56 protein-coding genes and 3 pseudogenes (1 of these 59 running past the window's edge) are annotated in these 57671 nt (G+C 47.0%); 54 read left to right on the top strand and 5 right to left on the bottom strand.

Translation table 11 applies throughout. The features are described 5' to 3' along the window. The 4 genes and pseudogenes from NSA57_RS14400 to NSA57_RS14385 form a co-directional block, all read right to left on the bottom strand. Positions 1-762: the 5' portion of a plasmid recombination protein gene (locus NSA57_RS14400; RefSeq protein ID WP_257465206.1), read on the bottom strand. Its footprint begins 588 nt before the window's first position; the window shows 762 of its 1350 coding nt (coding positions 1-762); its start codon is at positions 760-762; the stop codon falls past the left edge of the window. A gap of 370 nt (positions 763-1132) precedes the next feature. After that, positions 1133-2110: an AAA family ATPase gene (locus NSA57_RS14395; RefSeq protein ID WP_257465201.1), complete on the bottom strand. Its 978-nt coding sequence runs from the start codon at positions 2108-2110 to the stop codon at positions 1133-1135. A gap of 99 nt (positions 2111-2209) precedes the next feature. Next, entirely contained in the window at positions 2210-2599 is a 390-nt protein-coding gene (locus tag NSA57_RS14390; protein WP_257465200.1) for a plasmid mobilization protein, read from the bottom strand. Beyond that, a pseudogene (locus NSA57_RS14385) lies at positions 2596-2775 on the bottom strand (tyrosine-type recombinase/integrase); the annotation flags it as partial. The gene NSA57_RS14390 and the pseudogene NSA57_RS14385, both read right to left, overlap by 4 nt. 256 nt (positions 2776-3031) lie before the next feature. Between NSA57_RS14385 and NSA57_RS14380 the strand changes: the two are divergent. The 34 genes and pseudogenes from NSA57_RS14380 (at position 3032) to NSA57_RS14215 (ending at position 37372) form a co-directional block, all read left to right on the top strand. Further along, entirely contained in the window at positions 3032-3553 is a 522-nt protein-coding gene (locus NSA57_RS14380; RefSeq protein ID WP_257465199.1) for a DUF5720 family protein, read from the top strand. 29 nt (positions 3554-3582) lie between these two features. Then, on the top strand, positions 3583-4455 hold the full coding sequence (locus NSA57_RS14375; RefSeq protein WP_117658856.1) for a DUF6017 domain-containing protein: 873 nt from the start codon (positions 3583-3585) through the stop codon (positions 4453-4455). A 77-nt stretch (positions 4456-4532) separates the two neighbouring features. Beyond that, positions 4533-5513: a toprim domain-containing protein gene (locus NSA57_RS14370; protein WP_257465198.1), complete on the top strand. Its 981-nt coding sequence runs from the start codon at positions 4533-4535 to the stop codon at positions 5511-5513. A gap of 13 nt (positions 5514-5526) precedes the next feature. Beyond that, complete coding sequence (locus NSA57_RS14365) at positions 5527-5751, top strand: hypothetical protein (protein ID WP_257465197.1); 225 nt, start codon at positions 5527-5529, stop codon at positions 5749-5751. 32 nt (positions 5752-5783) lie between these two features. Continuing rightward, positions 5784-6065 (top strand): helix-turn-helix domain-containing protein, encoded by a 282-nt coding sequence (locus tag NSA57_RS14360; RefSeq protein ID WP_257465196.1) that lies wholly within the window; start codon positions 5784-5786, stop codon positions 6063-6065. Positions 6066-6069: 4 nt separating this feature from the next. Beyond that, on the top strand, positions 6070-6840 hold the full coding sequence (locus NSA57_RS14355) for a DUF6674 family protein (protein ID WP_257465195.1): 771 nt from the start codon (positions 6070-6072) through the stop codon (positions 6838-6840). Positions 6841-6871: 31 nt separating this feature from the next. Continuing rightward, positions 6872-7774 (top strand): hypothetical protein, encoded by a 903-nt coding sequence (locus NSA57_RS14350; RefSeq protein WP_257465194.1) that lies wholly within the window; start codon positions 6872-6874, stop codon positions 7772-7774. A gap of 126 nt (positions 7775-7900) precedes the next feature. Further along, positions 7901-9829, top strand: a complete 1929-nt coding sequence (locus NSA57_RS14345) for an LPD1 domain-containing protein (RefSeq protein ID WP_257465205.1) — start codon at positions 7901-7903, stop codon at positions 9827-9829. An 18-nt stretch (positions 9830-9847) separates the two neighbouring features. Further along, positions 9848-10678, top strand: coding sequence for a hypothetical protein (locus NSA57_RS14340; RefSeq protein WP_257465193.1), 831 nt, complete (start codon positions 9848-9850; stop codon positions 10676-10678). Continuing rightward, positions 10675-11091, top strand: a complete 417-nt coding sequence (locus NSA57_RS14335) for a DUF3846 domain-containing protein (RefSeq protein WP_029731783.1) — start codon at positions 10675-10677, stop codon at positions 11089-11091. Before NSA57_RS14340 ends, NSA57_RS14335 begins: the two co-directional genes overlap by 4 nt. Positions 11092-11108: 17 nt before the next feature. Continuing rightward, positions 11109-11924, top strand: coding sequence for a hypothetical protein (locus tag NSA57_RS14330; RefSeq protein ID WP_257465192.1), 816 nt, complete (start codon positions 11109-11111; stop codon positions 11922-11924). 51 nt (positions 11925-11975) lie between these two features. Next, positions 11976-12446 carry a PcfB family protein gene (locus NSA57_RS14325; RefSeq protein ID WP_029731785.1) on the top strand — a complete coding sequence of 157 codons (471 nt, stop codon included), beginning with the start codon at positions 11976-11978 and terminating at the stop codon, positions 12444-12446. After that, positions 12443-13387, top strand: a pseudogene (locus tag NSA57_RS14320) (type IV secretory system conjugative DNA transfer family protein); the annotation flags it as partial. The gene NSA57_RS14325 and the pseudogene NSA57_RS14320, both read left to right, overlap by 4 nt. Before the next feature lie 715 nt (positions 13388-14102). Further along, entirely contained in the window at positions 14103-15902 is a 1800-nt protein-coding gene (locus NSA57_RS14315; protein WP_009256085.1) for a reverse transcriptase domain-containing protein, read from the top strand. 156 nt (positions 15903-16058) lie between these two features. Continuing rightward, positions 16059-16973, top strand: a pseudogene (locus tag NSA57_RS14310) (VirD4-like conjugal transfer protein, CD1115 family); the annotation flags it as partial. Positions 16974-17217: 244 nt separating this feature from the next. Next, positions 17218-17367, top strand: a complete 150-nt coding sequence (locus NSA57_RS14305; RefSeq protein ID WP_435521501.1) for a Maff2 family mobile element protein — start codon at positions 17218-17220, stop codon at positions 17365-17367. A gap of 113 nt (positions 17368-17480) precedes the next feature. Further along, entirely contained in the window at positions 17481-18320 is an 840-nt protein-coding gene (locus NSA57_RS14300; RefSeq protein ID WP_227596730.1) for a MerR family transcriptional regulator, read from the top strand. A gap of 391 nt (positions 18321-18711) precedes the next feature. Continuing rightward, entirely contained in the window at positions 18712-18927 is a 216-nt protein-coding gene (locus NSA57_RS14295; protein ID WP_005361081.1) for a Maff2 family mobile element protein, read from the top strand. A 10-nt stretch (positions 18928-18937) separates the two neighbouring features. After that, positions 18938-19801 (top strand): VirB6/TrbL-like conjugal transfer protein, CD1112 family, encoded by an 864-nt coding sequence (locus NSA57_RS14290; RefSeq protein WP_005361084.1) that lies wholly within the window; start codon positions 18938-18940, stop codon positions 19799-19801. Between the two features lie 38 nt (positions 19802-19839). Beyond that, positions 19840-20292 (top strand): SpoVG family protein, encoded by a 453-nt coding sequence (locus NSA57_RS14285; RefSeq protein WP_064785871.1) that lies wholly within the window; start codon positions 19840-19842, stop codon positions 20290-20292. Beyond that, positions 20292-20849: an MT-A70 family methyltransferase gene (locus tag NSA57_RS14280; protein WP_257465190.1), complete on the top strand. Its 558-nt coding sequence runs from the start codon at positions 20292-20294 to the stop codon at positions 20847-20849. Before NSA57_RS14285 ends, NSA57_RS14280 begins: the two co-directional genes overlap by 1 nt. Before the next feature lie 2 nt (positions 20850-20851). Continuing rightward, the gene (locus NSA57_RS14275) at positions 20852-21592 is read left to right on the top strand and encodes a hypothetical protein (protein WP_306814115.1); all 741 of its coding nucleotides are present in this window, start codon (positions 20852-20854) and stop codon (positions 21590-21592) included. Between the two features lie 36 nt (positions 21593-21628). Then, positions 21629-22063, top strand: a complete 435-nt coding sequence (locus NSA57_RS14270) for a PrgI family protein (protein WP_005361092.1) — start codon at positions 21629-21631, stop codon at positions 22061-22063. Further along, entirely contained in the window at positions 22002-24437 is a 2436-nt protein-coding gene (locus NSA57_RS14265; protein ID WP_408611657.1) for a VirB4-like conjugal transfer ATPase, CD1110 family, read from the top strand. Before NSA57_RS14270 ends, NSA57_RS14265 begins: the two co-directional genes overlap by 62 nt. A gap of 33 nt (positions 24438-24470) precedes the next feature. Beyond that, a complete protein-coding gene (locus tag NSA57_RS14260) occupies positions 24471-27146 on the top strand; it encodes a CD1108 family mobile element protein (protein WP_257465188.1) in 2676 nt (891 codons plus the stop codon). 18 nt (positions 27147-27164) lie between these two features. Next, positions 27165-27410 (top strand): DUF4315 family protein, encoded by a 246-nt coding sequence (locus tag NSA57_RS14255; RefSeq protein WP_025577937.1) that lies wholly within the window; start codon positions 27165-27167, stop codon positions 27408-27410. After that, positions 27400-28512, top strand: coding sequence for a DUF4366 domain-containing protein (locus NSA57_RS14250; RefSeq protein ID WP_257465187.1), 1113 nt, complete (start codon positions 27400-27402; stop codon positions 28510-28512). Before NSA57_RS14255 ends, NSA57_RS14250 begins: the two co-directional genes overlap by 11 nt. 39 nt (positions 28513-28551) lie before the next feature. After that, positions 28552-33453 carry a class B sortase gene (gene srtB, locus NSA57_RS14245; RefSeq protein WP_257465186.1) on the top strand — a complete coding sequence of 1634 codons (4902 nt, stop codon included), beginning with the start codon at positions 28552-28554 and terminating at the stop codon, positions 33451-33453. Between the two features lie 62 nt (positions 33454-33515). Further along, positions 33516-33998 carry a hypothetical protein gene (locus NSA57_RS14240; protein WP_071144309.1) on the top strand — a complete coding sequence of 161 codons (483 nt, stop codon included), beginning with the start codon at positions 33516-33518 and terminating at the stop codon, positions 33996-33998. 188 nt (positions 33999-34186) lie between these two features. Beyond that, positions 34187-34804, top strand: a complete 618-nt coding sequence (locus tag NSA57_RS14235) for a DUF6088 family protein (protein ID WP_025577929.1) — start codon at positions 34187-34189, stop codon at positions 34802-34804. Continuing rightward, a complete protein-coding gene (locus NSA57_RS14230; RefSeq protein WP_257465185.1) occupies positions 34801-35799 on the top strand; it encodes a nucleotidyl transferase AbiEii/AbiGii toxin family protein in 999 nt (332 codons plus the stop codon). Before NSA57_RS14235 ends, NSA57_RS14230 begins: the two co-directional genes overlap by 4 nt. 58 nt (positions 35800-35857) lie before the next feature. Beyond that, positions 35858-36199 (top strand): hypothetical protein, encoded by a 342-nt coding sequence (locus NSA57_RS14225; protein ID WP_257465184.1) that lies wholly within the window; start codon positions 35858-35860, stop codon positions 36197-36199. Then, the gene (locus NSA57_RS14220; RefSeq protein WP_257465204.1) at positions 36195-36962 is read left to right on the top strand and encodes an FAD-dependent thymidylate synthase; all 768 of its coding nucleotides are present in this window, start codon (positions 36195-36197) and stop codon (positions 36960-36962) included. The genes NSA57_RS14225 and NSA57_RS14220 overlap by 5 nt, the downstream gene beginning before the upstream one ends. Continuing rightward, a complete protein-coding gene (locus tag NSA57_RS14215) occupies positions 36959-37372 on the top strand; it encodes a dUTP diphosphatase (RefSeq protein WP_257465183.1) in 414 nt (137 codons plus the stop codon). Before NSA57_RS14220 ends, NSA57_RS14215 begins: the two co-directional genes overlap by 4 nt. 119 nt (positions 37373-37491) lie before the next feature. Here NSA57_RS14215 and NSA57_RS14210 read toward each other — a convergent pair whose 3' ends face one another. Further along, complete coding sequence (locus tag NSA57_RS14210) at positions 37492-37806, bottom strand: helix-turn-helix domain-containing protein (RefSeq protein ID WP_005361112.1); 315 nt, start codon at positions 37804-37806, stop codon at positions 37492-37494. A gap of 149 nt (positions 37807-37955) precedes the next feature. Here NSA57_RS14210 and NSA57_RS14205 point away from each other — a divergent pair, with 149 nt between their 5' ends. The 20 genes from NSA57_RS14205 to NSA57_RS14110 all read left to right on the top strand — a co-directional run bounded on the left by NSA57_RS14205 (position 37956) and on the right by NSA57_RS14110 (position 57391). Continuing rightward, complete coding sequence (locus tag NSA57_RS14205; RefSeq protein WP_257465182.1) at positions 37956-38465, top strand: SLOG family protein; 510 nt, start codon at positions 37956-37958, stop codon at positions 38463-38465. Between the two features lie 65 nt (positions 38466-38530). Beyond that, entirely contained in the window at positions 38531-38656 is a 126-nt protein-coding gene (locus NSA57_RS14200; protein ID WP_081017347.1) for a DUF3789 domain-containing protein, read from the top strand. 3 nt (positions 38657-38659) lie between these two features. Next, positions 38660-40768 (top strand): DNA topoisomerase 3, encoded by a 2109-nt coding sequence (locus NSA57_RS14195; RefSeq protein ID WP_257465181.1) that lies wholly within the window; start codon positions 38660-38662, stop codon positions 40766-40768. Beyond that, positions 40765-41148 carry a hypothetical protein gene (locus NSA57_RS14190; protein WP_257465180.1) on the top strand — a complete coding sequence of 128 codons (384 nt, stop codon included), beginning with the start codon at positions 40765-40767 and terminating at the stop codon, positions 41146-41148. The genes NSA57_RS14195 and NSA57_RS14190 overlap by 4 nt, the downstream gene beginning before the upstream one ends. 5 nt (positions 41149-41153) lie before the next feature. Further along, positions 41154-41522, top strand: coding sequence for a cysteine-rich VLP protein (locus tag NSA57_RS14185; protein WP_257465179.1), 369 nt, complete (start codon positions 41154-41156; stop codon positions 41520-41522). A 192-nt stretch (positions 41523-41714) separates the two neighbouring features. Beyond that, a complete protein-coding gene (locus NSA57_RS14180; RefSeq protein WP_435521502.1) occupies positions 41715-42308 on the top strand; it encodes a hypothetical protein in 594 nt (197 codons plus the stop codon). 13 nt (positions 42309-42321) lie between these two features. Next, the gene (locus tag NSA57_RS14175; protein ID WP_257465177.1) at positions 42322-43242 is read left to right on the top strand and encodes a DUF4316 domain-containing protein; all 921 of its coding nucleotides are present in this window, start codon (positions 42322-42324) and stop codon (positions 43240-43242) included. Next, a complete protein-coding gene (locus NSA57_RS14170) occupies positions 43242-43940 on the top strand; it encodes a hypothetical protein (protein WP_257465176.1) in 699 nt (232 codons plus the stop codon). Before NSA57_RS14175 ends, NSA57_RS14170 begins: the two co-directional genes overlap by 1 nt. Next, positions 43937-44281, top strand: a complete 345-nt coding sequence (locus NSA57_RS14165; RefSeq protein WP_117552652.1) for a plasmid mobilization protein — start codon at positions 43937-43939, stop codon at positions 44279-44281. The genes NSA57_RS14170 and NSA57_RS14165 overlap by 4 nt, the downstream gene beginning before the upstream one ends. An 85-nt stretch (positions 44282-44366) precedes the next feature. Beyond that, entirely contained in the window at positions 44367-44657 is a 291-nt protein-coding gene (locus tag NSA57_RS14160; protein ID WP_108980166.1) for a CD1845 family protein, read from the top strand. An 88-nt stretch (positions 44658-44745) separates the two neighbouring features. Further along, complete coding sequence (locus tag NSA57_RS14155; RefSeq protein ID WP_257465203.1) at positions 44746-46155, top strand: relaxase/mobilization nuclease domain-containing protein; 1410 nt, start codon at positions 44746-44748, stop codon at positions 46153-46155. Positions 46156-46518: 363 nt separating this feature from the next. Beyond that, entirely contained in the window at positions 46519-47211 is a 693-nt protein-coding gene (locus tag NSA57_RS14150) for a response regulator transcription factor (RefSeq protein ID WP_257465175.1), read from the top strand. After that, positions 47208-48239, top strand: a complete 1032-nt coding sequence (locus tag NSA57_RS14145; RefSeq protein WP_009296633.1) for a sensor histidine kinase — start codon at positions 47208-47210, stop codon at positions 48237-48239. The genes NSA57_RS14150 and NSA57_RS14145 overlap by 4 nt, the downstream gene beginning before the upstream one ends. A gap of 165 nt (positions 48240-48404) precedes the next feature. Next, complete coding sequence (locus NSA57_RS14140; protein ID WP_055201191.1) at positions 48405-50438, top strand: ABC transporter permease; 2034 nt, start codon at positions 48405-48407, stop codon at positions 50436-50438. A gap of 129 nt (positions 50439-50567) precedes the next feature. Continuing rightward, positions 50568-50828: a hypothetical protein gene (locus tag NSA57_RS14135; protein ID WP_005927561.1), complete on the top strand. Its 261-nt coding sequence runs from the start codon at positions 50568-50570 to the stop codon at positions 50826-50828. A gap of 5 nt (positions 50829-50833) precedes the next feature. Next, positions 50834-51499 carry an ABC transporter ATP-binding protein gene (locus tag NSA57_RS14130; protein ID WP_005927557.1) on the top strand — a complete coding sequence of 222 codons (666 nt, stop codon included), beginning with the start codon at positions 50834-50836 and terminating at the stop codon, positions 51497-51499. 14 nt (positions 51500-51513) lie between these two features. Beyond that, positions 51514-53937: an ABC transporter permease gene (locus tag NSA57_RS14125; RefSeq protein ID WP_257465174.1), complete on the top strand. Its 2424-nt coding sequence runs from the start codon at positions 51514-51516 to the stop codon at positions 53935-53937. A 117-nt stretch (positions 53938-54054) separates the two neighbouring features. Continuing rightward, entirely contained in the window at positions 54055-54315 is a 261-nt protein-coding gene (locus NSA57_RS14120; protein ID WP_257465173.1) for a hypothetical protein, read from the top strand. Between the two features lie 5 nt (positions 54316-54320). Beyond that, entirely contained in the window at positions 54321-54986 is a 666-nt protein-coding gene (locus tag NSA57_RS14115; RefSeq protein ID WP_009296631.1) for an ABC transporter ATP-binding protein, read from the top strand. 14 nt (positions 54987-55000) lie between these two features. Then, positions 55001-57391 carry an ABC transporter permease gene (locus NSA57_RS14110; RefSeq protein WP_257465172.1) on the top strand — a complete coding sequence of 797 codons (2391 nt, stop codon included), beginning with the start codon at positions 55001-55003 and terminating at the stop codon, positions 57389-57391. Positions 57392-57671: the final 280 nt, after the last annotated feature.

The raw sequence follows: 57671 nt of genomic DNA, 5'->3' as shown, positions 1-57671 counted from the left end.
CTCTTTCCGTATCTGCTCCGTTTCCTGCCCTGCCGTTATCTGCTGATGAAGAATATCGGATAATTCCTCTTTACTGCCGGAAATTGTCTGCTCCAGTTCAGCAACTTCTTTTGCACGTTCCTTTTTCTCAAAGTCCAAAACGGATAAATGTTTCTCATGTGTTCCCTTTTTCTCCCACTCAATACCATGTTGCAACATAATCTCCGCAAGCCGTTCCTTTTCTGCCGCTACCCACTGGTTACGCTCTGTTTCACTCCTTGTACCGCCTTTAAAACCAAGTTCTGCCAGTGCCTTTTTTAATGATACCCTTGTATCAAGTCCCCGCTTGCTTCCAGTCGTATAGGGTATAAAATCTATATGCAGATGTGGCGTTGCTTCGTCCATGTGGAGATAAGCAGAGAAAACTCTCAATGTAGGATTGCGCTGTTGGAAGTCCTGCATATATTTATCAAGTATTTTTGCCGCAAGCTGTCCGTCCTCTGTCTTTGCCCCCATATCTTCCTTATTACCTATCTGCAAAATAATCTCATGGAACGGCTTTTCCTGTTTGCCGGAACAGATTTTCTCATAGTAATCATCAATTCGGCGGTCACTTCTGGTTTGCTTTTCATTGTATCGGGCAAGTGCTTCATCAAATAATTCATGGTATACATCTTTGATATTCTCATTGCAGTATTCCACATTCAGACAACTCCGTTCCGGGTCAGTGTTCTTTGCATGGAATTTTCTGCTGTTGTGGTTGACAGAGCCTTTCCCTGTCATAACGCTGATTGTCCGCTTCAATAAATTTCCCTTTCTCCCTATCGGGTAATGAGCGCCGGATACGGCGCACAGCCTTTGTTACTTTCTGCGAAAGTAACGCAAAAGCACTTTTGTCAGCTACGCCAACAAAAATGCAACCCGCAAGCGGGTTTTGCGCCCTGCCGGGGGCTAGCTGTCCGTTGGACAGCATACCGTCCTTACGGACGGGGCGGCTTTTCGCCGCCTTGTTACCGCCGCTTTCTGGCTCTCTCCCAACAGCGCAACATTGCAATGTCTATAATTTTTGCAACCTTGCAATCTTCAAAAACGCAATTCCAAGACTGCAAAATTCTAATACCCTGCATTGTTGCGCTGTTGCCTTGTCTGTCTGTTACAGACTGATTTTATCCAGTTCCCAATACCATGTATTGTTTATCCGCTTTGCCCGGACACCTAACTCTTTCTTCGCATTTTCCAGTGTCCGCTTTGATATGCCCTGTTCGTCCGCTAGATTGAAAATCTCATTGCTCTGCATGGCATTGTTTGTTTCTGCCAGTTCCCTAAGCAGACGCTTCGCCTGTTCCATTTTATTTGCTTTTGGAGCAATGCCGCCTAACACTTCATCAGCGGTAATCTCATAATCTCCTAGCCACTCAAAACCGTCCTCCGACAGTGCAAACGCTTTTGGGTGTCCGAACGCAGCAAGGTTGTTTTTAATCTGCACCACAGCCCTTATATTTTCTTCTCCCTCAACCCTGCCGACTAAGAGAACGCTTCTTGCGACTGCGAAGAAATCTATCGAACCCATTCCTCGATACGCCGCCTTATTTCCTGCCGCCTTGTTCATGTGACCGACAAGGACAATCGCACACTGGTATTTCTCTGCCAATGCCGCCAACTTCTTTGTCATGTCCCTTGCTTCATTCGCACGGTTCATATCCATACCGCCGCCCAAATAGGCTTGTATTGGGTCTAAAATCAGCAGCTTTGCACCTGTCTTTATAACAGCTTCTTCCAGCCGTATATCTATCATAGAAAGGGATTTTATCCTTTCGTCAATGACAGAGATTTTCTCACAGTCTGCCCCTGCCTGTTCTAAACGGGGCTTTACCGTATCGGCAAGACCGTCCTCCGCACTCTGATAGATTACATTCAAAGGCTCTGTAAAATTCATTCCACTGTCTAAATTTTCTCCCTTAGACAGTTTCGCCGCTATATTCAGAATAAATGTTGTCTTTCCGTCGCCCGGGTCGCCTTGAATAATTGTCAGCTTGCCATAGGGGATAAATGGAAACCACAGCCAAGAAACTTCCTGCGACTGTATCTCCGACAATTTAATCAACTGTAATTCGATTTTTGTTTCTTCCATAATGCCCTCCATTTCTGAAAAATCGTTGCCACTGGAAGAAACCTCTGCTATACTGATATTGTGATTGTTGATAACAGAGGTTTTCCAGTTATCACAGCCCTAACAGTTGCCGCTGTCGGGGCTTTTTTCTTCTCCGTTGGTGCTTCCCTGCCACAGATATTTTGCTCCGTCCAACACCCACAGGATAGCTTTCAGCATATCAAGACAGTCATTCCGCATATCTTCCAATCCCTCCGGCGTTAAATCAATCTCTGTCTTTTCAAACTGTTCTGTCACTTCCCGGATATTTGTCTGCATTATCTTTAGTTCCTCTACCAACTGATAAATCAGTTCTTTTTTACCAACCACGCACACCCGGTTATAAATGCAGGAACGGACAAAATAATCTTTCTTAGAAAGTCCGCTTGCTAAAATCTTTGCTTCGATTTCTTCCCTCTCTCTGGGGGAAATGCGAAAGCTGATTGTTGGGTATTTATGCACTCCACTCATTCTTCTTCCTCCCTGCTGTTCTCAATCTCCAATTTATCTGCAAGTTCCCCCTGCTTATTGGGATATAAATGTGAATAGGTATTTAATGTTGTTTCGATTTTCTCATGCCCTAACCGTTCCGCAATCGCTAATGGCGTAAAACCCATTTCCACGAGTAACGAAGCGTGGGAATGCCGTTACGGTATAATAACGACAAACAGAAAAAGCCTTTATTTTCAAGGGGTTTGAGCGTTTGTCGTCTTTTATTCAATTCCTTTTCCAAGCTGAAAATTGACGAAAACTATAAAGAAAAAAGGAGGCTGTTTTATTAACGACAAAATTTAATAGTGCCAGCGGTCCGGCTTTATGTCTGACCGCTGATTGCCGTGGGCGTTTCACTTTTAAGGTGGGCGCCCTTTTTTCATACCTATTTTCAAGAGAAAGGAGATCCCCATGGAATTAAACGAAATGGAAAAAAAGCTGCTCTTTCAGGTGGAGGGCGATTATCAGACAAAGATCCTGAATGAACTTTATATGACCGTGCGGTATTCAAATAATTCCGAACAGCGGGAGGCGGCAGAAGGTCTTATGGCAAAACTTCGTGTTCTGTCAAATGCAGAGTGCATGGACTTGGTAAAAGATATTCAGAAGAATTACCGTCTGCCCTATCCAGCCCGGACGATTGGAGAAAAGATCGCCGAGGCCAGACAGCAATCAGGTGCAGAAAAATTGAAGGGGCATGACATCATGGCACTTGAACGCTTTGACCCGGAGGTAAGGCACATGATCGTTTTTGATGTATTGTCTTACGATTCCTCTGTTGGCGACAAAGGCGATAAGATGCGCTTGTTCCTTACAGATGCCGGCTATCAGAAATTTTTAGAGAGCCAGGAACGGGGCGAAGTGAAACTGAAAAACCATGCGAAGGTCTCTGGCGGTCATCTCCATTATGACCACAGGGATCATGCCTTGTAACGGAATAGTCGAAGAAAGGAGGCGATACAATGGCAGTATTCCGTGTAGAGAAAACAAAGGACTTTACGATAATGAGCAATCACCATCTGCGCAATACGGAGTTGTCCTTAAAGGCAAAGGGGCTTTTATCACTTATGTTGTCGCTGCCGGAAGATTGGGATTATACCACGAAGGGACTCGCCCATATCTGCAAGGACGGTGTGGATTCTATCACTACTGCCCTGAAGGAACTGGAGCGGCATGGTTATCTCACCAGACAGCGTCTCCGCTATGATAACGGGCAGTTGGGAGACATTGAATATACGATCCATGAGCAGCCTGTAAGCACCGAAAACACAGGGCTTTCACCTAAACGGGAAAATCCAAGACAGGTAAAACCTGAACAGGCAAAACCTAAACAGGCGGAACCTGAACAGGCAAATCCGGTACAATTAAATACTAATCCATTAAAAACAAAAAAATCAAAAAAAGATAAATCAATAACTTATCCATCAATCTATCCGGCAGAGCCGGAAGCGGCAAGCCGCACGGATGGGATGGATCGGATAGAGCTGATAGAAGCCTATCGTGAAATCATCAAAGAAAATATCGAATATGACTTACTGGTCTTACGGTATGGCAGGGAACGTCTGGACGAAGCCCTTGAACTTATGCTTGAAGTGATTTTGTCGAAACGCCCTTACATTCGCATTGCCGGAGATGATTTTCCGAGGGAGATCGTCAAGAGTCGGTTCCTGAAGATCAATTCCGGCCACTTAGAGTATGTCTTTGACTGTATCGACAAGAACACTACGAAGGTCGGAAACATCAAAGCCTACCTGTTGGCGGCGCTGTATAATGCCCCGGCTACAATGGACAGCTATTACCGTGCCGAGGTCAATCACGACCTGTACGGCTGTTAGACACCTTTGGGTGTCTTTTTTCATTTCATCACAGAAAGGAGGCAAAGCACAATGAAAAGAAACACTGTGCTGGTACTATGCCCGGCGTAACCAAAGAACAGATTCAGGCAGCGCGGGAAGCTGACTTGTTTACTTACCTGCAATTCCATGAACCCGGCGTGCTGAAACGGGATGGACCTAATTTCCGGCATAAGGAGCATGACAGTCTGGTATATGTGACCGGGAAAAGGTACTGGTACTGGAACAGCCGCGGACGGAGTATCAATGCGCTGGACTACCTGATCCAGATTCGGGGATATGGTCTTGTGGATGCGGTTCATGCTCTGGTAGGTGGCGAAATCCGACATACACCGGCTTACCGAAGTACGGCAGAAATACAGGTATCAAAAGAACCGGAAAAGAAAGCATTCTCTCTCCCCTGGGCCAGACGTTGCGCGACCGCTGCGGTCTCCTATTTGCAGAAACGGGGGATCAGCTCAGAAGTCATTCGCCAGTGTTTACAAGCCGGGATTTTTTACGAAGCCCGGTATCATGGAGAACCGGTTTGTGTGTTTGTAGGGAAAGATGATTCCGGGAAAGCGAAGTTCGCCTGTATGCGCAGTATCAGTGGCAATCTCAAAAAGGATGTCTATGGCAGCGACAAAGGATATAACTTTTGTTATCCCCCGCAAAGTCCGGGCAGCCGGCATGTGGCAGTTTTTGAAGCTCCTATTGATGCGCTTTCCCATGCAACACTTCAAGAGCTGGAGGGATGGAAATGGAATGGTTATCGCTTGTCTTTGGGAGGTACTTCCCATGTGGCGCTGACTTCTTTCCTGGAACGCCACCCGGAGATCCGGCGTGTTACCCTTTATATGGACCACGACCTTGCCGGATTTGTCAATGCCCGGAAAATAAAGACCATGCTCTACGAGGATAAACGTTTCCGTCATATCCGGGTAAGTGTCAACCCTCCCCGGATGGGAAAAGATTACAATGAAAAATTGTTGCAGGTTCGGGAACAACTGCAAACCAGCCAGCACCAACGCCGCCCAAAAGAGGCGGCTGTTTCAATTTAGGGAGGATTTCAACATGAATGGATCTCAACAGATCTGCTTTACAGACAGCGCCGGAAAAACGCTGTTTTCCATTCCTGACAATGGTTTACTCTGCCTGTTCTATGGAAACGGAGACAGGCATTTTGCTGTTTGCCATCGTCTGGATGATACCCATGCAAAAATTGACGGGGTAAATTATTCGCTGCCGGACTTTGCCAAAAGGATGAAACACAACCAGATCAACTTTGCCCCGGCATAAGGCTGGCAAACAAATAACAGGAGGATTTGAAAATGAAAAAAATTGAAAATACCGCTTTGCAGATGATTGCCGAGGCTTCCCGGTGTCCAGACTACGGCCCCGATATGGTTAAATCGCTGATGAAAAAGCTGGACATGAACGAAAAGGGCTTTGCGCTTTTGATGAATGTTGCCCCATCTACAGTGCGTCTTTGGACCAGCGGAGCTGCACAGCCCTGCGGCACAGCAAAACGCCTCATGCAGATTTATGAAACCGGTCCGGAGATTGTCGGCAAGATTACCGGAGGTCAGCTACCGGCAGATGGGAGGGATTGATTAAATGGCGGAGACAGATAGCCAGCCGATTGCGGAAAATGAGCAGGTCAAAGAGCTGCTTGCTCTCCTAAAAGACAACAATACACCGGGATATGAAGAATTTGCCAAGTTGATCGAGCATGTGACCGGGATGGAGCAGCGTCTTTCGGAGGCAACCGAGGAACTAAAGGCGGTGCGTCAGGAAATGCAGGGGTTACAGAACCATTCCCTGAAAGATGCTCTCCAAAAGAGCTGTAAAGCTATGGAGACGAATATTTCCGTTATGCGTCACCGTCTTTCCGAACTCAAAGGCCAGATCATAAACGGGTGCAGGAATATCCTTGCCGATTTCAGGGAACGCGGTGCTGTCGCTTTGAATGGGATCACACAGTTTTTACATGTCAGACCAGCGTTGGAATCCATTCAAAATGCAGCAGAAAAAAGTATGCAGGCCAGCAACAGGGCTGTTGCCAGAATTGACGCTTTCAGTACGGAATACCACGAAATGGGGCGGCATCTCAAAAATATGGGCCGTACCATTCAAGGAAAACCTGTGGAGACAGACGCAAAAGAAAATGGAAAGGTTGCCAGAGTGTTCAAAGGTGCTTTCAAAGTGGAGGGCGCCCTTATATTCTCCATTAACCGTAATGCGGAATGGGCACTTAATACCCTTGCCCGTTTGGAACAGACTGCGGAAAGGCGCCCTTCTGTTTTGGAAGCAATGCGGGAACAGGCAGCAAAAACGGAACCGGCAAAAAAGCAGCCGGCACCTTCCCATGATAAGGAAAGCCGGTAATTGTAAGGTTCACATGAAAGGAGGAATTTGATTGAATCAGGAACCACTACCGCAGATTCATTTGATCCGCGATACAGACTTATCCGTCTTTGCGTATGAGATCCATATTTTTGCCGGAGATTTTCTTAGGGAATGCGAATTTAATATGCGTTCTCTGGCGACAAATACCGGGGCTGATTCCATTGCCATCATGGGGAAAAATCACATGTGGCTTTCCGACGCTTTGTTTGCTTATTGTTCTACGGCGGATCTTCATCAAATGATCTTAACAACGGAGTTCATCGGAGCGAGGGCTTTCCTGTTTCATATGGATCGCAGAGAGGGCGGTCACTTGTACGGAGATGTCCTGATGATGGATTTAGACACGCTGCGGCAGGATATAAAAAGAAATATCCTCTATCCCTGCGGCGTCAATATCGAACGCAAAGATGGTTCAGCGGCTACGGTCAGCCTGAAAGAATGGACTGAAATGGAGCTTTACGAAAAAGATGCTCTGAAAAGTTGGGGATTTTCTTATGCCCCGAATCAAGTTACGGAATGGCAGTACCACTATTCCACGATGTTCAGACAGTGGATGGATCAGGCATTTCGTTATATGCCCCAGGATTTAGAAGAACGCCTGAATATGCAATATATGGAGACAGCCCAGAACCCGGATATGGATAAGTACCGCATACCACAGGGAACGGCAAAGCAGATGCTTCTTTATGACGAAGTCCCTGTGTATCGCCTTCTTCCATCCGGTTCGGAGAAAATTGCGCCCATCGCGGCAATCTCTACGGGCCTGTGGTATGAAAATTACCGGGAGTTTGCCATTGCACCGGAGGATTTAGGCGCTCTGGACAAACTGATCCGCAGGGAAACCGACCGGCTCACAGGAAACCTCCCACAACTTCACAAAAACGAAGAACGCTGCCCTGCCCCGGAGCGATAAGAATTTTACACTGACTGGAGGTGATGAAGATTGGCAGGAGTGCATGAAGATTTCGGCGAAAAGATTGGCGGTGCGAAAAAAGACCTGTGGAAAGACCGCGGGCTGTATGCAGATGATCTGGAAGCCATGAATGAGCGCGAAGCCGAAAAATTTGTGAAAAAGGATAATGTCTGGAAAAAGCCGGACTATGCAGCCATGATGGAGGAAGGGATTCCTCTTGGCGTGGTCTATTTTATTAAAAAAGCAAGGGACGGCTTAAACGCTTCCCCTCAGTATTACCGCACGGATGACACCCAGGAAAAACGGACCGCGAGACAAAAGGAATATATAAAAACAGTCCGGGAATTGCAGACAGTGCTTTCAGATGTCCGTACTGTGGAGGATGCTGTGAGAGCCTATGACCGCTTTTTCGTTGACAATGGATATTTAGAAAAGGTACAGGGCTGGGGAAGCGGAATCCATTACCGGGCAACGAAAAAGGGACAGGACAATCCCGTGATTACAAACAAATTGTCCAATACCATGCTGATCCGCTCGGCTGAATATTTTGAGCGCAACTTTACTCAGAAAGCAAAAAAGGAACAGTTTTGTGTTTCCAAAGAGCAGAAAATACCGAAAGGTTATGCGATCCACTTCAATGACGGGAAACATACCTATTCTAAAAATGAGGACTGGAAACCCGGTACCTACTATGTGACAAAAGGCTATTCGATCCTGCGGACCAATTTTGAGACCAAAGAAGCTGCCCTGAAATGGGTGCAGGAACTTGCCAAAGGCAGGAACAAAAACGGAAAGATCCGGTTTGTCCCTCCCCAGCTCGCCCATGTCAAACGTACCGGGCCGGATTACCGGAATGGTGTGGAGATCACCGGACAGCATTATCTTGATACATTTGGGTTCCGCGGCGGCGAGTTTGGAAACTGGATGAACCAGAACGACCGTCAGACCTCCCTTAACATGGGATTTGAAGCACTAAAGGATCTGGCGTCAGCCCTTAAGATCAGCGATAAAGATATTGCTTATCAGGGAACGCTTGCTATTGCTTTTGGTGCAAGAGGCAGCGGCAATGCTGCGGCTCATTATGAACCTTTGCGTACAGTCATCAATCTTACGAAAATGCACGGGGCCGGTTCGCTGGCACATGAATGGTGGCATGGACTTGACGATTATCTTGGTACAAAGATGGGCGCAAAAGGGATGCTGTCAGAACAGCCCCGCCTCTATGCGCCGTTCCAAAAACTCATTGACACCATGAAGTATAAACCTGAAACACCGGAACAGGCAGCAAAGCGCACGGAAGCACAAACAGAACGCACCCGGAAAAATGCGGCAAGCTGGCTGGATTCCTCGGTTCTTGCCTCCCTGAAACGGTATGGCAATGAGGAACAGATGGAAACCTACGCAGTCTTGCGGGAAGCATTTTTGTCCGGCGAACCCGGCTCTGTGGAACAGATCAGCGCATTTAAGAAGAATGTTACCGGTCGGGTAATTCCCAAAAGTGAACGGGAACGGCTGGAAATTTTTGAGCGTATGCTTTCCGGGATGCAGGCGCAGGAAGCTCCGCAGATTGGACGGACGGAAACTGATTTTTACCGTAATTCGGTACGCATGGGGAAAGAATGTGAAAAAGACGGCGGTTATTGGGACAGCAATGTGGAAATGACAGCCAGAGCCTTTGCCTGTTATATCAAGGACAAACTGCCCTATACATCGGATTATCTGGCAGGCCATGCCGACTGTGCCCTTACCCTGGTTTCCGGTAAAGACGGAGAAATGGAGGTATTGAAAGCCTTCCCTGTGGGGGAAGAACGCCGTGCGATCAACGCCGTTTTTGACGAGATCATTCAGGATTTGAAACGGGAACAGCTATTGACCCATGCCGATGTAACGCTTCCCCTCTCTGTTTCTGAACTTCGTGAGGCGGCGGACGGGCAGCTATCCATGTTCGGCGTCGGCCGTCCTTCCGTGATGGATCAGCTTGCGGCAAACAGGCCGGCAGATAAAAAATCACCGGCACAGACGTTTTCCAGAAAAAACCACGAGCCGGAAATATAGCAGGAGGTGAACAGCATTTTGGAAGAAAATAAAGATTATCATGCCTACCGGTATGGCGACCACTTGACGCCGGGATCAGAGCTTAAAATTGAACACAGCGTAGTTTGTGAAAATGTGGATATTTCTACTCTGATCACAATGGGAACAGATAGCCTGGAAGCCATGCGCCAGGGAAGTATCGACGGGGAGCAGAAAGCCTATGAAATCGTGGTGGCTGCCGCAAAACAATGGGAACAGCAGGCAGCGGCAACACAGACGATCAACCGGGCTTTGGAATATCTTCGTACACCGGAGATCGAGCATACCGGCAACCAGTGGAAAGACACCGATAACTGGAGGGCGGATCAGAAAATCAGCAACCGGGTCTATCAGATGACCTGCAGTATTTGGGAAGATACGAAATATGACCGGGAAACCAAACAAAGTGTTCCGGTTGCCTGGTATGTGACGTGGGAAGTCCGTATTCATTCCCCAAAGCAGGGATATGGAGCAAAGATTGCCGGACAAAACCAGAAACGATATACAGATAAGAATGCAGCCATAAAATACCTGGACGGGCGAAAGAAAGCCTATTCCCATTTATTCACGGAAATTTCCCCGCCAATCCCGAAAGAATATGAGCACCATTTTATGGTCCACGGTACTCTTTTACCTGGCTATACGGTTGAAGGACTGGAACAGGCCAAAACGGAACATGCCGCCGCCGAGGTTTCGGAGGGCGGTATTTTTACACCCGAAAACCGGGAGAAGCCTTCCGTCCTGGGGAAGCTCTCTGTGGCAAAAACTCAGGAAAAAACGCCAGCCGCTCCCGGTACGGCAATGAAAAAGAAGGAGGATATACAATTATGAAAGTGTTAATGGTAGAGCCGGGCAAGTCCCCTTATGCTGCGGAGATTGAAAGTGGTCTGAAATCCTTGCAGGCGGCAGTGGGCGGAGATATTCAAGCGGTCTATCCGTATGAGGACCCGGTGGCTCTGATCTGTAATGAAGAAGGCAAGCTGATGGGGCTGCCTCTGAACCGGGCTCTCTTTGACGATGACGGCCACATCTATGATATTGTGTCCGGGAATTTTCTGATCGTTGGTCTTGGTGAGGAAGATTTTACAGACCTTTCCCCGGACTTGATGGAGAAATACGGGGAGCAGTTCAAGTACCCTGAAAAATTTGCAAGGATTGCCGGCGAGATCATTGCAGTCAAGCAGCCTGCAACCAATGAACACCGGGAAAAACCGATGATGCACCATTCCGGCCCGGATTTGTAGAAAGAAAGGAGCCAATTATGTTAATGGCAGTAAATGAACCTTATGCCCTTATGGTGCAGCCGGACGATATTCTGATCTCTCCCCGTGAGGTAGATGAACATTTTGGGACGATGGTATGCTTCCATCCCCGCTATGCGCTGGGCGACCATCACAACTATATGGACAAAGACGACTTCCTGCGGGAAATGTATTTAGATACCGTAGGACATGATGAAGCCGGCATGAAACGCTATGAACGGATGGTAAACATTGTAAGCAGCCGTTTCCGGCATGGACCAAAGACAGAGGAACGGGCGATCGATGAAGCAATGCAGAAAGTAATTTCGGAAAAGTATCTGATGCTCCCCCTCTATCTCTACGACCACTCAGGTCTTGCCATGAGTACAGAAAGTTTCTCAGGCAGGGCTCCTCATGCAGAATGGGACAGCGGACAGGTTGGCTGGATCTATGTTTCCAAAGAAGATGCCCTAAAGGAATTTGACGCTGACAAGATGACCGGCGCCATCCGGCAGAAAGCGGACGCACTGATGCGCAGTGAAGTCGCCGCTTATGATTCCTATCTGCGTGGCGAATGTTATGGGTTTGAGCTTTATAAAAACGGGGAGCTGTCGGATAGCTGCTGGGGCTTTATGGGTAACTTTTCCGATGTGTTGAAAGATATGGCGGAATACCTCCCGGATGAGTGCAAAGGGATGGTCGATCATCTGGAGGAACAGGAGCGCCCGGCTACGATCATCAAGACGCTTTTGAAACATGCTAAAATTCAGGTCGAGCAGGCAGCAAAAGCCTTTGAACACGCTTCCCGACAGCAGGTTCTTGGGGAAAGCCGGTAAAAAATTATTTCCATATTATAAATATCGATTTTATCAGAAAGGAGGATGCTCTTGCAGGAAGATCTCGAACAACGAACGGTTTCCGTCTCCATACAGGCAGCAAAACTGTCAGGGCGGGTACTGCGTGCGGCTATTGCTGCGGTACTCCAAAAGATGGAACAGGAACGCACAATGCCAAAAGTCGGACGCAACAGTATGAAGCGGCTGACTTATAAAGACCCCGGAGCCAATACCATTGAAGTTTCAGGGCGAATCCGCTCTTTTGAACGGTATGCCAGGAAACATCAGGTACGCTACCATATAGAAAAGGAACTTGGGACCGATCCCCCAAAATGGACGGTATATTTCAAGGCAAACCAGGCGGATGCACTGACGGCAGCTTTTAAGGAATATACGAAGAAAGACCTTACACGCAGCACCAGACCGTCGCTGCTTACACAGCTTCATAAGTTCAAAGAACTGGCGCAGTCGCTTGGCCGTGACCGTGTAAAGAACAAAGAACACGGAGGACCGGAACGATGAAGATCGATGCAGAAACATTGAAAAAACAGGTCATTCTCCATCTGCCTTATCTTCTGTTCCTTCTGGTATTTGCCAAGTTGGGCGAGGCGGTGCGGCTGGCTCCCGGAGCAGACGCTTCCCAAAAGCTGTTAGGACTGTCCGAAGGCTTTTCCCTTGCGTTTCAGAGTATGTGGCCGGGGGCGGCAATGGACTGGCTGATCGGTTTATGCGGTGCAGCCATTATGCGGCTGGCAGTCTATCTTAGAGGGAAAGACGCTAAGAAATACCGCAAAAATGTGGAATATGGTTCTGCAAGATGGGGAAATAAAGCCGATATTGCCCCGTTTATGGACCCAAAGCCGGAAAACAATATCATTCTTACCCAAAGTGAAGGACTGATGTTAAATGGAAGGCCCAAAAATCCGGCCAATGCAAGAAATAAAAATGTACTGGTAGTCGGAGGATCAGGTTCGGGAAAAACGCGCTTTTTCATCAAGCCCAATCTGATGCAAATGCACAGTTCCTACGTCGTCACCGATCCGAAAGGTACAGTCCTTGTGGAATGCGGAAAGATGTTGCAGCGAGGCATACCAAAGCTGGACAAGGACGGAAAGCCTGTGCGTAATGAAAAAGGAAAGATCATCTATGAGCCCTATAAAATACGGGTATTCAATACGATCAATTTCCAGAAAAGTATGCACTTTAACCCATTCGCCTACATTCATTCCGAGAAAGATATTCTGAAGATCGTCACGACTCTGATCGCCAATACCAAAGGCGAAGGAAAAGCCGGAGACGATTTCTGGGTCAAAGCAGAAACCCTGCTCTATACGGCACTGATCGGATATATCTACTATGAGGCCCCGGCAAATGAACAGAATTTTGCCACACTGGTAGAAATGCTGAACGCAATGGAAGTCCGTGAGGATGATGAGTCGTTCAAAAATGGTGCGACCCTAATTGCAGTGTAAAACTCCCGTAGTAGGGTGACACCACTGCAAACCTGATAAGAGGTGCTAAGGAGGTGAAAAGCGGCACACTCTTGTAGGTAATTGATATGACTGGAGGCGGCATGGAAGCCAAATATTCCATGTATCCGACCTCGACTAATACTCCTGCCGGCTGTCTGGTAACAGGCAGTCGCGAAGCATAGGTGAAGGCGGGGACACTGCTGGTGACAGCACACCCCGGGTTCCACTGCATATGGATTCAACATTCCGCATTTGCTAAAGCTTCGTTATGAACCCTATCCTGCTCTGCTGTGCAGAGAGGACGGAATAATAAATCTACCTCACGTGATTTCGTTTTGTCACTATGGGGGATGGCGTTATGGCCGCCATAGAATACGTGTAAAACGTATCGGGGAGACCCAGGTTTACGGAGCAGAGGAAGTCCTAAGTGCAGTATTAAGGCAGTCATATTGATAAGGGCGAACTGCCCGACGTTTAGGAATAGCCGGGGACGGCCCGCACTGAAAGGGTAAGGCCAGAAAGGTTATGAACGGGTAGTCAGCGGGGCCATAGTAGCGTAGATACCCTGTCAAGAAACAGGGGGTAGCGAAGGGCCTTAGTCTTGCTTTGAATAATAAAACAATATTTCCGATTCGCCTGATTAGACGCAAGAGACTATTCGTTACGGAAATGAGGCGACAACCTATGAAGAACCAAAGAAAAGTAATTGAGTACCAATAACATCTATTTTGTGGACATGGAAAAGCGGTTTGAAGATTTCCAGAATAACAGAATTGACCTACGGGCACTCCACGTCATGGTTTATGACACTGATAACGTAGCCCTTGCACTGCGTCAATTAAGCAAAAGTCCGGGAAGAATGGCACTGGGGCCGGATAAAACAAACATCAAAACTCTGGAACCCTACTCTATTCAGGAACTTGCGGAGATTGTGAAAGACCGTCTGACAAACAAAAGAATGGATTATGTACGGAGAACGTACATACCGAAAAGCAATGGGAAGAAGCGGCCTCTTGGGATTTGCTCCATTTGGGATAAGCTGGTTGAAAAATGTATTCAACTGGTGGTGGAACCCTATTGTGAAACAAAATTTGTAGAGAGTTCATTCGGATTCCGGAAACAGGTCAGCACTCACAATGCGCTGGCAAAGGTGAAAAGCCAATGTCAGACAATGCCCTATGTCCTGTCCGTGGATATGAAAGATTTCTTCGGAACCATAGACCCGGATATAGCATACCGGGAACTGTGGCATATCGGGATAAAAGACCAGATAATCCTCAACTATATCTACCGTTTCATTAAAAAGGGATACTATGAGGATTCCTGTAAAGTGGAGAATCCGAAAGGCTCTCCACAAGGTTCGATTTTGGGGCCGTTAATCAGTAATGTATATCTACATCGATTTGATGTATGGCTCCGTGACCAGGGGGATTGCTGGCATGACAGAAGCGTTGCAAAGTTTCACAACTATGCGAACAAGCGACGCAACCTCGCACTCACAAATCTAAAAGTTGGGATTCATGTGAGGTATGCTGATGACATTCTGGTATTGTGCAAGGATTATGAGGACGCTGTGAAATTCAAATACAGTGTTACGAATTACCTGACACGGAACATGAAGCTGGAAATCAACGAGGATAAGACAAAAATATATGACCTTACCCGGGAAAAGATGAAGTATCTGGGATATGACTTCTATGCCTATAAAAAGCAGACGAAGAACCCACAGCAAAAGGGGAAGCTGATGGTGACAAATGAGCTTCCAAAAAGCAAAGAGGACGTGATTGTTAAGAAATGCAGGGAACTGCTACATGACATCAGGCGCAATCCGTCATTTGAAACAATACACGCATGGAATGCCTATGTGGTGGGAGTCCACAACTACTATAAAGGCATGTCTCTGTTTTGTTTGAGCTTTAGAAAAATAGGTTGGCGAATCAAAGAATTGTTTTATCACACAATGAGCAGAGATGTTAAATTCATAAAAGACCAAGCTTACAAGGATAACTTTCAGGGCGGAGAATACCGCTCATGGGGAAAGCGTGGCTATTACTGCTTCCATCAGTTCCCGGTCATTGAGATTCAATGGGCCAGTTGGGACAATAAACTGATAGCTGCAGAAAAGGGCAAGGTAATCCGTAAAAATCCTTATGCCTACGGCGAAAAGAAGCACAATCCCGGTGTATCAATGAAGGATATCAGCTACTTAGTCAACACTTCAAAATACATCAAAAACAGCCGGTTAGCCATGTTCAGAATCAGTAAATACAGTTCCATGAAAGGTGTCAGCTATCTGTCGGGAAATTTTGTCCCCGTAGACGAATACCACTGCCACCATATCAAACCACTTAGCAAAGGCGGAACAAATGATTTTGAAAACCTCTGTGTGCTTTCAGAAATGGAACATACGATACTGCACAGCAGTACCCCGGAGCGGCTTTATTCCATTTTTCCCAGAAAGATACGGAGAATAAAAGCACTTATTGATTCCTTGCAAAGAGATTGATTGTGAATATGTCGTTTGCTTGTTGAGCAAGAGACCCCTTTGGAATGGGGGAATCTTCACAAAGTAAGAGGGTACGCCGGATGCGCTGAAAGGTGCCCGTCCGGTGTGGGCCGGGGGAAAAGGCCGAGACGAAAGTCAGAGCCTTACCTATCGGTATCCGTTGACCTTCTCTTTGACGCGCTGGAACAGAAAGATCCGGATCATTTTGCCCTGCGTCAATATAAGAAATATAAGCTCGCTGCCGGAAAAACAGCGAAGTCGATCCTTATTTCCTGTGCTTCCAGACTGGCTCCTTTTGACATTAAAGAAGTCAGGGAAATTACCATGTATGACGAACTGGATCTGGATATGCTGGGAGATGAACGGACTGCTCTTTTCCTTATTATGAGTGATACGGACGGAACCTTTGCATTTTTGATCAGTCTGATCTATTCCATTTTGTTTAACCGCTTGTGCGAGCGGGCGGATGATGTGTATGGGGGCAGGCTTCCCATCCATGTGCGCTGCCTGATCGACGAGGCGGCAAATATCGGGCAGATCCCGAATCTGGAGCGTCTTATGGCGACCATCCGAAGCCGTGAGATCTCTGCCTGCCTGGTGCTGCAGGCGCAAAGCCAGCTCAAAGCCCTGTATAAAGACAACATGGACACCATCATCGGTAACTGTGACGCCTCTCTTTTCTTAGGAGGCAAAGAAGAAACCACCTTAAAAAGCTGGAACTCCCTATTGGGGAAAGAGACCATCGACCTGTATAACACCAGTGTCACAAAGGGCAATCAGGAATCCCACGGACAAAATTTTCAAAAGTTGGGAAAGGATCTGATGTCGGTGGATGAACTGGCGGTCATGGACGGGGGTAAATGTCTGCTACAGATCAGGGGTGTGCGGCCGTTCCTCTCCCGGAAATATGATATAACCAAACACCCAAATTACAAACTGCTTTCCGATTTTAATGAGAAGAACGCTTTTAATATCGAAAAGTTTCTTTCTACCCGGATGCCGATGCGTCCCGGTGAACGATACCGCAATTATGAAGTCACAGCCGAAGATCTGGCTTCCCAGACTTTATAGAGTTGTTCCTGCCTGTCAAAGCATGATGCCCCGGCAGGCTTTGTTTTTGTCACGATGAAAGGAGGATTTTTTGAGGATTCGTGATTCTCCCTGAAAAGTAAATAACCGCAGGATTTTTCCTGCCCCATGCCGCCGTGCTGTTTGAAACAGATTTTTTTCTAAAAACAGTGCGGCGGCTTTTTTGTTTCTGGTCTGATACGACCATATCACAAATTAAAATTTCTGAAATTAAAGGAGGAACTATATGGCATTTTTTGCAAGCGCGATTGATACTTTGAAGATCCTTGTGATCGCCCTGGGCGCAGGTCTGGGCGCATGGGGTGTTGTAAACCTTCTCGAAGGTTACGGAAATGATAACCCAGGTGCAATGCTCATGTGCTGTAAAGTAACATAAAGGTTGATAGATAGCAGCTCACTATTCCGCTAAAAAAAAATGTGATAATATTAAAAATAATATTGACTCTCTCGTTGCGTAACGGTTTACGATTGAATCGAAAGGAGGAAATGATGAGAACTGTAAAGGACGTATCCGAGATAACCGGAGTAAGTATAAGGACGTTAAGATATTATGATGAAATCGGTCTATTAAAGCCAACGGAATTAACGGAAGCTGGTTATCGACTTTACGACAATAAAGCATTGGAAAAATTGCAGGAAATTATGTTCTTTAGAGAATTGGAAATTCCATTGATAGACATCAAAAAAATCATGGATAACCCTAATTATGATAAAGAACGGGCTTTGTTGGCTCAAAAGTCTTTATTGGAGCAAAAACGAAATCGACTAAATGGAATTATTGAGTTGATAACAGATGTAATGAAAGGAGTTAATACTATGAGTTTTGGCGTATTTAACAACGAAGAAGCACAGAAAATGGTAAACCATACTTTGTCATGTATGTCGAAAGAAAGCCTTGATGAACAGGTGCAAAAATACGGGAGTATGGAAAAGTACAAAGAGTATTTGATTTCCGGCTTTGCTAATGAGCGAGCTACCGCAGACCTATTGAAGTGGTATGGTAGCAAAGAAAAGGTAATGGAAGCGGTCATGCAGTCAACCGGGAGTGTCGAAGAAATAAAGCAGGGGCAAGATGAAAATGCCAAAATCTATAAGCAATTTATGGCGGCAAAAGAAGCTGGAAATATGGATATGGCACATTCCGCTGTTGAAATGCTTGCAGAGAATTATAAAACAATGTTTATGCTTGACAATGCAAGAAATATCTTGATTGATTTAGCAAAAGAATATTCATCTAATGAAAAGTTAGCTGAGGTTACAGATAAACAATATGGGGCAGGGTGCGCAGACTATATTGCTAACGCAATCAAAATTTATTACGGTCTTTGAGAAATAGCAAAGCCGAGCAATCCAGTCAACGGCAAGATGAACGGACTGCGTCCACCGTTGACAGCCCCGCCTGTCCTTGCTAGTGGGGAATCAAGGGGCGACAGCAAAAAGTGCTGCCGCTCCTTTTCATAATCTAAAACCTACATTTATTGTTCCTGCCTGTCAAAGCATGACGCCCCGGCAGGCTTTGTTTTTGTCACGATGAAAGGAGGATTTTTTGAGGATTCGTGATTCTCCCTGAAAAGTAAATAACCGCAGGATTTTTCCTGCCCCATGTCGCCGTGCTGTTTGAAACAGATTTTTTTCTAAAAACAGTGCGGCGGCTTTTTTGTTTCTGGTCTGATACGACCATATCACAAATTAAAATTTCTGAAATTAAAGGAGGAACTATATGGCATTTTTTGCAAGCGCGATTGATACTTTGAAGATCCTTGTGATCGCCCTGGGCGCAGGTCTGGGCGCATGGGGTGTTGTAAACCTTCTCGAAGGTTACGGAAATGATAACCCAGGTGCAAAATCCCAGGGGATCAAGCAGCTTATGGCAGGCGGAGGTATCGCTCTGGTTGGTGCAACGCTGATCCCGCTGCTTTCCGGCCTGTTCGGTTAAGGGCTGACTTATGGGCAGTCTGTTTGAATGGATAACAGACTGGATTAAAGAGGGCCTGATCGATGCGATTACCGGACAGTACACCAGCATTTTCAACTCCGTCAACAACCAGGTTGCGGATGTGGCAAATCAGGTAGGACAGACCCCGCAGGGCTGGAATGGCGGCGTGTTTTCCATGATCCAAAATCTTTCGGAAACCGTCGTCATTCCCATTGCGGGCATGATCCTGACCTTTGTTCTGGTGTATGAACTGATCCAGATGATTCTCGAAAAGAACAACATGCACGAATTCGATACATTCAACATCTTCAAGTGGATTTTCAAGACTTTTGTTGCCACTTACCTGCTCACCAACTGTTTTACGATTGTGATGGCGGTCTTTGATGTGGCCCAAAATGTGGTGTCGCAAAGTGCCGGTGTCATAAACGGGAACCTGGATGTGCAGGCGGCGTTGTCTGATCTGGAAACCCAGCTTGAAGCAATGGGAATGTGGGAACTGATTGGACTGTGGCTGGAAACCAACATCATCAATCTGTGTATGTGGGTACTGTCCATCGTGATCTTTGTCATTGTATATGGCCGTATGATCGAGATTTATTTAACCGTGAGCCTTGCACCGATCCCGTTTTCCACAATGGCAAACCGGGAATGGGGACAAATGGGAACCGGGTATCTACGTTCCCTTTTTGCCCTGGGCTTTCAGGGTTTTTTGATCTTGATCTGTGTTGCCATTTATGCAGTGCTGGTCCAGTCTATCCCATCGTCCGGCGATGTGCACGGCGCGATCTGGGGAACGGCGGGCTATACGGTACTGCTGGCCTTTGCCCTGTTTAAGACAGGTTCGTTATCCAAATCCATATTTAATGCAAGATAGCAGGAACAAAACCAATTCTAAAAAGGAGGATTTTATTTATGAGTAAAACCAATACAGAAAAAATGGCGCCGGAGACACAGACGCCGGAAATGGCAAACGGCATGAAGCTGGATGTCCGCGTGCGTCCGATCGCTCCAATGGGAAACCTGCTGGCGTTTGCCAATGTTACGATTGGCGGATGCTTTAAGATCGACGGCTTCCGTATCTGTTCCAGTGAAAAGGGGCTGTATGTCAATATGCCCGCAACCCAGGATAAGGGAGGCAACTGGAAAGATGTCTGCTGGCCGGTTACGGCAGAGTTCCGCAAGCAGCTTAACGACGCCCTGATCGATGGGTACGGGCAGGCTATTGAAAATTTGCAGGCGACTCTTGAAGCAACAAAGGGAGCTGCGGAAAAGCCTTCCCTGACCGGTGCATTGAAGGAAAATGCCGGTAAGGTCAAAGAACAGCCGACCAAACCTGCCCCATCTAAGAATGAGCAGGCCCGCTAATGCCGGAAACGAAACAGTACGGCATTATCTATGCCGATCCGCCCTGGCGTTATGACCGGAAACATGGAAGCGGCGTTGCGGAAAACCATTACCCCACAATGAGCATTGAAGAAATCTGTGCCCTGCCGGTATCGGAGCTTGCCGCAAAAGACAGCGCCCTTTTTCTGTGGGCGACCTTCCCGCAGCTCAATGAAGCCTTCCGGGTGATCGATGCCTGGGGATTCAAATATAAAACGCTGGCTTTTCTATGGCTCAAACAGAACCGGAAAGCGGATAGCTGGTTTTATGGCATGGGCTTTTGGACCCGCTCAAACGCGGAGGTCTGCCTGCTGGCAACCAAAGGCCGACCGAAACGCCAGTGTGCGGGAATCCACCAGTTTGTGATCTCCCATATTGAGCAGCACAGCAAGAAACCGGACGAGGTGCGGGATAAGATCGTAAAACTCATGGGCGATCAGCCCAGAGTGGAACTGTTTGCAAGACAAAAGACACCCGGCTGGGATGTATGGGGCAATGAAGTGAACTGTACGCTGACTATGCCGGAGCGAAAGGGGTGATTTTGATAGAACAAGATGCAAAGCGGCTGCTTATGGAACGGCTGGACGAGTGTTTGAAGGTTCATGCGGATATGCTGGATGCACAGAACATCGGCAGTATTTACGAGTTACAGGGACTTTCGGAACTCCACTATTATCTGAAGGTTGAGCATGTATTTACTCCGGCGGAAGTAGAGGCGCTTCTTTCTTTTCAGGATCCGTTGGATGTAGCCCGATGGTGTTGGGAAGAAAATAACCATGAACACAGTTTCCCGATCTGCGATCTTCTCAAAGAAATTGATGCAGAGCAAAAATTTGAACATTTCACAGGCGAACCTTCCGCACAGGATAAATATACGCTCCTGATGAAACGGCTGGGACAGAATTACTTTGCTTACCGGGAAAACCTTATGTCAAGAGATAAGGAATCCTTAATTGAAAAAGCTGCTGAAATTACAGCCATGCAGGAGGCGTATTCCTATCTGACAACAAAGTTTGAGTTCGGGGATGAAATGCTGGATGATGTGCTGGCGCTTGAGAATCCTTTGAAATACTTTGCAGACCGTTGGCTTTTGCCAGTTTCGGATGTGTTCGACGTGGATATGGATATTCGGGAAAATATTGCCGGAATCCGAGACAGCCAGGAATATCTGTGTCAGAGAGGACCGGCTGTTTCTGTCCTGGCACGGCTGCAAAATGCGGCTCAGGAAGTGCGGGAATGTCCGGCTGCGGAGAAACCGGTACGCGATTTCGGTGCACGGTAATGGGCCGGAAATTATATTACGATGGGAGGTGTATAGATGCCTTATGTACCTGTACCAAAGGATTTAACCAAAGTTAAGACTAAGCTGGCCTTCAATCTGACGAAGCGCCAGCTTATTTGTTTCAGCCTTGCCGGGCTTGTCGGCCTTCCGGTGTATTTCTTTACCCGCGGGGCGATTGGCAATTCGGCGGCTGTACTTTTGATGATCGGGCTGATGATGCCCTTTTTCTTCTTCGCCATGTATGAGCGTGACGGGCAGCCGGCAGAAAAGATCTTGAAGAACCGGCTCCGTTATAAGCTCTGGCCGAAGGACCGTCCATACAGGACGGATAACCTGTATAAATCTATGTCAAAGAAGGAGGTTACAAAGATTGCCAAAAAACAAGCAGCAGGAAGCTCAGGAAAAGCGTCTGCAAAAAAATATCAGGCAGGCCAAAAAGACCAGAGCCGATGCAAAGCAGGGCAAAACTAAGTCTGCCCGTTCCAAGCCGTCTAAAAAAGGCGGCTTTTTTGCCGGGCTGAAAGCAGATGCCCCGCAGACGGTCCAGCAGAGCATTCCCTACCGTGAAATGTACCGGGATGGGATCTGTCGGCTGACCGATACCCTTTACACCAAAACGGTGCAGTTTTTTGATATTAACTATCAGCTTGCACAGGCAGATGATAAAGCACAGATCTTCGAGGGTTACTGCGATTTCTTAAATTACTTCGACGCCTCGATCCATGTGCAGCTTACCTTTATCAACCAGCGGGCCAATATGCAGGATTTTACCAGAAGCATTGACATCCCTCCCCGCGGCGACGAGTATGACGGAATCCGCAAGGAATACGGGGATATGTTAAAGAACCAGTTGCAGAAAGGAAATAACGGTCTCACCAAACGCAAATACATTACCTTTGGGATCGAGGCGGATGACCTGCGTACTGCGAAAATGCGTCTGGAACGCATTGAAACGGATGTGCTGGCAAATTTCAAAACCCTTGGAGTCCAGGCAAGATCCTTAAACGGACTGGAACGTTTGGAGCTTCTTCACAGCCAGCTTCACCCGGACGGTCAGGAAAAGTTTCATTTCCAGTGGTCGGATCTGCCTAAGACCGGTCTTTCTACCAAAGACTTCATTTCACCATCCGGGCTGTCTTTTTCAAAGGATGGAAAGACATTCCGGGTAGGCGATCATTCCGGTGCTGTCTCCTTTTTGCAGATTTTGGCGCCGGAGCTTACTGACCGGCTTTTAGCGGATCTTCTTGACTTAAACGACGCCGTGACCGTCAACCTGCATATCCAGTCTATCGACCAGGCACAGGCAATCCGAAACATCAAGCGTAAAATGTCGGACCTGCAGAAAATGACCATTGAGGAACAAAAGAAAGCGGTCCGATCCGGGTATGACATGGACATCATTCCCACCGACCTTGCCACTTATGGAGAGGAAGCCAAAAATCTTTTGCAGGATTTACAGAGCCGCAATGAGCGCATGTTCCTTGTGACGGTACTGGTGGAAAATATCGCAGCCAAACGCCAAAAGCTGTTCAATGATATTTTTGCCGCTTCGGGTGTGGCACAGAAATACAACTGTGCCTTAAAACGGCTGGATTACCAGCAGGAACAGGGGCTTATGTCCTCGCTTGCTCTTGGTACGAACCAGATTGAAATTGAGCGCGGGCTTACGACCAGCAGCACAGCGATCTTTGTACCGTTTACCACCTGTGAATTGTTCCAGGAGGGCGAGGCGTTGTATTACGGCCTGAACGCCCTTTCCAATAACCTGATCATGGCGAACAGAAAAACGCTGAAAAACCCCAATGGGCTGTTTCTCGGTACCCCAGGAAGCGGTAAGTCTTTCTCTGCCAAGCGTGAGATCGTCAATGTGTTCCTTCTGACGGAGGACGACATCATTATCGCTGACCCGGAAAATGAGTATGGGCCGCTGGTACAGCAGTTCGGTTCCCAGGGGCAGGTCATTGATATTTCCCCTACTTCCACGAACTACATCAACCCGATGGACATCAATCTGGACTATTCCGATGATGAAAACCCGATCACTTTGAAAAGTGATTTTATCCTGTCGCTGTGTGACCTTATCATCGGCGGCAAAGAAGGGCTTTCCCCTATTGAAAGGACGATCATCGACCGTTGTACCAGACTGGTGTACCGGGAATACCTGCAGAACCCATGCCCGGAAAATATGCCGATCTTAGGCGATCTTTACGAGCTGCTTTTGAAACAGTCTGAACCGGAGGCACAGAATATCGCAACGGCGCTGGAAATCTATGTCAATGGTTCCCTTAACGTGTTCAACCACCGTTCCAATATCCAAATGGATCAACACCGGGTACTGTGTTTCCAGCTTAAATCACTGGGAAAAGCCTTAAAGGAAATCGGGCTTTTGATCATGCAGGATGCAGTGTGGAACCGTGTCACGGCCAACCGTTCCAAACATAAAACAACCTGGTTCTATATTGACGAATTCCACCTTCTTTTGAAAGGGCAGACAGGAAGTTTCAGCGTGGAGATTTGGAAACGCTTCCGTAAATGGGGCGGAATCCCATCAGGTTTAACGCAGAACGTCAAGGACCTTCTGGCTTCCCGTGAGATCGAGAACATTTTTGAGAACTCGGACTTTATCTATATGCTCAACCAGGCCCAGGGAGACCGTCAGATTTTGGCAAAGCAGTTGGGAATTTCCCCGCACCAGCTTTCCTATGTGACCCATTCCGGTCCCGGCGAGGGGCTTTTGTTCTTTGGAAATGTGATCATCCCCTTTGTGGACCACTTCCCGAAGGACACACTGTTGTACAGCGTGCTTACCACAAGACCGGATGAAGTAGCGGGGACCAAAGCGTGAGACAAAAATTAAAATGGATCGGAGGTGAGAACAATGGCACACGACAGGGAATTTCAAAGGAAGCGCAAAGATACCCGGATGCCGGTGCGTGATTCCCACGGGGAGGATCAACCGGCAGCCAGGCAGACCGAACAGGATTTTGACCTGCGCAGGGCACGGGACACCCCTTCTTCTGTCACCGGCAAAACCCACAGGCAGGACATTCCTGTACAGACGGAGTTTTCCCAGCTATCACCGGAAACACCGGCGTCCTTGTTGGAACAGGGCGAGGCTTATGCAACCGCTTTGGATGTTTCAGATCGCTTTGAGATACCGGATGCTGCCGGAACAGAGTCCCCGACACAGGAAAACGGGCGAAGCAATTTCCGGCAGGAGGCTTTCAGGCGTTCTTTTGTAACAGAGGATGTGACAGACCATGATACCGGACAATATGCACCTTCTTCCGAAGGATCAGCCCCACCGAGCGGCACAGACAGATCCGGTCAAGAACACCGTTACCGGACACATCAGCATGGGAACAAATATCAGCAGCGTTTTCAGGAAGCGGCACAGGCGGAGGAACAGGCAGCGCAGAAGGAAAAGGGTGTGGATAGCGAACCGCCGAAAACGTCCAAGCTGGAATTTACCGCGGATGAACTGCCACCGGAGACAAAGGATAAAAAGCTCACCCATGCAAGACGGAAGGCGGAACGGACTGCACAAAAAGCAGAGCAGGGGCAAAATCGTCTGCCGGCCCGGAAGAAACTGCGCATGGAGACGGTTTCCGACCCGGAGACCGGAAAAGCCAAAAAACACTTAAAATTTGAAAAGGAGGTTAAATCCCAAAAGGCCCATGTAAAAGGACCTGTACCCCTGCGTCCGGTCAAGGCGGGCACCAATACTGCTATTGGTTACGCTCATAAAAAGATTTATGAGGCAGAGGATGAAAATGTGGGGATCAAGGCAGCCCACCGCTCTGAACTTGTGGGCGAGGCGGGGCTTCGCACGGCATATCACCGGCATAAAACTGCCCCCTACCGAAAGGCAGCGAAATTACAGCAAAAATCAGCAAAGGCAAACGCAAGACTTGCCTACCGGCAGGCTCTTAGCGACCACCCGGAGCTAAAAAAACATGCGATTGCCCGGATGTGGCAGAAACAAAAACTGAAAAGGCAGTATGCCAAGGCTGCCCGTGAAGCCGGGAAACAGGCAAAAAATGCCGCAGTCGCAACAGAGAGGGTCAGCGTCGGTATTGTCCATACGGTCAAACGGCACCCTGTAATCTGCCTTGTCCTCCTGCTTCTCCTTTTGGTAATTTTCCTGATCATGTCCCTGTTTTCTACATTCTCCAATATCGGAACCGGCGGTCTGGGAAGTCTGGCTGCTTCTACCTATCTTGCAGACGATCAGGACATCAATCAGGCGGAGCTTACCTATACCGAGTGGGAAACAGATCTGCAAATGGAAATAGACAGGGTGGAATCAGACCGCCCCGGCTATGACGAATACCGGTATAACCTGGGTGCGATCGAGCATGACCCGTATGTGCTGATGGGGTATCTGACTTCTGCTTATCAGGGATTTACTTACGATGAAGTGGAAAGCGTGCTGCGGCAGCTTTTCCAGGAACAATATACCCTGTCCTTTTCAGAAGAAACTGAAATCCGTTACCGCACCGAAACTTCCGTTGACCCGGAAACCGGAGAAGAAACCCAGGAGGAAGTGCCTTATGAATGGCGCATCTTAAATGTCAAGCTCACGGTCACACCTTTGGAAAACCTGGTCGTTTCCCGGATGAACGCAGACCAGAAAGAGATCTGCGAGATCCTGCTGCAGACAAAAGGAAACCGCCAGTATGTAAAAAATGTCTTTGGCACCAACTGGCTTCCTTATGTGACCAGCTACTACGGCTACCGGGTACATCCCATCAGCGGGGAAAAGAACTATCACACCGGTGTGGACATCGGGATGCCGGAGGGCACAGAGATCCTTGCCGGGCATGACGGAACGGTCACCCTTGCGGGAAATGCCGGCGGTTATGGCTTGTGTGTCGCTATTGAAGGCGAGGCATACGAAGGACATACCCTGACGACCAAATACGGGCACTGTTCCCAGATCCTTGTTTCTGCCGGGCAGGAGGTCAAAGCCGGGGATGTGATCGCAAAGGTCGGGAATACCGGAAATTCCACCGGTCCCCACTTGCACTTAGAGGTTCTGGTTGACGGTCAGTATTTGAATCCCCTGTATTTTGCCGATACCGGCGATACCAGCGAACGGCACCTGCCGGAAGTTGGTTCAGGCGGTACAGGAAACTACTTCGATTATGACATTCCACCGGAAGCCCTTGCGGATGAACAGTTTGCCGCAATGATGGCCGAGGCGGAAAAATATCTTGGCTATCCGTATGTATGGGGAGGCGCAAGCCCTTCCACTTCCTTTGACTGTTCCGGCTATGTGTCCTGGGTGATCAACAACTGCGGCGTCGGCTGGAATTTTGGAAGGCTGACTGCGGACGGTCTTTTAGGTGTATGTACGCCGGTATCAAGCGCAGATGCAAAACCGGGCGACCTGATCTTCTTCCAGGGGACCTACAATACCAGCGGCGCAAGCCATGTAGGAATCTATGTAGGAAATGGAATGATGATCCACTGCGGAGACCCGATCTCTTATGCCAACATCAATACAAGCTACTGGCAGCAGCATTTTTATACATTTGGGCGTCTGCCTTAACAGATTGGAGGTAATAAATTGAATCCTAAAATTGAAAAACTGGAAAAGGAAATTGAAAAGACCAAAACAAAGATTGCGGAAATGCAGGCAAAGCTCCATAAGCTGGAGGAACAGAAAACGGAGCTGGAAAATACCGATTATGTGGCGGTGGCGCGCAGTTTCAAACTGACGCCCCAGCAGCTTGCGGATTTTTTGAAATCACAGCAGGCGGCCCCTTCGGAAACTGTTTTGCCGCAGGAGAAGGAGGATGTGCATGAGGCTTAAAAAACTTTCCCTGCTGCTGGCGCTTACGCTTCTTGTAAGTGTCAGCGCATTACCTGTAACGGCTCATGCCGGCGGTTCCAAAGACACCACACCGCCAACGCTGACTGCTTCCCTGGAGGGCGATGCCCTGAAAATAGAAAGCAGTGACGATCTATCCGGCGTGGAGGCGGTCTTTGTTGATGAAAACCGTATCAACTCCCTTACCGATGGGAAAGCGTCGGTTGCACTAAAAGATTATGCAGGAACAGAAAAACAGGTAAGCATATACGCAAAGGATTATGCAGGAAACCGTTCTGATGCGGTAAAGCTGGATAATCCGTATTACAAAGAACCGGCTCCTGAAAAGAAACCTGCTGTGGCAGCACCCCAGAGTCCGTCCGGTACACAGACAAAACCGCCTAAGGAAGAAAAACCTTCCGGCTCAAACGTTGCAACTCCTTCCGGCGGCGGAAATTCTTCCGGTTCAGATAACAGTACCGGACAGCAGGAAAATACTTCTGCGGTCCCGGAAGGTGCATTTACCCCGGAAGGCACCGGAACGGTACAGGACAACATCAGTGGTACGGATGGGGAAAAACAGTTTTACACCATCACTACGGACGCGGGCAATGTCTTTTATCTGGTGATCGACGGGAAACGGGAAGATAACAATGTCTACTTCTTAAACGGCGTCACAGAGTCCGACCTGATGGCGCTTGCAGAAAAGAACAATGGCAGCATGAGCATGATTCCCCAGGAAGAAAGCTGCAGCTGCACAGAAAAATGTGAGGCGGGAAAAGTCAATACCGGCTGCCCGGTCTGCAAAAATGACTTAAATGGCTGCAAAGGAAAAGAAAAGCCGGCGGAAACTGAAAAACCGGCAGAACCGGAAAAGCCGAAGAAAGAAACCGGCAGCGTTGGCACGATCCTGTTTATCCTTGCTGCCTTACTTGCGGTCGGTGGGATCGGTTACTATGTAAAAATCGTGCGTCCGAAACAGCAGGCCGAGGACGATGCAGAATTTGAGGATGACGGTTATGGCGAAGGCTTTGACCCGGATGAGGCATACGGGGAACCGGAATATCTTTCCGAAGATGATTTTGACGACAAGGACAGCAACTAAGGCTGTCCTTTTAGATTTTATGAAAGTGAGGATTTTTTCATGGAACATATCATAACCAGGCGCCGTGGCTTTCGCAAGCTGTTGGCGTTTTTGCTTTGTATGGCAAACATTTTGGGGCTTCTTCCGGCTCAGGCTTTTGCCATGTCTGTCGGACAGACGGCAAGCTCTTGGCTGGGCGACCAGTATGTGGGCTCTGATGGGAACCACTATCGTGCCCCGGCGCCTTACACCTATCTTGCCTACCATGCAGACGGAACCATCAACGTACACACCAGTTCCGGGGGCAATGCTTACCGGCATTATATGCTGACGGATTCTGACGGGATCAGTCATCAGGTTTACTGTGTGGAGAGCGGGATTCCTTACCATACTTCGGAAAACACCTATGTTTCGGAAAGCGGGACCAACAGCCAATACCTGAACCTGCTTCCTGCCGAGGCAAGGAGGGGGATCACCCTGACTGCGATCTATGGCTGGAAACCCGGTGCGGCGCTCCCTGTTTCCGGGATCAACGAGGACGACTATAAGATGGCGACCCAGATCATCCTCTGGGAATACCAGCAGCAGCTTAGAAGCGATCCGTACAGCCGCCACGGAAACGGCCACGCAGACGCCGACCAGTATTTCAGCGTGATCGCCGGACGACCGGCAGAAAAAGCCTATGACTGGATTCTGGCACAGGTAGCTTCCCATTCCACAGTCCCTTCCTTTACTTCTTCTAAAAAAAGCGAAGCACCGGAACTGGAACTGAAATGGGATGTTGAAAAAAAGGTCTATACCCTGACGGTCACAGATACCAATAACTTGAAGATCGATCTAGAGGCTTTGAAAGGCAGCGGCGTTTCTGTGACAAGAAACGGAAATGAATACACCTTTACCAGCAGGCAGATGATGATGGACCCGGTGCTGTTTGAATTCCGAAAGAATATCCCGGTGGCAAACGACATGCTGATCTGGGGCAGACCCGGCTACCAGACCATGATGACCGGCGCCAGCGATCCGGTTTCCTTCTTTGTAAAGATCAAAACGGAAACTTACGGTACCGCAAAACTTGTCAAGACCAGTGAGGACGGCATTGTTTCCGGTATCACCTTCCATATCTCCGGTACGGACATTTTGGGAAATGAAGTCAATGAGGAAGTTACGACCGGAGAAAACGGCCAGATTGAAAAGAAGCTCCTGCCGGGAACCTATCTGGTAAAAGAGCTGCCGGTGGATCGCTATGTGACCCCTTCCGCACAGTATGTGACCATTGAAAGCGGGCAGACTTCTTCGGTACATTTCAGCAATATTCTGAAGAAATTCCGCGTCCATGTGGTAAAGAGTGATGCTGACACCGGAAATGCCCAGGGGGATGCCACGCTTGCAGGGGCGACCTATGGAATCTTCCGTGATGGCGAACTGATCGACACTTATACTACCGGACCGGATGGCAGCTTTATGACCCGTTATTATGTATGCGGGGATGGCTGGACGATCCGGGAAATCGAACCGAGCACCGGGTATCTTCTGAATGAAACCGTTTATGAAGTGGGTGCATCCCCTTCCCTGTATGAAGTGGAACTCAATACCACAGAAAATCAGGTGACGGAAACGGTTATTTACGGAAATATCCAGCTTGTCAAGCACACCGATGACCCGGACCCGGATGTGCCTGAGGGCGAAAATACCGACGATCCCAATGCCGGTATCATCGAACGCCCGGAAGCAGGCGCAGTCTTTGAAGTTTACTTAAAGGCAGCCGGAAGCTATGACGCGGCAAAGGAAAGTGAACGTGACCTTCTTACCACGGATGCGGATGGTTTTGCTTCCAGTAAACCGCTTCCTTATGGGCATTATACGGTCCATCAGATCGCAGGCGAGGAAGGCAAAGCCTTTGTCCCGGACTTTACGGTATTCATTTCCTCTGACGGAAAGACTTACAGCTATATCCTGAACAACCGCACCATCACAGCCCGTCTGAAAGTTGAAAAATGTGACGCAGAGACCGGAAAGATTATCCCTGTGACCGGAACCGGTTTTCAGATCAAGGATCTTTCCACCGGGGAATTTATCACCCAGACAGTCTACTATCCGAACCCAGAAACACTGGATACCTTCTATGTTTCTGACGAGGGCTGGCTGATGCTGCCAGAGCCTTTGGCCGCCGGGGATTATGAACTTTATGAGGTGGCTGCCCCTTATGGCTATGTGCTTTCCGATCAGCCGGTACCGTTTACCATTGACGGCAGCGAGGCGGTTGTGACGGTCACTCAGTACAATATGCCGCAGAAAGGCCAGCTTACCATCACAAAGACCGGAGAAGTATTTGCTTCTGTCCAGGAGAACGACGGACTGTACCAGCCGGTGTATGAGGTTGTTGGACTTCCCGGAGCGGTCTATGACGTGATCGCAGATGAAGATATTTATACCGGTGACGGTACTTTACGGGCAGCAAAAGATACGGTTGTGGAAACCCTTACGACCGGCGAGGACGGCACAGCGAAAAGCGGGCTTCTCTATCTTGGTCGTTACCGTCTGGAGGAACGTCAGGCTCCCTCCGGTTGTGTGCTGAATCCTCAACCGGAATATGTGGAACTGACCTATGCGGGTGAGACCGTGGAGGTCACACAGGCAGCGACAGGCCTTTATGACGAACGACAGAAAGTGGATGTCACACTTTTCAAGGCAATGGAGACCGATGACCTGTTCGGTCTTGGCATGAACGAGGAATATAAGGATATTTCCTTTGGACTTTATGCTTCCGCAGACCTGACGGCGGCAGATGGCAGCGTGATCCCGGCAGATGGACTTCTGGAAGTGGTCTCTGTTTCGTCTGATAAATCCGGCGGTTACAGCGCTTCCTTCGCCTCTGACCTGCCTTTTGGCAGCTATTATGTCAAGGAACGCACGACCAACGGCGCCTATATCCTTTCGGATCAGAAATATCCGGTCGTCTTTGAATATGCCGGACAGGAAACCGCCCTGGTACAGATCCTTGTCAATGAAGGCGAGGCTGTTTCCAATGAACTTCTTCGTGGGCGTGTAGACGGTGTAAAAGTTGGGGAAAACCCGGAAGGCGGCGAAGATGTCACGCTGGCCGGTGCGCTCATGGGACTGTTTAGACCTGATACAGAAGAATTTACTGAAGAAAATGCGCTGCTTACTGCTGTTACCGGAAAAGACGGCAGTTTTTCCTTTGAGAACATTCCTTACGGACACTGGATCGTCAAGGAGATCTCTGCCCCTGACCTATATACAGTAAGCCCGCAGCAGCACCATGTATATATCGGTGCAGACGGACAGCATATCGAGATCCGTGTGGAAAACACCCTGATCCGCGGCAGCGTGCAGGTGACCAAAACCGAAGCTGTGGAAGAACCGTCCCCTGTGGAAAAGGAGGATAAGAAAGACAAGAATTCTTTCCTGCGCTTCCTGCCCGGTGCGGTGTTCGACCTGTATGCGGATTCCAACGCCAACCAGGAATATGATCCTGACGATCAAAAGATCGGTACGCTGAAAGAAACCGATGCAGGCTATCATACGGCGGAAAACCTTCTGGCTGGCGGCTACTTTATCAAAGAAAGCAAAGCGCCGGAGGGCTATCAGCCTGACTCAAACGCTTACTATTTTTCCATCACAGAAGATGGACAGGTCGCAGTTGTGGAAAATGGAGAAGCCGGGCACGGATTTACCAATGAGGCTTACCGCGGCAACTTAAAGATCACAAAGGATTCCAGCGACGGGCGCAAAGATGGTTTTGCCATCGAGGTCAAGAGCGCGGACGGCTCCTACTGCGAGACATTCACCACTCCAAAATCCGGTGTAATTGAAGTAAAGAGCCTTCGTGTCGGTATTTATACCGTAACAGAAGTTGCAAACCGGGCAAGCAAGGATTACATCATTCCTGATGCCGCTACGGTGGAGATCAAAGCTGACCAGACATCTACGGTCCAGTTCTTTAATGAAAAACCGGAAAAGCCGGAGAAGCCGGAAAAACCTTCTGTTCCGTCCAATCCTTCCACCCCTCAAAAGCCGGTACCGCAGACCGGGGATGATCCGTATATTTTCCTATATGGCGGACTGTTGGCAGCCGCACTGATCGGCGGCAGCGTATTTGCTGTGTATTATTTCAAAAAGGGAAAATACAGCAGGACTTCCCCAAAAAGAACGGCTGTCGGGGCTTCTGTCCTTTCACTCTGCGCTTTGGTGGCTCTTGGCAGCGGATTTTTGGTGTTCCGTGACCTGAACCAGTATGCCGAAAGTAAAGACGCCTATCGGAATCTTGCCGGATATGTAGAAGTACCAGAGCAGACAGACTCCCCGGAGCAGGCAACCGATCCAACGGAAACAAAACAGGACGATGCCGATATTGTCCTGCCTTCGGTAGACTTTGAAGCGCTCCGTGAAAATGGACCGGACATCATCGGATGGCTTTCCCTTCCTGATACGGTGCTCAATTATCCGGTGACGCAGACTGACAACAACGAGTATTACCTGAACCATCTTTATGACGGGACCTATAACAAGGTTGGCTGCCTGTTTGCCGACTATGAAAACCGGGCAGATTTTTCAGACCGCAATACGATCATTTACGGTCATAATATGCGGGATGGTTCCATGTTTGCTCTGCTGAACCGGTACGATGAACAAAGTTACTTTGATACCCACAGGCAGATGTATCTCGTTACTCCGAAGGGTGGTTATGTCATGGAGATCTTTGCGGCGTTTGCAGCAAAGCCGGAAGAATCCGGCAGTGAAACTTCTCCCTGGCAGCTTTCCTGGAAGGATGACGGTGCTTATACTACCTGGCTTACAGCTATGAAGGAACGTTCTGCGGTGGAAAGTGATGTGACTGTGACCTGCAGCGATAAGGTACTGACCCTTTCTACCTGTACGCCGGGCGGCACAGGACGCTTCCTTGTCATGGGAAAACTCGTGAAAGTAGATAACGAAATATAGATTTTAGACGGTGCGGGGGCAAAAGCTCCCGCACCTGCTGTTTACAAGGAGGATTTTATTTTATGGTAAATACCATGATTTCCATTCCCGGCTATGTCCATCTTTACCGCTCGCTTTTGCGGTTTTATGACATGCCGGAAAATGAAGTCCGGGAAATGCTCTATCTTCTGAATACGGCAAACCTGGACTGCTACGAGTATTATCACCCGGACCGCAGTGTGATCCAGAGCGGACCGGTCGCTTTTTGCGGATGGCTGGAAACGAAAGACTGCCGCCCTTACCGCACAGAGGTACAGCTTTACAAATCGCTGCTGTTTTTGAAGCGCAGCATTGACCGTGACCTGATCGTATCAGCTCAGAGGGAGGCTCTGCAAACCCTGCGCTGTATCATCTCCAATCTGGAATACCGCTTTTATAAAGCTTATGGCATGGAGATTGAGGACAAACGCACGGTCTATGGAGAATGTACCTACCGTCTGGTTCCCAGGGAGGACGAACCCAGCGTGTGCCTGATGCACGACTGGATCTACCTGCCGAGTGCTTAAAATGTCCCGAATAATACACAATATTCGGGACAAAATAAGAATACGATAGTTCCCATCTCCCAATATAGAATTTGAAACTGATGTATAAATTCTGTTCTGTGTGGAATACTATTGCTAAAACTTTTGAAGCCTATTGAAAATTTGTCCCGAATAATATATAATATTCGGGACAAAAGGAGGTGAGCAATATGGCAAATGGCTATTCCAAACAGATTCAGGAGCAGATCAAAGCAGCGGCGGAAGGAACTATTTTCATCAGTTCTGATTTTGCGGATATTGCCGATACGGAAACCATAAGACGGAACTTAAACCGGCTTACACAGGCAGGTATGCTTCGCCGCATTTTGAAAGGTGTTTATGAAAAACCAAAATATAGCAAACTTCTGGATGAATATGTGGCGGCAGACCCGGAAGCGGTGGCGAACGCATTGGCACGAAGTTATCACTGGACGATTGCCCCATGTGGGAATACAGCATTGAACCTGTTAGGTCTTTCAACACAGGTAACAGCAGTATGGTCCTATATCAGCGATGGTCCATACAAGACCTACGAGTGGAACTCTACAAAGCTGGAATTTAAGCACCGGACCAATAAGGAGATTACCGGATTGTCCTATATGACAAGTTTGGTTATACAGGCATTAAAAACGCTTGGCAAATCGAATGTTACGCCAGAAGTCATACAGATGCTTTCCGAAAAACTGACAGACAAGGATAAGCAGGCTTGTTTGAAGGAAGCAACAGAGTCTACGGATTGGGTTTACGATACGATACGGCAGATTTGTGGAGGTGAAAAGGTACAATGAGAAATATAGCAAGACTTTCAGATAACGACCGCAGGGAGCTGTTCAGAAATACAGCAGATAAAATGGGACTGAATGATGCCATCGTAGAAAAAGACTTTTGGGTATGTTTTACGCTGGATTATTTATTTCACCGCTCACCATGGAAAGAGTCCATCACCTTTAAGGGCGGTACCAGCCTTTCAAAAGCCTTTCACCTGATCAGCCGGTTTTCAGAAGATATTGATTTGATTCTGGACTGGCGTGTATTGGGATATGGCAAAGATGAACCATGGGAGAAACGTTCCAATACAAAACAGGATGCTTTTAACAAAGAAGCCAATGCGCGTGCGGAGGTATTTCTGTCCGAAACATTCTGCCCGGCAGTCAAATCCGGCTTATCTCAGGAAATCGGTTGTGAAGCAAATGTCTACATAGATGAAAAGGATAAACAGACGGTCATTTTCGCCTATCCGCACCTTTTTACAAATACGGCGACCTTACAGGTGATCCGTTTAGAGATTGGTGCGCTGGCAGCGTGGACTCCTGCAAAAACAGCGCAGATCGAACCATACGCGGCAAAATATTATCCGAAGATTTTTGAGCAAAAAGAAACTGCAATCCTTACCGTTGCCCCGGAACGGACCTTCTGGGAAAAAGCCACAATCCTGCACCATGAAACGAACAGACCGGAACATTTGGAAATGCCGCAGCGGTATTCCAGACATTATTATGATCTCTACCGCATGGCTGCAACACCGGTCAAAGAAGCTGCTTTTTCCAGGCTGGATCTCCTGAAGAAAGTTGTAGATTTCAAAATGAAATTCTATCCCAGAGCATGGGCGAAGTACCCGGAGGCCGTGCCGGGCACATTAAAATTACTCCCGCCGGAATATCGGTTTGCAGCATTGGAAGCGGACTATAACTCTATGCAGGATATGTTGTATGGGGATGTTCCGACATTTGAGACAGTCATAGCAGCGGTCCGGGAACTGGAAAAAGAGATCAATACACTATAACAATTACATATCCATTTATTTGCCGGCTATTCTAAGATCCTTTAGAATAGCCGGTTTCTTGTTTTCAAAGGAGGGATGCTATATTACGCAAAATGAAGTCAATGCCGTTTTTGACGAACAGGTACGGCTTTGCGCTGATACCTTGAAACGGAAAACCAAAGAATACACCGGGGATGACCCGGACCGGCTGATTGCATTTAAGGCAGCGGCAGCTTTACAGCATACAACGCCCCAGCGTGCCCTTGCCGGTATGCTGGCAAAGCATATTGTTTCTCTGTACGATATGTGCTTTGACGCGGAAGCGGTTTACCCGATGGACACATGGAATGAAAAGGTCACAGACAGTCTTAACTATCTGTTCTTACTGAAAGCGATTGTAAAGGAGGGACATACCAATTAAACGAATCGAAGTAAAAATTTTGAACTGCCAGGCGGTGGCGGAAGCAGAAAAAAACATGGTCTTTGCGGCAAGGATTACCCAGCAGGGACATAAGATTGCCTCAATGGACGATCTGATGGATCTCTACGAAAAATCATTCAGCGTTCAGACAGTAGCAGCTATGGGGGCGCTTCCCCATCCTACCATCCAGAAATTTGCGGTGATCACGGTAGCCATTGTCGGCGCCAGCAGGCGTTTTCTGGCGCAGATCACCCGCCACCAGAACGAAGTAAAATTTATGAGTGCATCGCTGCAGTACAGCAACTATACGGGACAGGCGGATTTCGCTGTCCCGTATTCTATTATGACGGCTCCGGCAGTGGTACGGGAATTGTACTTAAAAAGCTGTCATGAAAGCATGAAATGTTATGAAGCCCTGTGCACTGCCGGAAGCGGGCACGATGCGGCCGGCTATGCCACGCCCCAGGGATTACGGAATGTACTGCTCATCAGCGCCACCCCTTATCAGTGGAAACATATCATCAGCCAGCGGGTATGCCGGAGAAATACTGATGAAACAAGGATCGTGCTGTTAAAGGTCTGGAAAGAACTTTATGACCTAAGCCCTGCCTTGTTTGCCCCGTCACTGACCGGACCTTTCTGTCAGATGGATCGATGTCTGGAAGGGAAAATGACCTGCGGACGAAAACTGGTGGCAGATATGACGCCAGAGGATATTTTAGAAAAAGATTATCCTGCTCTTTGGGAAGGAGGCTGCCGATGAAAATAAAACTGATCGACTTTGGCGTACCGGAGCACCAGCGTCCTTACCGTCCGCATGGCAATGATGCCGGAGCGGATGTTTATCTGCCCTATGACTGCACCTTACAGCCCGGAGAAATCGCCAAAATTCCTCTTGGTTTTGGACTGGAAATACCGGATGGATATGCGGGATATATCTTTCCCCGTACCAGCATGGCGGTAAAAGGTCTGGTCTGTGAACTGCCGCCTGTGGATTCCGGCTACCGTGGAGAGATCCATGCGATCATCAGCAATGTAAGCAATCAGGCGCAGTCTCTTTTTAAGGGATCCCGTATCGGGCAGCTTGTGATCACGCCAATCGTCATTGCGGATTTTGTAACCGATCTAGGAACAGAACGAGGAACCGGCAGCTTTGGCAGTACCGGCGAATAGAAAAAGGCTGTTTGGAGAACAGTTTTTGAATACTTATCGGTATAGGGAGCGGACATTTCGAGAACATTATAAAATATAATAAAGAAAGTCACGAAAAAAGCGGCCATTACCGTGACCGCTTACTTTCTGCTATTGAGTTCTTTCATAATACCGAGGATATATTGCATGGATTGAGGATCAAGCTGTCTTGCCTCTGCAATGAATTCCTTCAAGGTTTCCGGGTAAGTATTTCCTTCGTCAAAGAATTCCTGCGGAGTCACACCCAGATATTCGCAGATGTAGAAAAAAGACTGCATAGCGGGAAGTGACTTTTTATTCTCAATATTATTGATGTAGTTGTTTGCCTGACCTAACGATAAAGACATATCGCGTGCGGAAACTCCTTTTTGTGTCCGCAGCTTCGCTAATCGTTCCGGGACAAAATCTTCATACATCGCCTTCACCTCCCATTCTGTAATAGATTGTACCTTACACTCCTTTATTATTCGCAAAGGGAAAAAGGGTATTATCGTTGACTTGCTAAATAAAATCTATTACTATGTGAAAAGTGAAGAATTTTACCTATCATATGGAGGGATGACCGATGAGAGGAAAGACTTGCTGTGTTACCGGACACAGGGATTTACCGCAAAATGAGATCAACAAAGTAAAAACCGCTTTGGAACATGAGATCGATGCTGCCGTTACAGATGGATTTACCTGTTTTATGAGTGGCTTTGCAGATGGCGCAGACCAGTATTTTGCAGAGCTGGTGTTGGAAAGAAAGCAGACTAATCCGGCGCTGGAGCTGATCGCAGTGATCCCTTACCGCAAACGTCTGGACAGCCTGAATAAGAAAACAAGAACCTGTGAACTGCTGGAGGCTTGTGCGGATGTTGTTGTCATACAGGAAAAATATCTCCCAAGCGTCTACTCCCACAGAAACCGCTATATGGTAGAGCACTCCGACCGAGTGATCGCTGTATATGATGGGCGGGAAACCGGCGGTACGGCAAAGACGATCCGCTTCACCCACCGGATGAAAAAGGAACTGCGGGAAATCCCGGTTGGAGAGATCGTCCTGCCGGATCACTTGAAACCAAAAACAAGATAGATACCTGTTGATGCGCTCACTTTGAAGTGGGCGTTTTTCTTTACCCATTTTTAGGAGGAATGCTTATGTGGAACCTGATTTCACATTTCCTTACCTTTGCCGGAGGAATGGCTTCCGGCGTTATGTTGATGTGTCTTATGCAAACCGGAAAACTTGCGGATAAAGAATTTGAAACTATGAAGGAGGAATAAAAATTGAAACTTGTGATTGCAGAAAAGCCCTCTGTTGCTATGTCATTGGCAGCAGTATTAGGCGCAACGGAAAGAAAAGATGGTTATCTCGAAGGTTCCGGCTATCTGGTGAGCTGGTGTGTGGGACATCTTTTGGAACTGGCACAGCCGGAGGCTTACAAAGAACAGTATGCCAAATGGCGGTATGAGGACCTTCCGATCCTACCGGAAAACTGGAAATATGAAGTTCCAAAGGATAAGAAAACGCAGCTTGCTCTTTTGTGCCGGCTGATGAAGGACAAACGGGTTGATTCCGTGGTATGCGCTACGGATGCCGGGCGTGAAGGAGAACTGATCTTCCGTCTGGTCTATGGATATGCCGGATGTAATAAGCCTATGGAACGCCTTTGGATTTCCAGTATGGAGGATGCGGCGATCCGTGAGGGCTTTGACCATCTCCGTCCCGGCAGTGATTACGATAAGCTCTATGATGCGGCAGTATGCCGGGCAGGAGCCGACTGGCTGATCGGGATCAATGCCACCCGGCTTTTTTCTGTCCTGTATGGTGTCACACTAAATGTCGGCCGTGTTATGTCACCGACGCTGGCACTTTTGGTACAGCGTGAGTCGGATATTGAATCCTTCATCAGTAAGCCTTTTTATGTGCCGGAAATCACCTGCGGAGGTTTTACTGCTTCCGGCGAAAAAATGACGGAACGATCCGAGACTGAAAAAATCCGTATGGACTGTGACCACAACTCCGCTTTTGTGCGTTCTGTGGAAAAGCAGGTAAAAACCATACAGCCTCCCCGCCTTTATGACCTTACAACTCTGCAAAGGGAATGTAACCGTATTTATGGCTATACGGCTCAACAGACTCTTGATTATGTGCAATCTCTCTATGAAAAGAAGCTGGCAACCTATCCGAGAACGGACAGCCAGTATTTGACGAAGGACATGCAGGCAACCGCCGCTTCCCTGATCCTGTGGCTGCGTGACAATATGCCCTTTGGAAAAGGCTGCGCCGGAGAACCGGACATTGACCGGGTAACAGACGACAGCAAAGTGACCGACCACCATGCCATCATTCCAACTGTGGAGATTGCACGGACAGACCTGTCAGAGCTTCCTTCCGGGGAGCGGGATGTGCTTACCCTGCTTGCCGTCAGACTGCTTTGTGCCACAACGCAGGCAAACCGGTTTGAAGCGGTCACCGCTATGTTAGACTGCCAGGGATATACTTTTACGGCAAAAGGAAAGACCATCTTACAGTCCGGCTGGAAAGAGGTGGAACGGATTCACCGTATGAGTATCAGGCAGAATGAAACGGAACACAGAGAAAATGAAGATGCCGCTCTCCCTGTGCTGAAGGAAGGGCAGACTTTTGAAATTGTGTCAGCAAGTTTCCGTGAAGGGAAAACTTCACCGCCGAAACACTATACGGAGGACACGCTGCTGTCCGCTATGGAGACGGCCGGTGCGGAAGATATGCCGGAAGATGCCGAGCGTAAAGGATTGGGTACTCCGGCTACCCGTGCGGCAACACTGGAAAAGCTGGTTTCTGCCGGATTTGTACAGAGAAAGAAAAAGCAGCTCATTCCTACGGAAAAAGGAAGGAACCTGATTGCAGTCCTGCCGGACAACATCAAGTCTCCCATCTTAACTGCAGAATGGGAATCTATGCTGAAACAAGTGGAACATGGCGAACTGTCGGCAACATCTTTTATGGATCAGATTGCAGATATGAGCCGGACGCTGGTAAAAGAACATACTACCCCGGAGGAACGTTTTGCGGATCTGTTTCCTTCTTCCAAAGGAACTGCACATGAAGCCGTGGGGGTATGTCCCCGCTGCGGTGCCCCGGTATTTGAAGGAAAGAAAGGTTTTTTCTGCGACAACAGGGAATGTTCTTTTGCTCTTTGGAAAGATAACCGTTTCTTTTCCAGCAAGAAAAAATCTATCACAAAGTCTGTGGCAGCGGCTCTTTTGAAAGAGGGCCGTATTTCTATGTCCGGGCTTTACAGTGAAAAAACAGGAAAGACCTATGATGCGGAAGTGATCCTGGATGATACCGGCGGTAAATATGTGAATTTCAAGCTGGAATTTCCCATAAAGAAAGGCAGGCGTAAATGAGTGATCGAAAAACCTTTGAATATGGCGGTTATCACTTCACGCCCATACGAAAATTTCACAAAAAAGAAGGCGACTTTTTCGCCATATCGAAACGGCTGGCAAGTGACCCCAACTTAGGGCTGTGTACCTATCAGGATCGGCAAAAAGCACCTTATGATTACAAAGGCTTTTATACCGTCGCAACCGACAAAGAATGTGATGTTTTCCGCTGCGAAGAAAATGGCTTATTGTATGTGCCGGGAAAAAACGAACTTTTTATTTACCATGAACCGAAACAGAAAAAGCGGAACTCTATCGCCGATGCCCTTTCACAGCCCAGGAATGCTACTGATGCAACCGGAATTTCCGGCGGCAGGCAAAGCAGTGACCCGGAAAGGTAGGCATTATGGCAGAGAGGGAATTAAAACGCTCGGAGCGGGCTGCAATCAGAAAGCTGGTTACAGAGCTTTGTGCCAACTATGACTCTCAGGATAAGATATGCCTTCCCCTGGACAGCCCTTGCTACATGCTGAATAAATGGTGGACCGGCGCTTATTGCAGGTACTTTGAAAAAGCGGTGCTGCCGGTGGATGCAGCATTGGAATCAGCCATTACCGGCGAGGACACCTCCATGAGACAGAAAATATGCCCTGTGTGCGGAAAAGCATATCTTCCTACGACCAGCCAGGCATATTGTTCTGATGCCTGCCGGATCTATGCAAGACGGAAATCCGAGCGGGAACGCAAACGCAGGAAGCGGCAAAACCAACCATGATATGTACGCAACTTAGCCTTAAAAGTCCTTGATTTTCAAGGGCTTTTGGCACCTGTTTTTAAGGGAGCTGTATAAGAATACTCCGGTGCTTTGAAATGAGGTTAAGTTGCGGACGAAACATATATTTTAACAAAAACGATAGGAGGCGATTTTTTGAATATCAACACGATTACTGCAGAGGACCTTCGCCGTATGTCAGATAAGGAAGGACTGATTTTACAGGGCTGTGGCGGGGATCTGACAGAGTGGGTGGACGGGATCAATGAAATGCTGACACATGCAGGCATATTGAAAGATGGCTGTCAGTTTGAGAATGTGGCTGCTTTTCAGCACGGCGAACTGACCTGTCTGCTTTACCCGTTTGATGATATGAAACTGGATATAGGAAAACTTGCCCTGTGGCGTTTACAGACCCATGAAGTCTATGGCGGCACATGGCTGTCGGACTTTGTGCCGAATTATTTAGGCGGATTTATAGAAACACCGGAAGCGTTGGCAGATAAACCGGATTGTCCACTGATCGGAGCAGATGGGAACATTTTTAATCTGCTGGGTATTGCTTCCCGTACTTTGCGGGAGCATGGTCTGAAAGAACAGGCAAAAGAAATGTCTGACCGGGTATTTGCTTCCGGCAGTTATGGAGAAGCGCTCTGTATCATTGGTGAATATGTCAACATCACAGATTCCGAACCGGAGCATAAGAATTCTCTCCGTCAGCAGCTAAAAGCAACAAAACCGGCAGACCCGGTAAAAAAGCAACAAACTTCCAAACAACAGGAACGATAAGGAGGGATGCGAAATGGAAAAGAAACTGACCTATGGTGTATGGGCGGTACGAAGCAGCACTTCTATTTTCGGACCGGCACAAAGCTGGTGCAAGGAAAATGGAAAACCGTTGGAATTTGATAGCAAAGCCGATGCTGAAAACTATGCAAAGGAAGCCAACGAGCATACGACAGCAAATGTCCGATACTATGTGAAAGAAAAAGAACCGGAACCCGGTGCTGTTCGGAAAGGAACATCTCAACCGGAGCTGGATGCACTCAGCCATGAAGAAGTGACACCAAGAAATGATGCAGCGGAAAAACAAAACGAGATTCCGGGCAGACAGATTCCTTCTCCAACAGATCCGCTGGTAGAAATCCGCTCTGCGGTTCATAGTAATTACGCAGGCATGGTCGCTATGCTGGGTGCGGACAACCGTGTATATTTGGGGCGTGAGGAACGCTGCCATTATCAGGATATGCAGCCATCTTACTATGACAATCAGGACGGCTCCCTGTGCTTTGTCTGTGATCAGCCAGACATGTATTATTTTCTTTATGGAGAAGGCTGGGCGCATACCCAGGCGGAAATGCTGGAACGAGGGCTTACCCTGCGCCAGTATGAAGAATTTGCGAGACTGCAAAATGGCGTCCTTGCACAGTTTACCACCCAAAGAGAAATTCTGTTTGCCGGACAGCCATTTCAGGCGCCGGAGAGTTATCTGCGCAATGCGGAACTTTATGAGGAAGGCCAGACCGGCAACTACAATATGCTGGATGGCAGGCTGAACAACGAACCTCCTGTGCGTCCGGATCTAACAGATGGACAGACAGATGAAGAAATCCGGGAGCTGGTGCCGGAAGCAAAGCCGTCTTTGATGGACCGTCTGAAAGCAGATAAACCGGAGCATGAAGCAAGGCAGATGATCCCTCCTGTACCGGAAAGGGAACGCTGATGGCTGGGGTAAGATTTGAGGATGTAGAGCTTCTGGGTGCTCTTTCCCGTATCGTAGATCTTCATACCCAACATTATAAAGAGGACTTTGACCTGGATAAAGAACTGATCTCAAAACTGGCTGTGTCAGACCGTTCAGAGGATAAACAGCTTCTTTGGATGTCACGCCCCTGCGGAACCTATACCCTGCGTGAACGGGAAGTTTATCTGGAGGGCAGCCATGAAAACAAAGTGTGGCGGTTTTACCAGGAACAGACAAATGATCCCGTTTTGGCTTATGCTATCTCTTTGAAAGAAGTCAGGGACGGAAAAATATTTGGCGATCTCTATCCGCTAAATTACAGAGAACATGTGGAACGGATGAAAAAACTGACCTGTCCAATCGGAAATGTAGCCGTTGCATTTGAGGATGGAAATGTTATCACGATTCCCTATCAGGAACGGAGACAGCTTATGAACCGGCTTATGCCAGAGCATGGAGCACCTAAAACAATGACGTATCTGCCAGAAAATGAGCCGGAGCTGATGATGATCCTAAAACGGGAACGCTTCAAACGCAGCTATCATGCGACAGCCGGAAATCTAGAGGAATATCTTGATAAGCTGGAAAAGACCACCCTGCGGGAAAAACTCAAAAGAGCAAAGACGGTGGTTTCAACACAGGAGGTCTCATCTCATAAAAGAGGGTTGGAACGATGAAGGGCAGGCATAACAAAAAATCTGTCCGCGTCGAATTTGTCATGTCCGAAGCGGAGGCCGAACTGGTAAAAGAACGCATGGCGGAACTTGGCATTACCAACCTGTCGGCATATCTGCGAAAGATGGCCGTAGACGGTTACATCATTCACCTTGATATGGGAGACATTCAAGAAATGATCCGGCTTCTCCGCATTTGTTCCAATAACTTAAACCAATATACCAGACGAGCCAATGAGACCGGCAGTATTTATGCCGCAGATATAGAGGACATCCGCACCCGTCTGGACAGCCTTTGGGATGGCATGGATAAACTGATCCGGGGATTTGCAAACATTTCATAAACAGCCGGAAAGCCGTTGCTTTCTTTTTGCCGTCACGGTAAAATTTTTATAAGGGCAGATGCCCTTCTGAAAGGAGGCAAAGCGTATGCGTTTGATAGGTAAATTACTGGCACTTCCCTTTATGCTGGTTACGGGGATTCTTTATCTGGTATGTAAATTTTTAGTGGTTCTTTCCGGTGCGGTACTTGGGATTCTTTCCGGGATCATCTTTCTGGCGGCATTGGTGCTGTTCTTTGTCGCAGGATTTTTGCCGGGTCTTGCATGGCTTATGATCGCCTTTCTTATTAGTCCATACGGTCTGCCTCTGGCGGCTGCATGGCTGGTAGGGATCATTGGCGGGGCAAACAGTGCCTTAAGGGATTTTATATTTGGTTAAGCAGATTTGGCGGGGCGCATAGGCAGCCCCGCTCTTTTTCTGCAATTATAACTTCTCTGATTGAAATTAAGTTAAGGAGGTGACGAAAATAGCGACCACAAGACTGATGTCTCTGCATGTAGGAAAAGGTCGGAATATCTCTACTGCGATTGCAGATATTATTGATTATGTAGAAAATCCGCAGAAAACCGATTTTGGAAAATTCATTTATGGCTATGAGTGTGATACCCGGCTTGCTGATGCAGAGTTCCTTCTGTCCAAACGACAGTATGCAAATCTGACCGGCAGAAATCAGGGTGTGGATGATGTGATCGCCTACCATCTCCGTCAGGCATTTAAGCCCGGCGAAGTTACGCCGGAAGAAGCCAATCAGATCGGCAGGGAGCTGGCACTGAAGCTCACAAAAGGAAACCATGCCTTTGTCGTCTGCACCCATGTAGATAAGCACCATGTCCATAATCACATCATTATCAACTCTACTACACTGGACTGTCAGAAAAAATTTCGCAACTTCTGGGGCTCTACCTGGGCAATCCGGCGAATGAATGACAAGCTGTGTTTGGAGCATGGACTTTCGATTGTAGAAAATCCGAAACCCAGCCGGGAGCATTATGGCACATGGCTGGGAAATAAAAAGCAGCCATCCTTTCAGGAACAGATACGCATTGCTATTGATGCTGCATTAGAGGAAAAGCCAAAAGATTTTGAGGAACTTCTAAAGAAGCTGGAGGCTGCCGGGATTGAAGTTAACCGTGAAAGAAAACATCTTCGGTTCCGAGTTCCGGGACAAGAAAACTATACCCGATGCGATACGCTCAAAGGCGATTATACAGAACAGGCCATCAAAGAACGGATTGCCGGTACACGGACAGTAAAATCTCGCCATACTTTTTCAAAAAAACCGGTTTCCAAAGTTGGATTGCTGGTAGATATAGAGGCTGCAATCCGTTCCGGCAAAGGTCCCGGTTATGAGCGTTGGGCAAAAGTGTTCAACTTAAAACAGCTTTCCCAGGCAGTGCTCTACTTAAAAGAACATGGCGATATGGGTTATGAGGATCTTCTGGAAAAAGCCAACGCCGCTACCACTAATTTCAATACCTTATCCGTTCAGATCAAAGATCTGGAGTCAAAAATGAACGCCAATGCCGAGCTGCAAAAGCAGATCGTAAACTATGTGAAAACGCGGGCTGTCTATGTAGAATATCGCAAAGCTGGGTATAGCAAAAAATACCGAACAGCACATGAGTCTGAAATTCTGCTGCACCAGGCGGCAAAGAATCATTTTGACGAGCTGGGAATCAAAAAGCTCCCCTCTGTCAAATCTCTCCGGGAGGAATACACCGATGTTCTGGAACAAAAACGGAAAGCCTATTCTGCCTATAAGCAGGCCAAAAATGATATGAAAGAACTTCATAATGTTCGGGCTAATGTGGAATATCTATTGGAGATTTCTTCCCCGCCACAACCGCAGCGCAGCACAGAAAAATCTCGTCAATAAGGTTGTCTGCTTTTCGTTTTCAGCGTTACAACGGAACGCGCAGCCATTGCCACCGGCAATGATCTCAGGGGTTTGGGGATATGTCACCAACAAGCATTTAGCAGGAATTCCGGGAACGGGATTTCTGCTAAATACGCAATCTTACGTAAGATTGCATTGCTTGCCAGTAGTTTTAAGAGTCTTTGGCAGAGGATCTGTTTACAGTTGCCGCATTGATAAACCTTTGATAACTGCCTATAATAGAGTTATTATTTTGAACTGCTATAACAGAGAAATGCAAAAAAATAAAATTTTTTGTCCGTTGTAACATTTCGCGGACATTTGCCTGTTATACTATCTGCAAAAAGCAAAGGAAGTGAGAATATGAAGCAGATTTTAATTGTCGAGGACGACAGTTTTTTGAATAAGATGTTAGACTATAACCTGACCGCAGACGGCTACGGCGTGACTTCTGCCCTAAACGCCAGAACCGCAGCCGAAGCCATCCGCCAGCGGGAATTTGATTTAGTGCTGCTGGACATCAACCTGCCGGACGGGAACGGTTTTGAACTGTGCAAGCTGATAAAGCCCCAGCACCCGGACACCATCGTAATATTCCTGACCGCCAACGATCAGGAGAGCGACCAGATACGGGGCTATGAGGTGGGCGCGGTGGACTACATCACAAAGCCCTTTGTGATCGGGGCCTTGCAGCGGAAAATCAAAGCCATGTTTGCCATGCTGGAACACCACAAACCGGCCAAGGACATTTACGACGACGGGCGGCTGTTTCTGGACTTCTCGGAGCAGACGGCTTCCCTAAACGGCAAGCCCCTGACCCTATCCCCGATGGAGTACAAAATGCTGAACCTGTTTCGTAAAAATCCCCGGCAAGTGCTGACCCGTGGGCAGCTTTTGGAAAAGCTGTGGGATATAGACGAAAGGTTTGTGGACGAACACACCCTGACAACCTCCATCAGCCGGATTCGCAGCAAGATTGAATCTGATGGAGGTACGCCCTACATCAAGACCGTTTACGGCATGGGCTATCAATGGACGGGAGGTGAGGCAAAATGAAGTTTCAAAATCTCTCGGTAAAGCGGCTGTTTAGCCGGGTGGCAATGGGGCTTGCCCTCTCCATGTCCGGGATCACCATAGCCCTGTTTCTTGTGACAAAACAGATTGCGGTGCTGCTGACAGGCGGGGCGCTGCTGCTGTGCGCCCTTGTGGGGATTTTTGTACTGACGCAGGCGTTTGGAAAGCGGCTGTCGCAGTTTACCGCTGACCTGTGCCAGACCTTAGACCACATGATCGCCGGGAATGAAGCGCCCCAGCGGCCAGAGGACAGCGAAACCCAGCTTGCCAGAATCGGACACCGGCTGGCAAGGCTTTACCAGATCATGCAGGAGAACCGCCGCCGGGTGGACGAGGAACGGCAGGAGTTACAGACCCTTGTATCGGATATTTCCCATCAGGTGAAAACGCCGGTAAGCAATCTGAAAATGGCGACGGACACCCTGCTGGAAAAGCCCATGACCGAGGCGGAGCGCACCGACTTTATCCGGGGAATCCGCAGCCAGACGGATAAGCTGGACTTTCTCTTTCAGGCCCTTGTGAAAACCTCACGGCTGGAAACGGGCGTGATCCAGTTGGATAAGAAACCGGGCCGCCTCTTTGATACCGTGGCGCAGGCCATGAGTGGGATTGTGTATGCAGCGGAGAAAAAGGAAATCGCTGTGTCCGTGGACTGCCCGGAGGATTTGACCGTTTTCCATGACAGCAAGTGGACATCCGAAGCCCTCTTTAACCTGCTGGACAATGCAGTGAAGTACACCCCGGCAGGCGGGAAAATCGCCGTGTCAGTGGTGCTGTGGGAAATGTATGTGGAGATCAAAGTGACCGACACCGGCAAGGGCATTTCCGAAAGCAATCAGGCTGCCATCTTCCGGCGCTTCTATCGTGAGGAAGAAGTACACGAACAGCAGGGCGTGGGCATTGGCCTGTATCTGGCCCGCGAGATCGTAACGCGGCAAGGCGGCTATATCAAAGTGGTTTCGGAGCCGGGCAAGGGTTCAGAATTTTCCATTATGCTGCCGACAAAATAGAACGCGGCGGACGGCCATTTCCGGCTGCCCGCCGTAAATTTTTTTGAAATGTCCGAGCGTTGTAACATTTCACCTCGATTTTCAATGAAATTTTTTGGCCGCTGTAACATTTCGCGGACATTTAGGTTTTACAATACCCTTATCAAATATGGAGGTGATACAACTATGACATGGCCTTTTGAAAATGACACCAGCGCCATTACAAAGAAGCTGGCGCAAAGAAGCTTCAAAGCCAACAAATTACGAAATATTGTTGCTGTAATAGCAATCGTTTTAACATCAATGCTTTTTACTTCTGTAACGACTTTATGTGTTGGAGCGATCCAGTCTATACAGACAACTATTTTGCAAATTAGGGGAACCAGCCCGTCCACTGGTACATCTGTAAATTGGATTGCCATAATAGCAGCCCTGTTTTTTATTATGATTTTTGTAATAACGGGCTATTTGCTCATTCGCAATATTTTTGAGATTTCTGTTGTTCAAGAAATAAAGAAATATGGCTTATTAAGAACAATCGGAACAACGGAGAAGCAAATCAAGCGAATTGTTTATAAGCAAGCATTTTGGCTGTCTATAATTGGTATATCTATTGGGTTGATTTTAGGATATATAGTAGGAATACTTATGCTTCCGTGGATTCTTAATTTTATGAAAGGCGAGTATCACAATCTTTCTGTGAACTTGAGTTTTAATCCTATTATTTTTGTCGTTGCCGGGATATTTAGTGCGATTACTGTTTGGGTGAGCATAAAGAAACCATTCAAAATTGCAGCTACGATTTCGCCCATTGAGGCAACCAGATACTATGAAAAAGACAATTATCATAGTGCCAACAAGAATCGTCTTTCGTTTAAGAATAGAATAACAGAAATGGCATGGAGAAATTTAAGAAGAAATTCAAAGCGTACCATATTTATCGTCTTATCCATGATACTCTGCATTATTCTCCTAAACAGTGCAATCGCAATCGGAAATAGTGTTGATGTTAAAAAATATGTATCTTCTGTTACCTCATTTGATTTTGTTGTGGCAAGCCCAAACACATTTTCTAATGTGCAAGGTTTTCGATTTAAAGATGATTCTGTTAGTAATGAAATCATATCTGATATTGAAAATAATATTCCTGTGCTGAACGGAAGTCGAATTTATAAAAACACTTTGGATGATGTCAGTGTTACTTATGATTATGGTAGTTTGGTCACGGAAGTATTAGACGAATACACAGAAGATAATCACCTTATACGAAGTGGTATGGTTGATGGCAGAACTTATCCAGTAAAACTCGGTGTTGATTATCGACCTCTTTGCAATATTTACGGGGTAGAAAAATCAATACTTCCTAAATTGAATTTCATTGAGGGAGAAACAGATATACAGCAACTAACCTCATATTTGGAAAGTGGAAACTATGTTATAGAAATTTCAGCGATCAACCCAAATGAATCTCCTGAATTTCTTTGTCCGCTCAATCAGGAAGTTACCATTTACAAAGATGGATTGCCTTATAAAACGGTTTCGGTAATTGCGCGTGCAGTGGTTGATTTTTCATTGGTAGAATCTCCGGGTAAGAATGTTGGCTACACTGATGTTGGCGGCGATTGTCCTATTTTCTATATGAGTAATGAGATGTTTGTGGAATTGTATAACAATCCAGCCATAATGAGTTATGTGTTTGATGTGGAAAAAGAACACTTTTTGCCAGCGACCGAGTACATCAATTCTTTGCCTACCGTTGAATACGCATCGTCTGAAACATTGGCACAAACTATGAATGGATTAAAACAAACTATTTTTATCATAGGTGGCCTTATTGGGTTTCTATTAGGAAGTATCGGGCTTGTGAATTTTTCCAACATCATTATAACGGGCATTATAAACCGGCAACGGGAATTTGCTACATTAGAGAGCATCGGAATGACGAAAAAACAAATTAACAAATTGACCGTATTGGAGGGATTGTTTTACGCATTTCTGATTTGTGTAATGGGTTTACCTCTCTCTCTTATTGTTGCAAATACAATTCTTCCTACTTTCTTTAATCAACCTGACTTATGGCTGTTTACAATACAGCCTACGATTTTCCCGTTGATATTAGAGGGAATTGTTATTTGCGTTGTGGCGATTATAGTTCCTCATGTTTCGTTTCGCTATTTTAGAAAAACAAGTATTGTAGCTCGATTAAGGGTAGTTGAATAATAATTTTGAAATGTCCGAGCGTTGTAACATTTCACCCCGATTTTCGATGAAATTTTTTGGCCGCTGTAACATTTCGCGGACATTTGGGTTTTACAATGACCTTATCAACAAAAGTGAGGAGGCGTTGCAATGGAACTGACCCCGACCATGATTTTGAATCTGGCGCTGCTGATCGTCCCGCCCGTTGCCCTTGTGCTGGCGTTCTGGCAAAGGCTGGCCCAGCACATCCGCTGGACGGTTGCCTTGACTGCCCTCTGTGATGTTCTCCTGTTTTGGGATGAACTGTTCTACTATGAGAGCTTCGGACTGTTCGCTGTGCTGATTCTGGTACAGTTGGCGGCCACCGGCGCAGCAGCGTTCCGCATTTACAACAAACAAAGAAAGGATTGAATTTTATGAGAATTTTACAGACTATCGACCTGAAAAAGTATTACGGTACAGAGCCGAATATCACCCGCGCCCTTGACGGCGTGAACTTCTCTGTAAATGACGGCGAATTTGTGGCCGTTGTGGGAACCTCCGGCAGCGGCAAGTCCACCCTGCTTCACATGATGGGCGGGCTGGACACCCCTACTTCCGGCAATGTGATTGTCCGGGACAAAGAACTGTCGAAAATGAACGACGAACAGCTTACCATCTTCCGCCGCCGCAACATCGGCTTTATCTTCCAGAACTATAACCTTGTTCCTATCCTGAATGTGTATGAGAACATCGTCCTGCCGGTGGAGCTGGACGGGGACACGGTGGATCAGAAGTTTTTGGACGAGATCGTTCACCTGCTGGGGCTGGAAGATAAACTGAAAAATATGCCGAACAATCTTTCCGGCGGCCAGCAGCAGCGTGTGGCTATCGCCCGCGCCTTGATTACCAAACCGGCTATTGTGCTGGCCGACGAGCCGACCGGCAACCTTGACAGTAAGACCAGCGCCGAGGTGCTGGGGCTTATCAAGCGTACCAGTGCGGAGTTCCGGCAAACTGTCGTGATGATTACCCACAACAACGACATTGCCCGCCTTGCAGATCGGATTGTCCGCATTGAGGACGGCAAGATTGTGGAGTAAGGAGGTGGCAGGCTATGACATGGCCTTTTGAGAATGATACCAGCGCCATTACAAAGAAGCTGGCAAAAAACAGCTTAAAGTCCGGGAAAATGAGAAATATTTTGATTATCCTGACGATTTCACTTTCCGTTGCGTTGATGTCTGGGTTGGCGCTGTATATTGCTTCCATGCAGACTGCAAATAGTCGGCAGTTGGAGAATTTGCAGCAGGTATTTTTTTATGATATTACAGAGCAGCAATGTGACACACTCCGGCAAGACAGTCGGATTTCAGAAATGAGGGTGACAAAATACGGCAAGCGTTCTGAAATAGAAAATTATGTGATCTGGCCGATGTATATAGAACAATCTGAGGGCAAAATCCAAAGTGCTGAAATTTCAGAGGGACAATATCCTATGTCTGAAAATGAGGTTGCCGTTGATGTTTCTTACTTAGATCGGATTGGTGAAAATCTAAAAATTGGCGACACGGTTTCCTTTTCTTTTTATGACGGGACGCAAGAATCTTTTGTGCTTTCCGGTCTTACAGATACCGGCTCCACTTCTGATGTGTACCCGGTCTATTTCTCTGAACGGTATGCAGAACGGGGAAGCCAGTTGAAAGATACTTTATTTGTAGCTGCCGCACAGATACAGGACGCCAGAAGTATGACAGCAGATGAATTTCTCGATACCATTCATGCAATCGGAGCTGATTGTAACATTGACCGTCCAAGTATCGGAGAAAACAGTGCGTTTGTCCAGTCCTTGACCTTTAATCCGAAAAATATGCTGATTGCCCTTTGTATTGGGCTTGTAGTGCTGTTCGCCGGTGTGATCGTGATATACAGTATTTTCTATATCTCTATCATTAACCGTATTCAGTATTTTGGGCAGTTGAGAACAATCGGAACTACGGGCAAACAGATAAAACGGATCGTAAAACGAGAGGGGACTTTACTGTTTTGCATAGGCGCACCATTGGGGTTAGCCATCGGCTCAATTTTTGCAGGGATTCTCAATGCCGAGGGATGGTCATGGAAGAACTTTCTCATTTGGGGCGGCCTGATTATTTTGGTGGAGTACATCGCTGTTTTATATTCCATCAGTAAGCCTGCTAAAATTGCAGGCAAGGTATCGCCTATTGAGGCATATAGGACAAAAGGCTCATTACAGAACTGCAAGACACCGAAGCACTTGTCCAGAAAAATTACACCTTTTTCAATGGCAAAAATGAACACCTCACGCAATAGAAAAAAGTTTCTGATGACTTCTTTCTCTCTGGCGATCAGCGGCATAATCTTTATGGTTGGCTCTACCTTTTTAACCTCATTTAATCAGGAGGCATACGCCCGAAACGGAATCATGGAGTATGGAGAAATTCGGATTTATTTATCCGAAAATGCAGCACAAGTAAATGAACTGGGGTATGCAGGAGTACAAGTCAACAATCCGCTTAATGACACTTTTATGCAGGAGGTTTCTCAAGTAAGCGGAGTAAACGGGATAATACCATTTGAAAAACTATATTGCACATTTGAATATAATGGCCGCCGTGACAAGGATTTTATAGTTCCATTTACAGAAGAAGAATTTACACATCTATCACAGTACATGGAAACAAAGGACAGGAATTATTCAGACATTGTAAAAAACAAAGAAATCTTTGTCTTAAAAAATGACGCAGTAGAAGAAATTTATGGTTGGAAATTTCAGCCCGGCGATACTATAAAATTTGAATGGTTTGACGGCACAGAATATCGTGAAGATGTGTTTTCTGTCGGCGGTGAGATTTCAAACGAAAAAGCATACAGCAATCCAGAGTGTTTTACTGCGCTCGGCGTATCTGGTTGGTTTTTAATGCCGGATGAACTTATTCGCACCATGCTGCCGGAGGGATATAATATCAATTCGGAGGTACTTCTTTCGACAGAATGGGACTCCAAAGAAGCAGAAATCACGCAGCAATTAAATTCCATAGTTTCCAGCTCGAATAATCTGCAAATGCGTACTTTGAGGGATTCTATCAATAGCAAGGCAGGAATGTATAACACTCTTTTGACCTCGATTATTGGCATTAGCATTTTTATTATGATGTTCAGCCTGATTAGTCTAATCAATACGCTGGTGACAAATATTATGACCCGAAAGCAGGAATTGTCTGTTTTACAGTCTATTGGTATGACAAAGCGGCAGCTTAATCACATGGTACAATGTGAGGCGGGATTGATTGCCGTGTGGAACATCATTATCACCTTGTTAGCCGGTGGGCTTTTAGGGCTTATGCTGATTCGTGGGCTGAACAGCATAGGAATGAGCTATCTGCATTGGGCCTATCCGATTTGGTTTGCACTTTTCTATGCAGTTATCGTCCTTATCATGCCAGCGGTTATAACAAAGGCGGCAATTTATCTCCTTCAGAAAAAGTCTATTGTGGAGAGATTGCGGGAAATCGAATAAAGCGTTTGAAATATCCAAGAAATACGGCGGACGGCCATTCCCGGCTGGCCACTGTAACATTTCGCGGACATTTGGGTTTTACAATGACCTTATCAACAAAAGTGAGGAGGCGACGCAATGGAACTGACCCCGACCTTGATTTTGAATCTGACGTTGCTGATCGTCCCGCCCGCTGTCCTTGTGCTGGCGTTCTGGCAAAGGCTGGCCCAGCACATCCGCTGGACGGTTGCCTTGACTGCCCTCTGTGATGTTCTCCTGTTTTGGGATGAACTGTTCTACTATGAGAGCTTCGGACTGTTCGCTGTGCTGATTCTGGTACAGTTGGCGGCCACCGGCGCAGCAGCGTTCCGCATTTACAACAAACAAAGAAAGGATTGAATTTTATGAGAATTTTACAGACTATCGACCTGAAAAAGTATTACGGTACAGAGCCGAATATCACCCGCGCCCTTGACGGCGTGAACTTCTCTGTAAATGACGGCGAATTTGTGGCCGTTGTGGGAACCTCCGGCAGCGGCAAGTCCACCCTGCTTCACATGATGGGCGGGCTGGACACCCCTACTTCCGGCAATGTGATTGTCCGGGACAAAGAACTGTCGAAAATGAACGACGAACAGCTTACCATCTTCCGCCGCCGCAACATCGGCTTTATCTTCCAGAACTATAACCTTGTTCCTATCCTGAATGTGTATGAGAACATCGTCCTGCCGGTGGAGCTGGACGGGGACACGGTGGATCAGAAGTTTTTGGACGAGATCGTTCACCTGCTGGGGCTGGAAGATAAACTGAAAAATATGCCGAACAATCTTTCCGGCGGCCAGCAGCAGCGTGTGGCGATTGCCCGCGCCCTGATTACCAAACCGGCTATTGTGCTGGCCGACGAGCCGACCGGCAACCTTGACAGCAAGACCAGCGCCGAGGTGCTGGGGCTTATCAAGCGCACCAGCGCAGAGTTTCGGCAAACTGTCGTGATGATTACCCACAATGACGACATAGCCCGCCTTGCAGATCGGATTGTCCGCATTGAGGACGGAAAGATTGTGGAGTAAGGAGGTGGCAAGCTATGACATGGCCTTTTGAAAATGATACCAGCGCCATTACAAAGAAGCTGGCAAAGAAAAGTTTGCAAAGCGAGAAGCGCCGGAATTTTATGATAATAATTGCTATTTCACTGGCAGCGTTTTTGATGTCAATGTGTGGAACATTATTTTTTGCTTTTCAGGAATCTCAAAATAATATGGCCACTTTTCAAGCCAGCTATGATAATCTGACAGAGGATAAAATTGAAAAACTTCGTCATCAACCAGAAATCGAAACGGTAGCGTCGCTTTACAATCTGGGAGAAATAAAAATGCCAGAGGGATATTCATTGTATTTGGCATATATGGATGACGCGGCATGCTATATTGCCCGAAATCAATTTACACTAAAAGATGGGACTATGCCATCTAAAGAAAATGAAATTGCAGTTGACCGTGAAATGGTGAACAAATATTTTTCTAATACTGCAATCGGAGATAAAATTTCTTTTCAAATAAACGGAAAATCACAAGATTTTGTGATTTCTGGGATTACGGAAAGCTCGACTGAATCACAGGGCAATTACTCGTGCTATATATCAAAATCGTTTGTAGAAAATAGCCCTAATTATAATCCTGAAAAATACCAAAGTTATGTTTGTTTTGCTGATGCAGATTCAACATCAAAAGAAATTCTAAAAGAAAGAATTGCTTCTATTGGAAAAGAAATTGGTGCTGATTATAGCTTAAGTTTTCTCTTTTTTAGAGAGAATATGGGATTGTCATTTGAAAATATACTAACTTTTGTAAGTTTGTCCGTGTTGGTATTATTTGCCGGTATAACGGTAATCCAAAGTATTTTCAGAATTTCTATCAATGAAAAAATAAGAAATTTCGGACAGTTACGCACTTTAGGTACAACTGCATTACAGATAAAGAAAATGATAAACTATGAAAGTAGATATTTATCATGGCTTGGAATCCCTCCGGGTATTGTTTTGGGTGCGATTGTCGGAACTGTTTTGGGAAGTAATGAATTTTCCAGCGGATTTTCTCCTATCAATATTCCTTTTGTAATGATAGGTGTTTCCATCATTTGCACTCTTATGGTGAAATTATCTGTTCGCAAGCCGCTTAAAATTGCGGCAACTACTTCCCCTATTGAGGCAGTACGATATATAGCTTATCGAAATGCTCCGATGCAATCTCGAAAACATAATAAGAAAATTTCACCTTACTCTTTAGCTCTATTAAATCTTGGACGCGATAAGAAAAAGACAGCCAGTACATTGCTTTCCTTGATATTTGGAGGATTACTCTTATTTATATCTGCATCCGCAGCAGTTAGTAATACGCCAGAACAATTTGTCCGTGAAAAGTTTTTTGTAAACGGCGGAAGCTTCCGTATATATCTTTCTGAAGAATCAGTTGGAAAAAACGAAACAAATAATCCGCTAAATGAATCTTTGAAAGAAGAACTTTTGAATACTAAAGGAATCCAAAAGATTATACCACTTAGAGATTCGGTAGGAATGTGTCATTATTCTATCAATGGAAATGCTACTGAGGGAATGTGTGATATAATTTCGGTTCAAAGTACAGAAGGTAATTTTAGCTTTGTTGAACAACATTTGATAGATGGACAAATGCCTAAGAACCAGTTTGAAGTTTTATTGACAGATGGATATATGGAACTGGGGATTACAAAAGGGACGCCTATAAAGATTACAAATAGTGGAGAGGAAATAGAATGTATTGTTTCCGGTTTCTTTGATAAGAGCTTTGTCGGAACCGAAAACGGTACAGATGCTATTGATCCAGCGAATCTTATAATTACACAAGAACTTGCACAACAACTATTCACAAACACAGAAAATTTTGCTTACTCATGGGAGATCATAACTGATAAAACTTATAATGATGAAATAGAATCAGCCATTCAGCAGAAAATTACCTCTAAAGAAAAGGGGCTTTCTATTTGCAGCTATAATGATGTTGTAGAGTACATGGAATCTTCTATGAACTTATTGTTTGGAAGTTTGCAAATGCTGTCATTACTAATTTTGCTGTTTGGAATAATCAATCTAATCAATATGACGCTCTCTAACCATCAAGCGCGTAAACAGGAAATCAGTACATTACGCTCTGTTGGATTAAGCCTAAAACAATTATATCGTTCTCTCATAACAGAGGGATTGCTATATGTACTTGTTTCATTTGGAATCGTTCTTTTGGTTGGTATTCCCATAGCTATTCCTGTAAGCAAAGCTGTTGGTATTCTATTCGGTATGCCAAATCTCTCATATCAATTTCCAACAATGCAGATAGGTGGATATCTACTAATATTGATTCTTTTACAGTTGATTCTTTCTGTATGGGAAATACGGGATTTGAAAAAGCGTTCATTAACAGAACAAATGCGGGCAATGGAATAACCTTTTAGGATTGGCGGGGCGGCGTGTGCTGCCCCGCTTTTTTCGCCATTTCTCAAAGAAATTTTTGAAATGTCCGAGCGTTGTAACAATTCAGCCTGTTTTTTTGTCGAAATCGAAGGCACCTCGGACATTTGTGTAACATTTGTAGTTTATGCTTGTGGTAAATCAATATTGGGGGGTAAGTAAGTAATCATCCGTATCTGTTTTTTCATTTTTTATTCTGCTACAATCTCCTTAAAACTCAGGAGGTATTCTATACACTATGAACAAAGAAGAAAAA

Origin of the sequence: Blautia caecimuris, assembly GCF_024622975.1 — a bacterium.
Taxonomy (GTDB): Bacteria; Bacillota; Clostridia; order Lachnospirales; family Lachnospiraceae; genus Blautia_A; species Blautia_A caecimuris.
Note: the sequence above shows the minus strand (reverse complement) of the source record. Positions and strands in the feature narration are given on the sequence as shown.

Coding starts and splice junctions, on each gene's coding strand:
- NSA57_RS14380 (WP_257465199.1), top strand. CDS start 3,032: ATGGAATTAAACGAAATGGAAAAAAAGCTGCTCTTTCAGGTGGAGGGC.
- NSA57_RS14250 (WP_257465187.1), top strand. CDS start 27,400: ATGAGGCTTAAAAAACTTTCCCTGCTGCTGGCGCTTACGCTTCTTGTA.
- NSA57_RS14140 (WP_055201191.1), top strand. CDS start 48,405: ATGACATGGCCTTTTGAAAATGACACCAGCGCCATTACAAAGAAGCTG.
- NSA57_RS14145 (WP_009296633.1), top strand. CDS start 47,208: ATGAAGTTTCAAAATCTCTCGGTAAAGCGGCTGTTTAGCCGGGTGGCA.
- NSA57_RS14130 (WP_005927557.1), top strand. CDS start 50,834: ATGAGAATTTTACAGACTATCGACCTGAAAAAGTATTACGGTACAGAG.
- NSA57_RS14110 (WP_257465172.1), top strand. CDS start 55,001: ATGACATGGCCTTTTGAAAATGATACCAGCGCCATTACAAAGAAGCTG.
- NSA57_RS14270 (WP_005361092.1), top strand. CDS start 21,629: ATGCCTTATGTACCTGTACCAAAGGATTTAACCAAAGTTAAGACTAAG.
- NSA57_RS14210 (WP_005361112.1), bottom strand. CDS start 37,806: ATGTATGAAGATTTTGTCCCGGAACGATTAGCGAAGCTGCGGACACAA.
- NSA57_RS14390 (WP_257465200.1), bottom strand. CDS start 2,599: ATGAGTGGAGTGCATAAATACCCAACAATCAGCTTTCGCATTTCCCCC.
- NSA57_RS14370 (WP_257465198.1), top strand. CDS start 4,533: ATGCCCGGCGTAACCAAAGAACAGATTCAGGCAGCGCGGGAAGCTGAC.
- NSA57_RS14290 (WP_005361084.1), top strand. CDS start 18,938: ATGGGCAGTCTGTTTGAATGGATAACAGACTGGATTAAAGAGGGCCTG.
- NSA57_RS14205 (WP_257465182.1), top strand. CDS start 37,956: ATGAGAGGAAAGACTTGCTGTGTTACCGGACACAGGGATTTACCGCAA.
- NSA57_RS14300 (WP_227596730.1), top strand. CDS start 17,481: ATGAGAACTGTAAAGGACGTATCCGAGATAACCGGAGTAAGTATAAGG.
- NSA57_RS14175 (WP_257465177.1), top strand. CDS start 42,322: ATGGAAAAGAAACTGACCTATGGTGTATGGGCGGTACGAAGCAGCACT.
- NSA57_RS14185 (WP_257465179.1), top strand. CDS start 41,154: ATGGCAGAGAGGGAATTAAAACGCTCGGAGCGGGCTGCAATCAGAAAG.
- NSA57_RS14285 (WP_064785871.1), top strand. CDS start 19,840: ATGAGTAAAACCAATACAGAAAAAATGGCGCCGGAGACACAGACGCCG.
- NSA57_RS14160 (WP_108980166.1), top strand. CDS start 44,367: ATGCGTTTGATAGGTAAATTACTGGCACTTCCCTTTATGCTGGTTACG.
- NSA57_RS14170 (WP_257465176.1), top strand. CDS start 43,242: ATGGCTGGGGTAAGATTTGAGGATGTAGAGCTTCTGGGTGCTCTTTCC.
- srtB (WP_257465186.1), top strand. CDS start 28,552: ATGGAACATATCATAACCAGGCGCCGTGGCTTTCGCAAGCTGTTGGCG.
- NSA57_RS14120 (WP_257465173.1), top strand. CDS start 54,055: ATGGAACTGACCCCGACCTTGATTTTGAATCTGACGTTGCTGATCGTC.
- NSA57_RS14235 (WP_025577929.1), top strand. CDS start 34,187: ATGGCAAATGGCTATTCCAAACAGATTCAGGAGCAGATCAAAGCAGCG.
- NSA57_RS14360 (WP_257465196.1), top strand. CDS start 5,784: ATGAAAAAAATTGAAAATACCGCTTTGCAGATGATTGCCGAGGCTTCC.
- NSA57_RS14215 (WP_257465183.1), top strand. CDS start 36,959: ATGAAAATAAAACTGATCGACTTTGGCGTACCGGAGCACCAGCGTCCT.
- NSA57_RS14125 (WP_257465174.1), top strand. CDS start 51,514: ATGACATGGCCTTTTGAGAATGATACCAGCGCCATTACAAAGAAGCTG.
- NSA57_RS14295 (WP_005361081.1), top strand. CDS start 18,712: ATGGCATTTTTTGCAAGCGCGATTGATACTTTGAAGATCCTTGTGATC.
- NSA57_RS14345 (WP_257465205.1), top strand. CDS start 7,901: ATGAATGAGCGCGAAGCCGAAAAATTTGTGAAAAAGGATAATGTCTGG.
- NSA57_RS14150 (WP_257465175.1), top strand. CDS start 46,519: ATGAAGCAGATTTTAATTGTCGAGGACGACAGTTTTTTGAATAAGATG.
- NSA57_RS14335 (WP_029731783.1), top strand. CDS start 10,675: ATGAAAGTGTTAATGGTAGAGCCGGGCAAGTCCCCTTATGCTGCGGAG.
- NSA57_RS14330 (WP_257465192.1), top strand. CDS start 11,109: ATGTTAATGGCAGTAAATGAACCTTATGCCCTTATGGTGCAGCCGGAC.
- NSA57_RS14365 (WP_257465197.1), top strand. CDS start 5,527: ATGAATGGATCTCAACAGATCTGCTTTACAGACAGCGCCGGAAAAACG.
- NSA57_RS14280 (WP_257465190.1), top strand. CDS start 20,292: ATGCCGGAAACGAAACAGTACGGCATTATCTATGCCGATCCGCCCTGG.
- NSA57_RS14260 (WP_257465188.1), top strand. CDS start 24,471: ATGGCACACGACAGGGAATTTCAAAGGAAGCGCAAAGATACCCGGATG.
- NSA57_RS14165 (WP_117552652.1), top strand. CDS start 43,937: ATGAAGGGCAGGCATAACAAAAAATCTGTCCGCGTCGAATTTGTCATG.
- NSA57_RS14180 (WP_435521502.1), top strand. CDS start 41,715: ATGTCAGATAAGGAAGGACTGATTTTACAGGGCTGTGGCGGGGATCTG.
- NSA57_RS14115 (WP_009296631.1), top strand. CDS start 54,321: ATGAGAATTTTACAGACTATCGACCTGAAAAAGTATTACGGTACAGAG.
- NSA57_RS14190 (WP_257465180.1), top strand. CDS start 40,765: ATGAGTGATCGAAAAACCTTTGAATATGGCGGTTATCACTTCACGCCC.
- NSA57_RS14135 (WP_005927561.1), top strand. CDS start 50,568: ATGGAACTGACCCCGACCATGATTTTGAATCTGGCGCTGCTGATCGTC.
- NSA57_RS14305 (WP_435521501.1), top strand. CDS start 17,218: ATGGCATTTTTTGCAAGCGCGATTGATACTTTGAAGATCCTTGTGATC.
- NSA57_RS14375 (WP_117658856.1), top strand. CDS start 3,583: ATGGCAGTATTCCGTGTAGAGAAAACAAAGGACTTTACGATAATGAGC.
- NSA57_RS14355 (WP_257465195.1), top strand. CDS start 6,070: ATGGCGGAGACAGATAGCCAGCCGATTGCGGAAAATGAGCAGGTCAAA.
- NSA57_RS14200 (WP_081017347.1), top strand. CDS start 38,531: ATGTGGAACCTGATTTCACATTTCCTTACCTTTGCCGGAGGAATGGCT.
- NSA57_RS14395 (WP_257465201.1), bottom strand. CDS start 2,110: ATGGAAGAAACAAAAATCGAATTACAGTTGATTAAATTGTCGGAGATA.
- NSA57_RS14240 (WP_071144309.1), top strand. CDS start 33,516: ATGGTAAATACCATGATTTCCATTCCCGGCTATGTCCATCTTTACCGC.
- NSA57_RS14230 (WP_257465185.1), top strand. CDS start 34,801: ATGAGAAATATAGCAAGACTTTCAGATAACGACCGCAGGGAGCTGTTC.